Source organism: Cedecea selenatireducens, from assembly GCF_042138895.1.
Taxonomy (GTDB): domain Bacteria; phylum Pseudomonadota; class Gammaproteobacteria; order Enterobacterales; family Enterobacteriaceae; genus Cedecea; species Cedecea selenatireducens.
Map to the genome: position 1 here is coordinate 171,611 of NZ_JBHIKW010000004.1, position 57,671 is coordinate 229,281.

The 57,671-nt window shown below is 54.5% G+C and carries 48 protein-coding genes (2 of these 48 running past the window's edge); 20 read left to right on the forward strand and 28 right to left on the reverse strand.

Annotated features, from left to right (window positions below):
• The 5 genes from ygeW to arcC all read left to right on the forward strand — a co-directional run.
• Positions 1-1,011: the 3' portion of a knotted carbamoyltransferase YgeW gene (gene ygeW / locus ACE38U_RS08645; protein ID WP_375529519.1), read on the forward strand. Its footprint begins 177 nt before the window's first position; only the last 1,011 of its 1,188 coding nucleotides appear in the window; its start codon lies beyond the left edge, outside the window; the stop codon is at positions 1,009-1,011.
• Positions 1,012-1,074: 63 nt separating this feature from the next.
• Positions 1,075-2,274: a diaminopropionate ammonia-lyase gene (gene dpaL, locus ACE38U_RS08650; protein ID WP_375529520.1), complete on the forward strand. Its 1,200-nt coding sequence runs from the start codon at positions 1,075-1,077 to the stop codon at positions 2,272-2,274.
• Positions 2,275-2,307: 33 nt separating this feature from the next.
• Entirely contained in the window at positions 2,308-3,519 is a 1,212-nt protein-coding gene (locus tag ACE38U_RS08655; protein WP_038472377.1) for a YgeY family selenium metabolism-linked hydrolase, read from the forward strand.
• Positions 3,520-3,570: 51 nt separating this feature from the next.
• On the forward strand, positions 3,571-4,986 hold the full coding sequence (gene hydA / locus ACE38U_RS08660; RefSeq protein ID WP_375529521.1) for a dihydropyrimidinase: 1,416 nt from the start codon (positions 3,571-3,573) through the stop codon (positions 4,984-4,986).
• Positions 4,987-4,998: 12 nt separating this feature from the next.
• Positions 4,999-5,931, forward strand: a complete 933-nt coding sequence (gene arcC / locus ACE38U_RS08665) for a carbamate kinase (protein WP_375529522.1) — start codon at positions 4,999-5,001, stop codon at positions 5,929-5,931.
• Between the two features lie 57 nt (positions 5,932-5,988).
• Here the strand turns inward: arcC and yqeB are convergent, their stop codons facing one another.
• Together yqeB and yqeC are read right to left on the reverse strand one after the other, a co-directional pair.
• A complete protein-coding gene (gene yqeB / locus ACE38U_RS08670) occupies positions 5,989-7,614 on the reverse strand; it encodes a selenium-dependent molybdenum cofactor biosynthesis protein YqeB (protein WP_375529523.1) in 1,626 nt (541 codons plus the stop codon).
• A 42-nt stretch (positions 7,615-7,656) separates the two neighbouring features.
• Positions 7,657-8,415 (reverse strand): selenium cofactor biosynthesis protein YqeC, encoded by a 759-nt coding sequence (gene yqeC, locus ACE38U_RS08675; RefSeq protein ID WP_375529524.1) that lies wholly within the window; start codon positions 8,413-8,415, stop codon positions 7,657-7,659.
• A gap of 34 nt (positions 8,416-8,449) precedes the next feature.
• Between yqeC and ACE38U_RS08680 the strand changes: the two genes are divergently transcribed.
• The 3 genes from ACE38U_RS08680 (at position 8,450) to ssnA (ending at position 13,707) form a co-directional block, all read left to right on the forward strand.
• The gene (locus ACE38U_RS08680) at positions 8,450-9,037 is read left to right on the forward strand and encodes an NTP transferase domain-containing protein (protein ID WP_375529525.1); all 588 of its coding nucleotides are present in this window, start codon (positions 8,450-8,452) and stop codon (positions 9,035-9,037) included.
• Positions 9,038-9,283: 246 nt separating this feature from the next.
• A complete protein-coding gene (gene ygfK, locus ACE38U_RS08685) occupies positions 9,284-12,376 on the forward strand; it encodes a putative selenate reductase subunit YgfK (protein ID WP_375529526.1) in 3,093 nt (1,030 codons plus the stop codon).
• 2 nt (positions 12,377-12,378) lie between these two features.
• Positions 12,379-13,707 carry a putative aminohydrolase SsnA gene (gene ssnA, locus ACE38U_RS08690; RefSeq protein ID WP_375529645.1) on the forward strand — a complete coding sequence of 443 codons (1,329 nt, stop codon included), beginning with the start codon at positions 12,379-12,381 and terminating at the stop codon, positions 13,705-13,707.
• 74 nt (positions 13,708-13,781) lie between these two features.
• Here the strand turns inward: ssnA and ACE38U_RS08695 are convergent, their stop codons facing one another.
• Both ACE38U_RS08695 and ygfT read right to left on the reverse strand, forming a co-directional pair.
• Positions 13,782-14,261: a 4Fe-4S dicluster domain-containing protein gene (locus ACE38U_RS08695; protein ID WP_375529527.1), complete on the reverse strand. Its 480-nt coding sequence runs from the start codon at positions 14,259-14,261 to the stop codon at positions 13,782-13,784.
• Entirely contained in the window at positions 14,258-16,213 is a 1,956-nt protein-coding gene (gene ygfT / locus ACE38U_RS08700) for a formate-dependent uric acid utilization protein YgfT (RefSeq protein ID WP_375529646.1), read from the reverse strand. The genes ACE38U_RS08695 and ygfT overlap by 4 nt, the downstream gene beginning before the upstream one ends.
• 456 nt (positions 16,214-16,669) lie before the next feature.
• Between ygfT and ACE38U_RS08705 the strand changes: the two genes are divergently transcribed.
• Together ACE38U_RS08705 and fdhF are read left to right on the forward strand one after the other, a co-directional pair.
• Positions 16,670-18,142 carry a nucleobase:cation symporter-2 family protein gene (locus ACE38U_RS08705; RefSeq protein WP_375529528.1) on the forward strand — a complete coding sequence of 491 codons (1,473 nt, stop codon included), beginning with the start codon at positions 16,670-16,672 and terminating at the stop codon, positions 18,140-18,142.
• A 141-nt stretch (positions 18,143-18,283) separates the two neighbouring features.
• On the forward strand, positions 18,284-20,431 hold the full coding sequence (gene fdhF / locus ACE38U_RS08710; RefSeq protein ID WP_375529647.1) for a formate dehydrogenase subunit alpha: 2,148 nt from the start codon (positions 18,284-18,286) through the stop codon (positions 20,429-20,431).
• A 70-nt stretch (positions 20,432-20,501) separates the two neighbouring features.
• On the opposite strand, the gene ACE38U_RS08715 is transcribed toward fdhF, so the two are convergent.
• Together ACE38U_RS08715 and ACE38U_RS08720 are read right to left on the reverse strand one after the other, a co-directional pair.
• Positions 20,502-20,960: a (2Fe-2S)-binding protein gene (locus ACE38U_RS08715; protein ID WP_038472404.1), complete on the reverse strand. Its 459-nt coding sequence runs from the start codon at positions 20,958-20,960 to the stop codon at positions 20,502-20,504.
• Between the two features lie 42 nt (positions 20,961-21,002).
• The gene (locus tag ACE38U_RS08720) at positions 21,003-24,209 is read right to left on the reverse strand and encodes a molybdopterin cofactor-binding domain-containing protein (RefSeq protein ID WP_375529529.1); all 3,207 of its coding nucleotides are present in this window, start codon (positions 24,207-24,209) and stop codon (positions 21,003-21,005) included.
• A 355-nt stretch (positions 24,210-24,564) separates the two neighbouring features.
• On the opposite strand from ACE38U_RS08720, the gene ACE38U_RS08725 reads away from it, so the two are divergent.
• Positions 24,565-25,224: a DUF1345 domain-containing protein gene (locus tag ACE38U_RS08725; RefSeq protein WP_038472409.1), complete on the forward strand. Its 660-nt coding sequence runs from the start codon at positions 24,565-24,567 to the stop codon at positions 25,222-25,224.
• A gap of 276 nt (positions 25,225-25,500) precedes the next feature.
• Positions 25,501-26,520 (forward strand): glycosyltransferase family 9 protein, encoded by a 1,020-nt coding sequence (locus ACE38U_RS08730; RefSeq protein ID WP_375529530.1) that lies wholly within the window; start codon positions 25,501-25,503, stop codon positions 26,518-26,520.
• A gap of 356 nt (positions 26,521-26,876) precedes the next feature.
• On the opposite strand, the gene dgcJ is transcribed toward ACE38U_RS08730, so the two are convergent.
• Together dgcJ and ACE38U_RS08740 are read right to left on the reverse strand one after the other, a co-directional pair.
• On the reverse strand, positions 26,877-28,403 hold the full coding sequence (gene dgcJ, locus ACE38U_RS08735) for a diguanylate cyclase DgcJ (protein WP_375529531.1): 1,527 nt from the start codon (positions 28,401-28,403) through the stop codon (positions 26,877-26,879).
• 110 nt (positions 28,404-28,513) lie between these two features.
• Positions 28,514-29,443, reverse strand: a complete 930-nt coding sequence (locus ACE38U_RS08740; protein ID WP_375529532.1) for a LysR family transcriptional regulator — start codon at positions 29,441-29,443, stop codon at positions 28,514-28,516.
• Between the two features lie 140 nt (positions 29,444-29,583).
• Here ACE38U_RS08740 and ACE38U_RS08745 point away from each other — a divergent pair, with 140 nt between their 5' ends.
• On the forward strand, positions 29,584-30,987 hold the full coding sequence (locus tag ACE38U_RS08745) for a DHA2 family efflux MFS transporter permease subunit (RefSeq protein WP_375529533.1): 1,404 nt from the start codon (positions 29,584-29,586) through the stop codon (positions 30,985-30,987).
• A gap of 29 nt (positions 30,988-31,016) precedes the next feature.
• On the opposite strand, the gene ACE38U_RS08750 is transcribed toward ACE38U_RS08745, so the two are convergent.
• The gene (locus tag ACE38U_RS08750; protein WP_038472424.1) at positions 31,017-31,658 is read right to left on the reverse strand and encodes an ECs1377 family protein; all 642 of its coding nucleotides are present in this window, start codon (positions 31,656-31,658) and stop codon (positions 31,017-31,019) included.
• A 31-nt stretch (positions 31,659-31,689) separates the two neighbouring features.
• Complete coding sequence (locus ACE38U_RS08755; RefSeq protein WP_038472426.1) at positions 31,690-32,160, reverse strand: GNAT family N-acetyltransferase; 471 nt, start codon at positions 32,158-32,160, stop codon at positions 31,690-31,692.
• A 110-nt stretch (positions 32,161-32,270) separates the two neighbouring features.
• Between ACE38U_RS08755 and dsbG the strand changes: the two genes are divergently transcribed.
• Positions 32,271-33,035, forward strand: a complete 765-nt coding sequence (gene dsbG, locus ACE38U_RS08760; RefSeq protein WP_176981456.1) for a thiol:disulfide interchange protein DsbG — start codon at positions 32,271-32,273, stop codon at positions 33,033-33,035.
• A 3-nt stretch (positions 33,036-33,038) separates the two neighbouring features.
• Here dsbG and ACE38U_RS08765 read toward each other — a convergent pair whose 3' ends face one another.
• From ACE38U_RS08765 to sad, 8 genes are all read right to left on the reverse strand, one after another.
• On the reverse strand, positions 33,039-33,974 hold the full coding sequence (locus ACE38U_RS08765) for a zinc-dependent alcohol dehydrogenase family protein (protein ID WP_038472430.1): 936 nt from the start codon (positions 33,972-33,974) through the stop codon (positions 33,039-33,041).
• A 92-nt stretch (positions 33,975-34,066) separates the two neighbouring features.
• Complete coding sequence (locus ACE38U_RS08770; protein WP_375529534.1) at positions 34,067-34,591, reverse strand: GNAT family N-acetyltransferase; 525 nt, start codon at positions 34,589-34,591, stop codon at positions 34,067-34,069.
• Between the two features lie 114 nt (positions 34,592-34,705).
• Entirely contained in the window at positions 34,706-35,206 is a 501-nt protein-coding gene (locus tag ACE38U_RS08775; protein WP_375529535.1) for a GGDEF domain-containing protein, read from the reverse strand.
• 58 nt (positions 35,207-35,264) lie between these two features.
• Positions 35,265-36,317, reverse strand: a complete 1,053-nt coding sequence (locus ACE38U_RS08780; RefSeq protein ID WP_176981453.1) for a diguanylate cyclase — start codon at positions 36,315-36,317, stop codon at positions 35,265-35,267.
• Positions 36,318-36,401: 84 nt separating this feature from the next.
• Positions 36,402-37,883, reverse strand: coding sequence for a sensor domain-containing diguanylate cyclase (locus tag ACE38U_RS08785; protein ID WP_375529536.1), 1,482 nt, complete (start codon positions 37,881-37,883; stop codon positions 36,402-36,404).
• A gap of 449 nt (positions 37,884-38,332) precedes the next feature.
• Complete coding sequence (glsB, locus tag ACE38U_RS08790) at positions 38,333-39,259, reverse strand: glutaminase B (protein ID WP_038472441.1); 927 nt, start codon at positions 39,257-39,259, stop codon at positions 38,333-38,335.
• Between the two features lie 69 nt (positions 39,260-39,328).
• Positions 39,329-40,930 carry a methyl-accepting chemotaxis protein gene (locus tag ACE38U_RS08795; RefSeq protein ID WP_375529537.1) on the reverse strand — a complete coding sequence of 534 codons (1,602 nt, stop codon included), beginning with the start codon at positions 40,928-40,930 and terminating at the stop codon, positions 39,329-39,331.
• 111 nt (positions 40,931-41,041) lie between these two features.
• Positions 41,042-42,433, reverse strand: coding sequence for a succinate-semialdehyde dehydrogenase (sad, locus tag ACE38U_RS08800; protein WP_375529538.1), 1,392 nt, complete (start codon positions 42,431-42,433; stop codon positions 41,042-41,044).
• A 101-nt stretch (positions 42,434-42,534) separates the two neighbouring features.
• Between sad and ptrR the strand changes: the two genes are divergently transcribed.
• Positions 42,535-43,386, forward strand: coding sequence for a putrescine utilization regulator PtrR (gene ptrR / locus ACE38U_RS08805; RefSeq protein ID WP_375529539.1), 852 nt, complete (start codon positions 42,535-42,537; stop codon positions 43,384-43,386).
• 180 nt (positions 43,387-43,566) lie between these two features.
• On the opposite strand, the gene ACE38U_RS08810 is transcribed toward ptrR, so the two are convergent.
• The gene (locus tag ACE38U_RS08810) at positions 43,567-44,358 is read right to left on the reverse strand and encodes a PhzF family protein (protein WP_375529540.1); all 792 of its coding nucleotides are present in this window, start codon (positions 44,356-44,358) and stop codon (positions 43,567-43,569) included.
• 195 nt (positions 44,359-44,553) lie between these two features.
• On the opposite strand from ACE38U_RS08810, the gene ACE38U_RS08815 reads away from it, so the two are divergent.
• The gene (locus ACE38U_RS08815) at positions 44,554-45,753 is read left to right on the forward strand and encodes a sugar transporter (RefSeq protein ID WP_375529541.1); all 1,200 of its coding nucleotides are present in this window, start codon (positions 44,554-44,556) and stop codon (positions 45,751-45,753) included.
• A gap of 48 nt (positions 45,754-45,801) precedes the next feature.
• Here ACE38U_RS08815 and ACE38U_RS08820 read toward each other — a convergent pair whose 3' ends face one another.
• On the reverse strand, positions 45,802-46,470 hold the full coding sequence (locus tag ACE38U_RS08820) for a MarC family NAAT transporter (protein WP_038472459.1): 669 nt from the start codon (positions 46,468-46,470) through the stop codon (positions 45,802-45,804).
• A 184-nt stretch (positions 46,471-46,654) separates the two neighbouring features.
• Between ACE38U_RS08820 and marR the strand changes: the two genes are divergently transcribed.
• The 3 genes from marR to marB are packed head-to-tail and all read left to right on the forward strand — an operon-like array spanning position 46,655 to position 47,754.
• Positions 46,655-47,089 (forward strand): multiple antibiotic resistance transcriptional regulator MarR, encoded by a 435-nt coding sequence (gene marR, locus ACE38U_RS08825; RefSeq protein WP_038472462.1) that lies wholly within the window; start codon positions 46,655-46,657, stop codon positions 47,087-47,089.
• 21 nt (positions 47,090-47,110) lie between these two features.
• Complete coding sequence (marA, locus tag ACE38U_RS08830; protein ID WP_038472465.1) at positions 47,111-47,503, forward strand: MDR efflux pump AcrAB transcriptional activator MarA; 393 nt, start codon at positions 47,111-47,113, stop codon at positions 47,501-47,503.
• Between the two features lie 38 nt (positions 47,504-47,541).
• The gene (gene marB / locus ACE38U_RS08835) at positions 47,542-47,754 is read left to right on the forward strand and encodes a multiple antibiotic resistance regulatory protein MarB (protein WP_038472467.1); all 213 of its coding nucleotides are present in this window, start codon (positions 47,542-47,544) and stop codon (positions 47,752-47,754) included.
• A 43-nt stretch (positions 47,755-47,797) separates the two neighbouring features.
• Here marB and eamA read toward each other — a convergent pair whose 3' ends face one another.
• Complete coding sequence (gene eamA, locus ACE38U_RS08840) at positions 47,798-48,700, reverse strand: O-acetylserine/cysteine exporter (RefSeq protein ID WP_176981448.1); 903 nt, start codon at positions 48,698-48,700, stop codon at positions 47,798-47,800.
• A gap of 198 nt (positions 48,701-48,898) precedes the next feature.
• Between eamA and ACE38U_RS08845 the strand changes: the two genes are divergently transcribed.
• Entirely contained in the window at positions 48,899-50,113 is a 1,215-nt protein-coding gene (locus ACE38U_RS08845; protein ID WP_052048936.1) for an MFS transporter, read from the forward strand.
• 15 nt (positions 50,114-50,128) lie between these two features.
• On the opposite strand, the gene ACE38U_RS08850 is transcribed toward ACE38U_RS08845, so the two are convergent.
• The 7 genes from ACE38U_RS08850 to ACE38U_RS08880 all read right to left on the reverse strand — a co-directional run.
• Positions 50,129-51,307 (reverse strand): GNAT family N-acetyltransferase, encoded by a 1,179-nt coding sequence (locus ACE38U_RS08850; protein WP_176981446.1) that lies wholly within the window; start codon positions 51,305-51,307, stop codon positions 50,129-50,131.
• A 94-nt stretch (positions 51,308-51,401) separates the two neighbouring features.
• Positions 51,402-52,100, reverse strand: coding sequence for an urea ABC transporter ATP-binding subunit UrtE (gene urtE, locus ACE38U_RS08855; protein WP_375529542.1), 699 nt, complete (start codon positions 52,098-52,100; stop codon positions 51,402-51,404).
• Between the two features lie 9 nt (positions 52,101-52,109).
• Positions 52,110-52,907, reverse strand: a complete 798-nt coding sequence (urtD, locus tag ACE38U_RS08860) for an urea ABC transporter ATP-binding protein UrtD (protein WP_375529648.1) — start codon at positions 52,905-52,907, stop codon at positions 52,110-52,112.
• Positions 52,907-53,980, reverse strand: a complete 1,074-nt coding sequence (urtC, locus tag ACE38U_RS08865; protein WP_176981445.1) for an urea ABC transporter permease subunit UrtC — start codon at positions 53,978-53,980, stop codon at positions 52,907-52,909. Before urtC ends, urtD begins: the two co-directional genes overlap by 1 nt.
• Positions 53,980-55,551: an urea ABC transporter permease subunit UrtB gene (urtB, locus tag ACE38U_RS08870; protein WP_176981444.1), complete on the reverse strand. Its 1,572-nt coding sequence runs from the start codon at positions 55,549-55,551 to the stop codon at positions 53,980-53,982. The genes urtC and urtB overlap by 1 nt, the downstream gene beginning before the upstream one ends.
• Positions 55,552-55,726: 175 nt before the next feature.
• Positions 55,727-56,998 carry an urea ABC transporter substrate-binding protein gene (gene urtA / locus ACE38U_RS08875; protein ID WP_176981443.1) on the reverse strand — a complete coding sequence of 424 codons (1,272 nt, stop codon included), beginning with the start codon at positions 56,996-56,998 and terminating at the stop codon, positions 55,727-55,729.
• A 32-nt stretch (positions 56,999-57,030) separates the two neighbouring features.
• On the reverse strand, positions 57,031-57,671 hold the 3' portion of the coding sequence (locus tag ACE38U_RS08880) for a GntR family transcriptional regulator (protein WP_375529543.1). Its footprint extends 40 nt past the window's final position; 641 of the gene's 681 nt are visible here — the last part of the coding sequence; its start codon lies beyond the right edge, outside the window; the stop codon is at positions 57,031-57,033.

Below are 57,671 nucleotides of genomic sequence, written 5' to 3' on the forward strand. Positions count from 1 at the left end.
GGTCTGGGAATTTCCGTGTTCCGGGATAACTCAACCCGCACCCGTTTCTCTTATGCCTCCGCGTTGAACCTGCTGGGGCTGGCACAGCAGGATTTAGACGAAGGAAAGTCACAGATTGCACACGGTGAAACGGTGCGTGAAACCGCCAATATGATTTCCTTCTGCGCCGATGCCATTGGGATCCGTGATGATATGTTCCTGGGGGCCGGTAACGCCTATATGCGTGAAGTGGGTGAAGCGTTGGACGATGGCCACAAACAGGGCGTTCTGCCTCAACGCCCTGCGCTGATTAATCTGCAGTGTGATATCGACCATCCTACGCAATCCATGGCCGACCTTGCCTGGCTCAGTGAACATTTCGGCTCGCTGGAAAACCTCAAAGGCAAAAAAATCGCCATGACCTGGGCGTATTCACCAAGCTACGGCAAGCCACTCTCTGTACCACAGGGCATTATCGGCCTGATGACTCGTTTTGGGATGGACGTCACCTTAGCGCATCCGGAAGGCTATGACCTGATCCCGGATGTGATTGAGGTGGCTAAAAACAATGCTAAAGCTTCCGGCGGAAGCTTCCGTCAGGTGACCGATATGGCCGAAGCCTTTAAAGATGCGGATATCGTCTATCCGAAGTCCTGGGCGCCTTATCAGGTGATGGAACAGCGTACCGAACTGCTACGTGCCAATGACCATGAAGGCCTTAAAGCGCTGGAAAAAGCCTGTCTGGCGCAAAACGCGCAGCACAAAGACTGGCATTGCACCGAAGAGATGATGGCAAAAACGCTCGACGGTGAAGCGCTGTATATGCACTGCCTGCCTGCCGATATCAGCGGCGTTTCCTGTGAAGAAGGTGAAGTGGCCGATACCGTGTTCGAAAAATACCGTATCGCAACCTACAAAGAAGCCAGCTGGAAGCCCTACATCATCGCCGCCATGATCCTCTGCCGTAAATATGCCCAACCTGGACAACTGCTCGAAGAGCTGCTCAGCGAAGCGCAAAAGCGCATCAAATAACCTCTCCGGCTGGCCTACGGGCCAGCTCTACAGTTTCATCATCATGACGAATAAGGACAGAACATGTCTGCTTTCTCACTGAAAATGGATATCGCCGATAACCAGTTTTTCACAGGTGAAACCTCACCGCTGTTTTCTCGCGAACAGGCGCAACAGGCGCGGCATTTTCATCAAAAAATAGCGGGTTATAAACCGACGCCGCTGTATGCACTGAACGAATTGGCCTCGCTGTTTGGCGTGCGAAAAATCCTGGTTAAAGATGAGTCACAGCGCTTTGGCCTCAACGCTTTCAAGATGCTTGGAGGCTCCTATGCTATCGCCCGGCTGCTGTGCGAAAAGTATCAGCTGAATATCGATGATCTGTCGCTCGAAGATCTTAAAACGCGCATTACCGAAAAGATGACCTTTGCCACTACCACCGATGGCAACCACGGACGTGGCGTGGCATGGGCCGCCAAACAGCTTGGGCAAAACGCGGTGGTGTATATGCCTAAAGGCTCGGCACAAGAACGCGTTGACGCCATTGTGCGTCTGGGTGCCGAGTGCATCGTCACCGACATGAACTACGACGATACCGTACGTTTCACCCTGCAAACCGCGCAGAAAAACGGCTGGGAAGTCGTGCAGGACACGGCCTGGGATGGCTACACCAAAATTCCAACCTGGATTATGCAGGGTTACGCCACGTTAGCCGATGAGGCCGTCGAACAAATGGCTGCAATGGGCATTCCCCACCCGACTCACGTGTTCTTACAGGCAGGCGTTGGTGCTATGGCCGGCGGCGTGCTGGGCTATCTGGCTGATGTATACGGCGCCCGCAACCTGCATTCGGTGATTGTCGAGCCAGAACTGGCCGACTGTATCTATCGCTCCGGCATTAAAGGTCAGATCGTTAACGTCGGTGGTGATATGGCCACCATTATGGCCGGTCTGGCCTGCGGTGAACCAAATCCGCTCGGCTGGGAACTGCTGCGCAACTGCTCTACACAATTTATCTCCTGTCAGGACTCGGTCGCCGCTCTGGGAATGCGTGTGCTGGGTAACCCGCTCGGCCAGGATCCTCGCGTTATTTCCGGTGAATCCGGCGCAGTCGGCCTGGGCACATTGACTGCTATCCACTACCACCCTCAGCGCGAAGCGCTCATGAACAAGCTGCAGCTGGGCAGCGACTCCGTCGTGCTGGTTATCAGCACCGAAGGCGACACCGACGTGAAACACTATCGGGAAGTCGTCTGGGCGGGTAAGTACCCGGCCGCACTGTAATGCACAACAAATTCAGAACTGGAGAACATATTCATGGCTAAGCATATTCCGTTTAAATTGATTCTTGAAAAAGCAAACCACTACCAGCAGGACATGACCCGTTTCCTGCGCGATATGATTGCCATTCCGAGCGAAAGCAGCGACGAAAAACGCGTCGTTCACCGTATAAAAGAAGAGATGGAGAAAGTCGGCTTCGACAAAGTAGAAATTGACCCAATGGGCAACGTGCTGGGCTATATCGGTCACGGCCCGCGCCTGGTGGCAATGGATGCGCATATTGATACCGTAGGTATCGGCAACGTCAAAAACTGGAGCTTTGATCCGTATCAGGGGATGGAAACCGATGAGCTGATTGGCGGTCGCGGCGCGTCTGACCAGGAAGGCGGAATGGCCTCGATGGTTTATGCCGGGAAAATCATCAAAGATCTCGGTCTGGAAGACGAATATACACTGCTGGTTACCGGCACGGTGCAGGAAGAAGACTGCGACGGCCTGTGCTGGCAGTACATCATTGAACAGTCCGGTATCCGCCCGGAATTTGTCGTCAGTACCGAGCCAACCGACTGTCAAATCTATCGCGGGCATCGCGGGCGTATGGAAATTCGCGTCGATGTCCAGGGCGTCAGCTGCCACGGCTCTGCGCCAGAACGCGGTGATAATGCCATTTTCAAAATGGGCCCAATCCTTAACGAGTTGCAGGGGCTATCACAGAATCTGGGTAATGACGAGTTCCTCGGCAAAGGTACCCTGACCGTTTCCGAAATTTTCTTTACCTCCCCAAGTCGTTGTGCGGTGGCTGACAGCTGTGCGGTGTCTATCGACCGTCGTCTGACATGGGGGGAAACATGGGAAGGGGCACTGGAAGAAATACGCGCCCTGCCGGCGGTACAAAACGCGGGGGCAGCCGTATCGATGTATCACTACGATCGCCCGTCATGGACTGGCCTTGTGTACCCAACCGAATGCTACTTCCCAACCTGGAAAGTTGAAGAAAACCACTTCACCGTCCGGGCGTTGAGCAATGCCTACGAAGGTCTGTTCGGCAAAGCGCCGGTGGTTGATAAATGGACATTCTCCACCAACGGCGTGTCTATCATGGGCCGCCACGGTATTCCGGTCATCGGTTTTGGCCCTGGCAAAGAGCCTGAAGCCCATGCGCCAAATGAAAAAACCTGGAAATCACATCTGGTGACCTGTGCTGCGATGTATGCCTCCATCCCTCTGAGCTGGCTGGCAACCGAGTAGCTCTGCCCCGTCATTCCTCCCGTCGTTCGCGGCGGGAGTCTGGAGTTCTCTATGCGCGTATTGATTAAAAACGGCATTGTGGTCAACGCTGACGGCCAGGCAAAACAGGACCTCCTGATTGAGAATGGCCTGGTCAGCCAGCTTGCCGATGATATAGACGAAATCACCGTGGAGCAGCCCTGCGAAATTATCGATGCCAGCGGATGTTATGTGATGCCCGGCGGCGTTGATGTTCACACTCACTTCAATATTGATACCGGGCTGGCCCGCAGCTGCGACGACTTCTTTACCGGCACTCGCGCAGCGGCCTGCGGTGGCACGACCACTATTGTTGATCATATGGGCTTTGGTCCGGTGGGCTGCAGGTTGCGCCATCAGCTTGAAACCTACCATGGTTACGCAGCCTACAAAGCGGTTATCGATTACAGCTTTCACGGCGTGATTCAGCATATTAACCACGCCATCCTCGATGAAATTCCAATGATGGTTGAAGCGGGGATCAGCAGCTTCAAGCTCTATCTCACCTACCAGTACAAACTCAACGATGATGAAGTACTTCAGGCGTTGCGGCATCTGCATCGCGCCGGAGCTCTGGCCACCGTTCACCCTGAAAATGATGCCGCAATAGCCCGCAAACGCGCTGAGTTTTTAGCAGCAGGTAACACCGCCCCCCGCTATCACGCTCTTAGCCGTCCGTTAGAATGTGAAGCGGAAGCCATTGCCCGCATGATCAATCTCGCCCAGCTCGCAGGTAATGCACCGCTGTATATCGTGCATCTCTCTAACGGTCTGGGGCTGGAATATCTGCGTATTGCCCGTTCGCGCCACCAGCCGGTGTGGGTCGAAACCTGCCCGCAGTACCTCCTGCTGGATGACCGCTGCTACGAACGTGAAGATGCGTTGAAGTATCTGCTCAGCCCACCACTGCGTAATGCCAGCAATAACGATGCGCTGTGGTGCGGCATTGCCGAGGGCCAAATTGACGTGCTGGCGACCGACCACTGTGCGTTTTCTATGGCGCAGCGGCTGCATCTTTCCGGCGGTGATTTTAGCCGCTGTCCGAATGGCCTGCCGGGCGTAGAAAACCGCCTGCTGCTGCTGTTTTCGCACGGCGTGATGACCGGGCGAATAACGCCTGAGCATTTTGTCTCGCTCACCAGTGCTAACCCGGCAAAACTCTTTGGCCTGTGGCCGCAAAAAGGTCGACTTGCTCCCGGAGCCGATGGCGATGTGGTGATTATCGATCCGCGTCGAACCACGACCATTCGCCACGAAATGCTGCACGACAACGCAGATTATTCACCGTGGGAAGGCTTTGTCTGTCAGGGCTCTATTCGCCAGACTTTGTCTCACGGTCGGATAATTTTTAATAACGGCAGCTTCACCGGCATCGCAGGTCAGGGGCGTTTTATCCGCCGAGCCCCCTTTTCCTCCGCCCATTTACCAATGCGCGGCAATGCATCCTAAAGTGAGGAATCCATGAGTAAAAGAATTGTGCTCGCCCTCGGCGGCAACGCCTTAGGCGAGGATCTGGCCGGGCAAATGCAGGCCGTAAAACAAACATCGCAAGCTATCGTCGACCTGATTGCTCAAGGCCATCAGGTCGTCGTCACCCACGGTAATGGGCCGCAGGTAGGGATGATTAACCTGGCTTTCGAAGCCGCCGCCAAAACCGATGCACATACGCCAATGCTGCCGATGTCGGTCTGTGTGGCACTCAGCCAGGGTTACATTGGTTACGATCTCCAAAACGCTCTGCGTGAAGAGTTACTGTCTCGCAATATGCATATTCCTGTGGCGACGCTGATTACTCAGGTGGAAGTGGACGCCAACGATCCCGCGTTCAATAATCCAACCAAACCTATCGGTTCGTTTTTCAACAAGGAAGAGGCCGACCAGCTTTCCCTTAAGGGGTATGTGCTGAAAGAAGATGCCGGACGTGGCTACCGCCGGGTCGTCGCCTCGCCAAAACCGATTGATATCATTGAAAAAGAAACGGTTAAAGCGATGATGGATGCCTGCCACGTAGTGATCACCGCCGGCGGCGGCGGGATCCCGGTGATCCGCGAAGGTAACCATCTGCGGGGCGCTAGCGCGGTTATCGACAAAGACTGGGCCAGTGCCAGGCTGGCGGCGATGATTGACGCAGATATGCTGATAATCCTTACGGCGGTGGAAAAAGTGGCCATCAACTTCGGTAAGCCAAACGAACAGTGGCTGGATAATTTGTCGCTGAGCGATGCCGAGCGATTTATTGCTGCAGGCCATTTCGCCAAAGGTTCAATGTTGCCGAAGGTGGAGGCCGCCGCTTTTTTTGCCCGTTCACGCCCTGGTCGCAAAGCGCTGATCACCGTATTGAGTAAAGCAAAAGAAGGTATTGAGGGTAAAACAGGGACCGTCATTCAGGGGTAGGTTAACTAATCTGGCCCACACATTACACAGCGTGTCGGCCAAATTAACAAAGCGAGATCAGGCCATCGTCAGTAACGTTTTATTCTTCTTCACGTTTTGATTCATTAAGGTCATCAATGCCTCAAGCACCCCACCGCCTATCGCACGGGCTTTATCCGACACGCTGGTGTAATCCGCTTTCTCGCCCCGAGGATCGATATCACTGATCTTAAAACCGGTATCCACCACCAGCCCGTCGTTCAATAAGCCTCGAACCATGCCGCTTAACGGTGCCAGGATCTCTACATCGCCTACGGTAGCAATCACCTCACCTTCACTGACAATATCCCCCAACTGCACTCGGGAACACATTACGCCCGCACCCGGCGAGCGAATCACCCGCCTTGAGGTGTGCCCCATGATATTCCCCGGTACGCCAGTATTTTCCTGCGACCGGCCCTCATATATGACCTTCCCCAGCCAGTGACCGCGATTCGTTTCAATCACTGCGTGGCAGTCCTGCCCGGCGTTAAAGCCAGGACCAAGCGCGATAACCGCCGGCGCCAGTTCCCGGTGCGTGCCCAGGTTTTCTTTCGCCAGGATAGCATCCACCACACAGCCTGGCTGCAGTTCCTGAAGGGATTCGCATAGCGGGTCGACAAGCACCGGAATCTCGCCATTATCCGCAAGCCGCAGCGCTTCCTGCGCCGTGGAGACACGTTTCGCTTTTACCCCTTCAACCGTCATTTCACCGTCAAATACCGCCTGAGCAAACGCAACGGTACGGCGGATAACCGTGGGTTTTTCAACTTCCAGCATGATGACCTTAAAGCCCGCGTGCCATAGCCGCAGCGCCACGCCGGTGGCGATATCGCCAGCGCCACGGATCGCAACCCGCAGCGGCCGGGACGGTATTTCCGTGCTCATCATCAGCCCGCCTGGAGCCTTGTTTTTAAACTGTAAAATCTCGGCCAGCACGCTTATGGCAATCTCATTCGGCGTTTCTGCGCCAATGTTATAGCCCACCGGGGCATGTAATCGGGCAATTTTCTCTTCCGCCACGCCGTTTTCACGCAGCTGGCGCAAAAAGACCTGCACCTTACGTTGGCTCGCCAGCAGCCCCAGCCAGGCGCCTGGCAGCTCTATAAGCCGGTCTAAGGCTTCACGATCTTTATTATTGGTGGCAATCAGCACAAAATTATCGGGGCGAATTGCCAGTTTTTCGACCGCAGCACTGAAGGTGTCCGCATGTAGTAGTTGCGTTAGCGGAGGGAAAAATACAGGATTAAGGCTTTCCGGATAGATATCCGCCACCGAGATTTCAAATCCCAGCAGCGCTGCACTTTGGGCGACTGCTCGGTTAACGTGCCCTGCGCCAATAAGTACCAGCCGCGGGCGCAGGCCGTGAACGCTGATATATACCGACATCGCACCGCCGCAGTCAGAGCCCACGGCGTCGTTGCCGTTTCTCACCATACGGCCATGAAACATTCTCGAAGCTTTTTCATTTATTGCTTCAAGCGCTTCATCAATGACCCTGCGCTCCACCATGCCGCCTCCGATAGTTCCCAGGATACTGCCATCATCGAGGATCAGCATTTGAGCGGAATGCCGTGGCGTGGAGCCTCTGCTATCGACAATCTGAGCCAAAGCAAAGGGACGGTTTTGTTCTTCCAGTCTTGCAGCTTCTGAGAAAATATTCATAACAACCTCAAATGGATATCCTTTCATTACCCCGAAATGGAGTCACTTTCTCACTCGTCTGCGCGTAATGGCCTGGTTCTCCTGTACCGACCCGGCCCATATCACGTCTACCGCACCGCCTGTCAACAGATCACCTTCCTGTAAATTCTCATTTTGAGAAAGTTGGTTAAGCAGCCAGATGCGTCGACAACCCGGCGGTGTTCCTTTGAACGCGCCCTGTGGATGTTGAATCAGGCGATGCAGCATGGGCCAATTCAGCCTGTCACCCTCGGAGGAACCGGTTATGCGGGAAAAAAAAGGCCAGCGATGCACTGTCGCTGGCCCAAGGGCTTTTCCAAGCATACCAGCGCCCGTGATAGCAACTACGCAACAACAGGATAATGGGATGCAAGGTTCATGCTCATTTGGCGCTTTTATGGCAAAACCGTGAGCACCGTCCGCTTCTACCAGCACAACGTCAACATTACCTGCAGCCAGCAAGGCATCAAGCTGCGCGGGCGTAAAACCTTTGACCTTGCCCACGTTCGGTAACCAGGCTGAAAAACAAGCTTGCAGAGGGCTTTGCCATACCTCTGCGGGTAAAGCCAGGGGATCGCAACAGAAGGTAACCGGCAGGTGCCGCGGCAGGAACATATGAGTGGTGGTAGTTAGCAGAACTCGTCGCCCTGCCTGCTGCAATACCCTCGCCAGCCATAATAAAGTACTGGTTTTCCCTCCCGCCCCAACGGCAGAAATTAGCAACGGGCCGACGGTGACGTTTAAATCACAAAAAAGTACGCCTGCGTGAGGTATATTTTCCATTGTGTTTTGACGACTCCATAATGTTGAAGGGTATATGAAACAAGTCGACTGTATTATTCCTGCTGCAGGCCTTTCTTCACGCATGCGCCAATGGAAAATGATGTTACCCTGGCACAGTGGCACAATACTTGACGCAAGCATTAAAAATGCGCAGCAATTTTGTTCGCATATCATTCTGGTGACAGGTCATCGCCATGAAGAGCTTGAAGCTCGATATTTTCGACAACCCGGCATTACCCTTGTTCATAATCCAGATTATCAACAAGGGCTTTTTTCATCGGTATCCGCGGGCGTAAATAAGGCCGAGGCAGATTATTGTTTTATTAGCCACGGAGATTTACCCTGCCTGCATTTGGATGTATTCAAATCACTGTGGGAACAACGAATTAATGGCGCATTACTGCCTCAGTACCAGGGGAGGCCGGGCCACCCAATTCTGGCGAAACGTGATGTTTTGCAGAAATGTTTACAACACTATAGCGGGCAGTCAGTTCGTTGCGCCCTCCTGGCCAACAAGCATAAAATTATAGCGCTGGATTATCCTGAAATTATTTTTGATGTCGACACACCAGAAGACTTCAGCCGCCTGCAGGATTATCAAAAGCCCCCCAACCGTCAGTGAAATTATCATATTGATAGGTAAGTATTGTTTTTGAGAAATAGGGGAAGAAGATTTTATTAAGTGATTTTAATTCGTATTTCCGCGCCCCGCTCTGGTTCACAAACCCCAAACAACATTAGATCTCACTCACAATATTTTGCCGTCTCAATCATATAAAAAATACCTGGTGTGATTGTTGCTACTCCTCTCCCTAACCGCCGGTTCTCCGGCTTATTCGATTTAACAGGTCAGCCTAAGGAGAGGATTATGGGAGATATCATGCGCCCCGTTCCGTTTGAGGATTTATTGACGCGCATTTTTGATGAATACCACAATCACCGGTCTATCTTCGGTATTCCAGAACAGCAGTTTTATTCCCCCGCCAGCCAACAGCGCCTGAGTGTTTTTGGCGAGACGTGCGTAACCCCTGTTGGCCCGGCTGCCGGGCCGCACACTCAGCTGGCGCAAAACATTATTACCGCCTGGCTGACCGGCGGGAGGTTTATTGAGCTGAAAACGGTTCAAATCCTCGACCGGCTGGAACTGGAAAAACCTTGTATCGATGCGGAAGATGAATGCTTTAACACCGAATGGTCGACGGAATTCACGCTTCTGAAGGCGTGGGATGAATATCTGAAAGCCTGGTTTATCCTGCATCTGCTGGAGAAAGTGCTGCCGCTAACGCCGGTGAAAGAAGGTAAATCGTTTATTTTCAATATGAGCGTCGGCTACAACCTGGACGGCATTAAACAACCTGCGATGCAGCAGTTTATCGATAACATGATGAACGCCGCCGGCCATCCAAAATTTGAGCAATACCGTGAAACGCTCAACCGTTGGCTGCACAATACCGACTTCTGCGCCCGTTATCCGCACCCTGAACTAAAGACGCTGAGCCAGTGTATCCCGGCAGATATGGTTCATGGCGTTACGCTATCGACAATGCACGGCTGCCCGCCGGACGAAATCGAAGCGATTTGCCGCTATATGCTGGAAGACAAACAGCTTAATACCTTTGTGAAGCTCAACCCAACGCTGCTGGGCTATCCACGTGTGCGTGAAATACTCGATAGCTGCGGCTTTGATTACATTGGCCTTAATGAAGAATCGTTTGATCATGACCTGAAAATTGGCCAGGCGCTGGCGATGCTGCAGCGCCTGATGCAGTTAGCGAAAACGAAGAACCTTGGCTTCGGCGTGAAGCTGACCAACACGCTGGGCACGGTGAACAACAAAGGCGCGCTGCCGGGCGATGAAATGTATATGTCCGGGCGTGCCCTGTTCCCACTCTCTATCAACGTCGCAGCCCTGCTTTCCCGCGAATTTGACGGCAAACTGCCTATTTCCTATTCCGGGGGGGCGAACCAGCTTAATATCCGCGAAATTTTCGAAACCGGTATTCGCCCCATCACAATGGCAACGGATCTGCTTAAACCGGGCGGTTATCTGCGCCTGAGCGAGTGTCTGCGTGAGCTGGAGCAGTCCGATGGCTGGAATATGACGCAGGTTGATGTTGTCCGACTGAATGCGCTTGCAGAGAAATCCGTTAGCATGGCGTATACCCAGAAACAGTGGAAACCGGACGACCGCATTGACGTGGGCGAAAAATTACCGATGACCGACTGTTATGTCGCCCCCTGCGTTACCGCCTGCGCCATCAAGCAGGACATTCCGGAATACATTCGGCTGATGGGTGAACAACGCTATGCCGATGCCCTGGAGCTTATCTACCAGCGTAACGCGCTGCCGGCGATCACCGGCCATATTTGCGATCACCAGTGCCAGTACAACTGTACCCGCCTGGATTACGATAGCGCACTGAACATCCGCGAGATGAAAAAAATCGCCCTCGAAAAAGGCTGGAATGAATACCGGCAGCGCTGGCATAAACCTGCGGGCTCCGGGATGCGGCACCCGGTGGCGGTGATTGGGGCGGGCCCGGCCGGGCTGGCCGCGGGGTACTTCCTCGCCCGCTCAGGTTACAGTGTCACGTTATTTGAGAGGGAAACTAATGCCGGTGGCGTAGTACGTAATATCATTCCGCAATTCCGTATTCCCGGCGAACTAATCCAGCAGGATATTGATTTTGTTGTGAACCACGGCGTTAACATCGTTTACGGATGCGACCCACAACTGAGTGTCGAAAAGCTTCAACAACAGGGTTTCCGCTACGTACTGATCGGCACAGGAACCGATAAAAACAGCGGCGTGAAGCTACACGGCGATAACCAGAACGTGCATAAGTCGCTTCAGTTCCTGCGTGAATTTAACCGTGGAGATAACCTCCATCTCGGCAAACATGTCGCTGTCGTTGGCGCCGGGAATACCGCGATGGACTGTGCCCGTGCTGCGCTCCGCGTACCCGGCGTAGAAAAAGCGACCGTGATTTACCGCCGCTCTCAGCAAGAGATGCCCGCGTGGCGCGAAGAGTACGAAGAAGCGGTACATGATGGCGTAGCGTTCCGGTTCCTCAATAACCCGGAACAGTTCGACGCCGACGGCACGCTGACCGTGCGCATTATGGCTTTGGGTGAAATGGACGACAAAGGTCGCCGTCGCCCGGTTGAAACCGAAGAAACCTGTACCCTGCAGGTCGACACGTTGATTACTGCCATAGGCGAACAGCAGGACGGCGAAGCGCTGGCTGCGATGGGCATTCCGCTGGATGAACACGGCTGGCCAGAAGTTAACGCCGACGGTGAAACTCGTCATTCTGGCGTATTCCTGATTGGCGACGTCCAGCGCGGCCCTTCCTCCATTGTTTCCGCCATCGGCAATGCTCGTCGCGCCACCGACACCATTCTGGCCCGGGAGAACATTCGCAGCCATCACGGTGAAAAGCGCTGGAATAACGTCGATCCTGCGGAAGTCTATCGTCGCAAAGGCACCATCGTCGTGGCGCAGGCGGATAAAGACGACCGCGATGCCTTTGCCGCCCAGGAGGCTGCACGCTGCCTGGAATGTAATTATGTGTGCAGCAAATGTGTCGACGTTTGCCCGAACCGCGCCAATGTTTCTATTGCCGTACCCGGCTTCCAGAACAGGTATCAAACTCTACACCTCGATGCTTACTGCAACGAATGCGGCAACTGCGCTCAGTTCTGTCCGTGGCAAGGCAAGCCATACAAAGACAAAATTACCGTCTTTAGCCTGCCTCAGGACTTCAACAACAGCAGCAATCCGGGGTTCCTGGTTGAAGGCAACCGCGTACATATCCGCCAGGAGGAACGGACCTGGCTGTTAACTCTTGATGAACGAGGGCAGTTTACCAGGATACCGCCTCAGTTGGATGATATGTGCCGCATCATCAGCCACATCCACCGTCACCATCATTACCTGCTGGGAGTCGTTGAAGCATGAGTATCTCAATTCTGAAAAACGCCACAGCTGCACAGATTTATCCGGCGATGGTGCGTGAGAATGTCGACATCGCCATCGAAAACGATGAAATTATCGCCGTAGGGAGCAACCTCAGGAGTACATTTCCACAGGCCAATATTAAAGACATGCATGGTCGCTTAGTGATGCCGGGAATGGTCTGTTCCCATAACCACTTCTATTCAGGATTATCGCGTGGTATTCAGGCAAATATTGCCCCCAGCCCGGACTTTATCTCGACGCTGAAAAACCTGTGGTGGCGGCTGGACCGTGCGTTAGATGAGGAGTCGCTATACTACAGCGGGCTGATTTGCGCCCTCGAAGCAATTCGCAGTGGCTGCACGGCGGTAATAGACCATCATGCATCACCTGACTATATCGCCGGATCTCTCAGCCAACTGCGCAATGCCTTTCTGAAGACAGGATTACGCGGCATGACCTGTTTTGAAACCACTGACCGCAACGGCGGCTCGCAAGAGCTGCAGGCAGGCGTGGAGGAGAACATGCGTTTTGCATGTGAGATTGACCGGGCGCGTGAGGCAGGACTTGAGCCCTATCTGGTCGAAGCACATATTGGCGCACATGCCCCGTTCACCCTCAGTAATGAGGGGCTTTCGATGCTTGGTGAGGCCATAAAAGCAACCGGCCGCGGGTTACATATTCACGCGGCGGAAGACCGTTATGACGTGTCCCATAGTCACCATCATTACGGAAAAGATTTACTGGTACGGCTGGCCGAATATGATCTGCTTAACAGTAAAACGCTGGTCGCGCACGGCCTCTATCTTTCCGATGCCGACATCGCGCTACTCAATGAGTGTGATGGCTTCCTGGTACACAACGCACGCTCTAATATGAACAACCATGTGGGCTACAACCAAAAGCTTGGCGCCTGGCGGAATCTGGCATTGGGTACGGATGGTATTGGTTCAGATATGTTTGAGGAGATGAAATTTGCCTTCTTCAAACATCGCGATGCCGGCGGCCCTCTTTGGCCAGACAGTTTTGCCCGTGCCCTCAGCAACGGAAACGCCCTGCTTAGCCGCAACTTCAACGCCAAATTTGGCCGCATTGAGGCTGGCTACAAGGCCGACCTGACGATTATCGATTACCTGTCACCAACGCCGCTCATCGCAGAAAACATCGCCGGGCATGTTGCCTTTGGCATGGGCTCAAACCATGTCCACAGCGTGATGGTTAACGGTGAGATGGTGTATGAAGACCGACAGTTCATGTTTGACTGCGCACCTGTTTTTGCTGAAGCACAAAAAGTGGCGGCGAAAATGTGGCGGCGAATGGACTCCCTGCCTTGATTAAGCGTTATTTACCCGGTGCCTAAGGTGCCGGATCATGCGCCCGGAACGGATATTGTTCCGGGCATAACTCATTACCGAAGAAACAGACTCGCCGTAGCACACTCGCGCTGCTTTTGCATTTCCCTCAGTTGCTGCTCCCCCATCTTACTTAATGCCGATGTCGGACAAACATCAATGCACGCCGGGCCACGCTCGCGGCCGTTGCACAGGTCGCACTTGACTATAGTTGCCGTCTTTTGCTCAGGATTAACGCCCACGCTGATTACCCCGAACGGACACGCCACCACACAGCTTTGGCAGTCAATACAGCGTGATTCGTCGGCTTCGACACGCTCACTTCCCATCGTTAACGCTGCCACCGGGCAGGCGCTTACACAGGGGGCATTTTCACATTGATGGCACATCACCGGCACGCTTACGGTATCGAGGCGTAGCACTTTGAGTCGCGGCCGAAACGCCGCGTCCTCAGTAACGTGCTCCATAGCGCAGGCGATCTCACAGGTACGGCAGCCAATACAGGATGCCGAATCGGCCAGAATAAAGCTGGTCATGCTCCCTCCTTGCACTTAAACATCGCCAGCATTTCACTGGCCGCCTGCCGGCCGGCAACCATCGCCGTGACCACCAGGTCCGCGCCATGTACCGCATCGCCACCAGCATAGATTTTGTCATTACTGGTTTGCGTTGTGCCGCGCCCTTTCCCGCCGGTGCAAATCTGCCCCCAACGGTCAAGCTGCACGCCGTGACCACGCAGCCACGGCATATCATGCGCCTGAAAACCGAATGCCATAATGAGTACGTCAACGGGTAGCTCAAAATCGGAACCCGCCACAGGCCGTGGACGACGGCGGCCATCAGGACCCGGGTCACCCATCTCGGTGCGGATCATGCCGATCGCCTTCACTTTGCCCTTGCGGTCAAGTTGGATTTGCTGAGGCTGCACGTTAAACTGGAACTCAACGCCTTCTTCTCTGGCGTTAACTACCTCTTTTTTCGAGCCCGGCATGCTCAGCTCATCGCGACGGTAGGCGCAGGTGACGCTCGCAGCCCCACGGCGTATTGCGGTACGCAGGCAGTCCATTGCGGTATCTCCACCGCCAAGCACCACAACGTGTTTATCTTTAATGTCGATCATTGGGTATTCTTCGTTCTCCTCCAGCCCCATCACTTCGCGAGTGCTGGCAATCAGAAATGGCAACGCCTGAATTACGCCGGGAGCATCTTCACCCTCCAGTCCCGCCGCCATAAGGTCGTAGGTACCTACGCCAAGGAATACCGCGTCATAGTTCACCATCAGGTCGTTAAATTGTATATTGCGCCCAACTTCATGATTAAGGTGAAAACGGATGCCCATTTCACTGAAAATGCTTCGTCTGACGCCCAGAATACCTTTGTCCAGTTTGAACGGTGGAATACCGAAAGTGAGTAATCCTCCAATTTCTGGATGTTTGTCAAAGACATCAACCTGAACGCCAGCGCGAGCCAAAATATCAGCACATCCCAGCCCGGCAGGACCCGCACCGACAATCGCCACACGTTCTTTACGCGGCACAATATCACTTATCTGAGGTCGCCAGCCCGACGCCAGCGCGGTGTCGGTGATATAGCGCTCCAGGTTGCCAATGGTCACCGAGCCACCCTCATTTTTCAGCGTACAAGCCCCTTCGCACAGGCGATCCTGCGGGCAAACGCGGCCACAGATTTCCGGCAAAGAGCTTGTTTGATGGCACAATTCAGCCGCCTCGATAATCTTCTCTTCATTTACGAGCCTGATGAAGTCGGGAATAGAGTTATGCAGCGGGCATGTCCAGTTACACCAGGCTTTTTGTGCGCAGTGCAGGCAGCGCTCGCTTTCATACTCAGCATCACGACTGCCAAGCCCGTAATAGATCTCTTCGAATTGCGTTTTGCGAATGCCGGCTTCTACTTTTTTTGCTCCCACGCGAGGTGGTTTGCTGATAAATGTTTCCCGGCGACCAGGTTGACGAACCTGCACCGCCTGCCCTTGTACGCTTCGGATTTGCCGCTTACTGCGTAGGTTTTCTAATTCGGCATCGTCCATCAGGCGCAGCGCTTGTGTTGGGCAAACGCTGACGCAGGCAGGTTTTCCTGTGGGATGTTCGCTGCACAAGTCACATTTTTGCGCCAGCTGCGGGGCGCTGTCATCGGCAGACACCATCTCGATGGCGCCAAAGGGACAGGCGATCGCGCAACTCTTACAGCCAATGCATTTCTCTTGCTTTAATTGAATGCTGTTATTAGCAAAAGAGAGCGCGTCGGTTGGGCAGGATGCGACACATGGCGCATCGTTACAGTGGTGACAGGTTGTCGCATTGCTCTCTTTACGGTGGAAAACAACGTGGATCCGCGGCTGAAAATCCGCCCGCTTCAACGGCCATCTGTCCTGGTGATGAGCCGTCACGCAGGCAACCTCGCAGGCATGGCAGCCAATACAGCTCGTGGTATCGGCAACAATAAATCTGTTCATTTGCTTCCCTTTTATTATTCAATAAATACCTCAAGGGATACGATGCAATTTTCAGACGCATTTGTTGCTTTTAAGAAGAATGGATTTATTTTTGAGAGATGTGTCAACAAAATGATTAACAACAAAAAAATCAGTATATTGAGATCCCCCCGTGCTCTTTAGATTATCGCCCCGATATTAACTGACTACCAATATGAGAGATAAATTATCTCAATGTGATATTCCACGCGTCGCCTGTATTTACCCCTCATTGCCTGCCCATCCTTTATAGCTCATCCGCCGTGATTTAATTCACAAATATATTCATCTGCAACCAAACCCTGCATTTTTGGCACAGCTTACGCATAGATAACGTCGTGTGCGCAATTTGCTGATGGCGACATCAGCTCAGGGAGGCATCTGCCTTCGAATCGTAACTTCCTCTCCGCCTATACGAACGAGAGCCGAAGTCGTACAGGAGATAATTACTTCATGAAAGACTCTGCCATTCCTGCCTCAAACGCTACGGCATCAACCGAGCCGGTCGATGAGGTTCTACCTATTACACAAATGGTTCTTTATGGCCTGCAGCACGTACTGGTGATGTACGCCGGTGCCGTGGCCGTGCCATTAGTGGTCGGTAATGCCGTCGGTTTACCCGCTGAACATATTATCTTGCTGATAAGCGCCGATCTGTTTATCTGCGGGGCTGCCACTATCGTGCAATCGTTAGGAATTCGCCCCTGGCTGGGCTGTCGATTACCGTTAATTCAGGGGTGTACCTTTGCCGCACTGATTCCAATGGTGCTGATCGGAAAAGAGTACGGAATCGGCACTATTTCAGGCTCGGTTATCGTCTCAGGGATCTTTATTTTATGCTGTGCTCCGTGGATAAGCCGTCTTATACGCTTCTTCCCCAAAGTCGTCATGGGCGGCATTGTTACCCTGATTGGCCTGTCGATTATGCCCGTTGCCGGTGGCTGGATTGGCGGCGGCAACAGCAACATGAACGGGTTTGGAGATCTTTTTTCACTGCTGATGGCCGCTATTACGCTAATCATCATTCTTAATCTTTATACCTTCGCAACCGGCGTTGTAAAAAATACCGCCGTGCTCGTGGGGCTGATCATTGGCACAATTTTATGGAGCTTTTTTAAGCCGCTCGATTTCCATCTGGTTAACGTCACCCCGTGGATTCACTTTCCACAGCTGATGCAGTTTGCGCGCCCGGAATTCCATATTGTGCCGGTTGCCCTGCTGTCGATGGTCATGGTGGTAGTTATGGTTGAAACCATGTCTTCCATGATGGCCACCGGCGACATTGTCGGTAAGAAAGTGGACTCAGGCATGCTACGCAACGGCCTTAATACCTGCGGCTTAGCTACTACAATCTGCGGCTTCTTCAACCTCTTTCCTTACGCAGCCTTTGCCCAGAACGTCGGGCTTATCGGCTTAACCGGCGTACGTAGCCGTTTTGTGGTATCGGTCTCCGGAGTAATTCTCATTTTGATGGGCGTATTTTCCAAACTCGCCGCGCTGGTGGTGCTTATTCCTAAGCCAGTGCTTGGTGGCGCGGGGATCGTGATGTTCGGCATGGTGGCGGTATCCGGCATTCGTACCCTTGGCCAGGTCAACTATCGAAATAACAACAACGGAATGGTGGTGGCATTAACGCTTGGCCTCGGCATGATGCCGGTGCTGGTGCCGAACCTGTTTAGCCAGTTCCCTCCCATGATGCAGCTGTTTTTACACAGCGGGATAACTATCGGCACCTTGACCGCCATTGTTGCCAACTTAACGCTCAACGGTAGCGTACCACTCCGAGTCTCCCACGATGCCCTGGAACCCGATCCGGCTCCGCCTAGCGCCGCAGCACGCAATATGGCCGTGCGCACGGTACGCATGTGGCTCCTGCTACGCAAAGTACAGAGGGAGCAACAGCCCCAGCAAAACGTGGGGAAATAATGCCAGGCCGGATCTTACTCGCCCTGCTGGCGCTGGCATTGATGACAATTCCCGCCGTGCAGCAGGCCATCGCCTTTGGCGTCAGCAACCGTTTTAGCTTTGGGCTGTTGTTTTAGATTTACCGTTAACTGGAGGGCCATGATGAAAAAAGTGACCACCGTATGCCCATACTGTGCCGCAGGCTGCAAGCTGCAGCTGGTGGTAGAGAATGGGAAGATCGTGCGCGCTGAAGCGGCGATGGGCAAAAATAACCAGGGTACGCTGTGCCTGAAAGGCTATTACGGCTGGGACTTTGTCCACGATACCCGCATTTTGACGCCGCGCCTGCAAACCCCAATGATCCGCCGCCGCCGAGGCGGCAAGCTGGAGTCCGTACCCTGGAGTGAGGCGCTTGATTATGTGGCTACTCGCCTCACCGAGATTAAAGAAAAGTATGGTCCGGATGCTATCCAGACCACCGGTTCTTCCCGAGGTACGGGCAATGAAACCAATTACGTGATGCAAAAGTTCGCCCGGGCGGTGATTGGCACCAATAACGTGGATTGCTGCGCGCGCGTCTGACACGGCCCTTCGGTTGCAGGTCTGCACCAGTCGGTCGGTAACGGCGCAATGAGCAATGCCATCACTGAGATTGATAACAGCGATTTAGTGTTTATCTTCGGCTATAACCCGGCAGATTCGCACCCTATCGTGGCAAATCACGTCCTGAATGCTAAACGCAACGGCGCTAAGATTATTGTCTGCGATCCCCGGCGAATTGAAACCGCCCGCATCGCGGATATGCACCTGGCGCTGAACAACGGCTCTAACATTGCGCTCCTTAATGCGCTTGGGCACGTCATTATTGCTGAGGCTCTCTACGACAACGCGTTTGTTGCCCAGCGTTCTGAAGGTTTTGATGAATATCGTAAAATCGTGGCGGGCTATACGCCGGAATCTGTTGAGGCTATTACCGGAGTCAGCGCGCAAGAAATTCGCACCTGCGCTCGACTGTACGCCACGGCTAAGTCCGCCACCATTCTATGGGGAATGGGGGTGACCCAGTTTTATCAAGGTGTTGAAACAGTAAGATCGTTAACAAGCCTGGCTATTTTAACCGGCAATCTCGGTAAACCGGGCGTGGGCGTTAACCCTGTGCGTGGGCAGAATAACGTTCAGGGCGCCTGCGATATGGGCGCGTTACCTGATACTTTCCCTGGCTATCAGTTCGTTAAGGTTCCGGAAAACAGAGAAAAGTTTGCCCGGGCATGGAGAGTAGAAAGCTTACCTGCCCATACGGGCTATCGCATCAGTGAACTGCCGCATCGCGCTGAACACGGCGAAGTGCGAGCAGCCTACATTATGGGGGAAGATCCGCTGCAAACCGACGCCGAACTTTCGGCGGTGCGTAAGGCGTTTGAGACGCTGGAGCTGGTCATCGTACAGGATATTTTCATGACCAAAACGGCAGCGGCGGCCGATGTTATTCTGCCCTCCACTTCCTGGGGCGAGCATGAAGGTGTCTACACTGCGGCGGACAGAGGCTTTCAGCGCTTCTTTAAGGCGGTGGAGCCAGAGTGGGATCTCAAAACCGACTGGCAGATTATCAGTGAAATTGCCACCCGGATGGGCTACCCGATGCAGTACAACAATACTCAGGAAATCTGGGATGAGCTGCGGCATCTGTGCCCGGATTTCTACGGTGCTACCTATAAGAAAATGGGCGAACTTGGCTACCTGCAGTGGCCATGCCGTGATGAGTCGGATACGGACCAGGGGACGTCTTATCTGTTTAAAGAGGCATTTTCGACGCCGAACGGCCTGGCACAGTTCTTTACCTGCGACTGGGTTGCGCCCCTCGATAAACTTAGCGACGAGTTTCCGATGGTGCTTTCTACGGTACGTGAGGTTGGCCACTACTCTTGCCGTTCGATGACCGGCAACTGTTCTGCACTGTCGACCCTGGCCGATGAGCCAGGCTATGCGCAAATCAACACCCTGGATGCCGCACGGCTGGGTATTGTTGATGAAGCGCTAGTGTGGGTGAACTCTCGCAAGGGGCGCATTATCACCCGTGCAAAAGTCAGCGAGCGGCCCAATAAAGGCGCAATTTACATGACATACCAATGGTGGATTGGTGCCTGTAATGAACTGGTAACCGAGAATCTTAGCCCGATAACCAAAACGCCGGAGTACAAGTATTGCGCCGTTCGCGTTGAGCCGATTACTGACCAACAGGCCGCCGAGCAGTACGTAGTGGATGAGTATCGCAAATTGAAGGCGCGGCTGCGGGAAAGCGCGGTGGGCTAAGCGTTGGGGAACTTCTTGTCGCGTTGGAGTGGGCCGGGCGGTGTGATACCGCCCGGCGTTTTTCTTTCGTTCAGGATTTTAACGCGTGGTGAATGGAGTCGAGAATAGGCTGATAGCCGGTACAGCGGCAGATATTTCCTTCCAGTACATCTTTAAGCTGTTCGTCGCTGGGCTGCGGTTCTTTTTCCAGCAGCGCGGTGGTGCTGACCAGCACACCCGGCGTACAAAAGCCGCACTGTACACCGCCTTTTTCAACAAATGCCTCCTGCAATTTCTGCGTGACAGGATTATCGTTCAGCCCCTCCAGGGTGGTGATTTCCGCCTCATCGCACTGCTCTGCCAGTACCAGGCAGGAGCAGACCGCGTTACCGTCCATAATGACCGTACACGCGCCGCATTCCCCAATGGAGCAGCCTTCTTTTGTGGCTGTCAGCCGCAATGTATTGCGGACCAGATCCAACAGGCGCATATTGCCCTCCACTTTGGCTTCAACCAGCTTGCCGTTGACCTTTACTTTAATTGTGCTCATGGCTCAGTCCCTGCAGGACGCCTTCGCGCCCTGTCCTCATGGTTATTTTTCCAACGCTTGCGCCATCATGTCGCGGAACATGCTGATAAACACCGGCTGCTTATAGGCCGCAGACCAGCGTTTACCGATAGCGGCGTAAATCAGCTTGTCGAGTACCTCGCAGGCACTGTCGATAGTGGCCGGGTTCAGCCGTTGGCCCAGCAGGCAGCGTTCAACATCAATAAGTCGCTGAGGCTTGCTGAACAGCGCACCATCAACCAGCCGGCAGTAGCTCACCGTGCCGTCGTCGGCAATTTCCAGCAGCATGGTCAGGCTTTGACGAGTAATATTCAGCGCGTTTCGGCGACCCAGCTGATGGTAAAAGCCTTTAGCGTCAGGTTTTGTCGGCGGCGGCAGAATAAGACGGGTTAATAGCTCATCAGGCTCTCGCTGAGTTTTGTACCCCGAGATCAGAAACTCACCCAGCGACATCCGGCGCACGGCGCGATGAGACTGCAGCTCAATGCTGCCGTCGTAGAGGATGGCCGGTGGAATGGAATCACCACAAGGTGCGGCGTTGACGATATTGCCGCCGATGGTCGCCCGGTTACGAATCTGGTGCGAGCCCACCGTGTGGCAAGCCTGTACCAACAGCGGATAACGTTCTCGAAGCAGCCTATTTTCGGTAATGCGGTTGAACGTTACTGCCGCACCAATAGAAATTTCATGCGATTGTGTATCTTCGGTCACCTGCGTCAGCTCGCTAAGGCGCGAAATATCCACCAGCTTCATTGCCCGGGTTTGCATGCGCCCCTGCACAATCACGTCCGTGCCGCCGGCAATAGCCGTGACACCGTCACTTTTTAGCAGTTCCAGGGCCTCACTTAGCGTTCCAGGCCGCGTCACGGTGACATCCGTCAGACGTAATACCTGTTTCTTATTCCCAGGCTCGATCATCAATTCACTCTGACGAGCCGGTTTTTTCAGGTTATAACCCAGAATCACCTGCTCCAGGGTTAACGGCAGCTTGTTGAAACGAGTCCCCAGCGCAAAGCTCACCGCGTTATTGATGGCCGCGGCGACTAACTCCGTGGCAGGCTCGCCAATCCCTTTCGCGCCTAGCGGGCCGGCCTTGTCCGGGTTCTCAACGCCGATAACGGTAATCGGGGGAATATCTTTGATCGTCGGCAGCAGATAGCTGTCAAAGTTCTCGGACTTCACCTGCCCGTGCTCAATGTTGAAATCCTCTAACAGAGCATAGCCAAAGCCCTGTGCCACGCCGCCACAGACCTGCCCCTCAAACCCGACCGGGTTAAGAACCTGGCCGACATCGTGGGCGGCAGTAACATGCAGCAAGTCAGTTTTACCGGTGCTGATATTCACCCGAACCTCGGCCACCTGGCAGCCGTAAACCCAGGTAAAATACGGGCTGCCACAGCCTTTTTCTTCATCCCAGTGAATGGGCGGCGGCACAAACCAACCGTATTCAGTCAGGCTCACGCTGGCCCACTTAGTTTTATTCACCGCCGATTTGAAGTCGATACGCTGGCTATTATCATGTTTGTTGATAATAAAGCCGCCCTGCCACAGCGTATCCTCAAGATGAGCTGCCCCGATGCTCTCACCGACGACGCCGAGAATGCGCCGTTTGATCTTCTGCGCAGCATCAATAATCGCTCCGCCGCCGACCATTGTTCCGCGCGTCGCCGCCGTGGAGCCCCCGTCGCCGATGACCGAAGTTGGCGGCTCCATAAAATGAAACTCGCTCATTTCGATGCCAAACGCTTCGGCGGCAATCAACGTCATCGTGGTTTGCAGCCCCTGTCCGTTTTCCGACACCGACGTCGAAAGGCTGACGCTACCGTCTTCGTTGACCTGAATCAGCGCCGTTGAGGTATCAACCCCTTCAGCACCGATCGAGCACCCGCGATAGCTCAACGCCAGGCCAATACCGTAACGGTAGACGCCGCCCTTCTCGTTAAGCGCCTGATAATGTTTTCGTTTCGCCATAAACTCGGCCGAATCGGTAGCCTTTGCCAGCACTTCATGCGCGGAAACCGTATGTTGGTCAAACACCTGGCCGGTAATCGACGCATCGCCCTGGCGTAAGGCGTTAATTTCGCGCACCGTGACAGGCGACATCTTCAGATACTCAGCAATCTCATCCATTAGTGATTCGTGAGCGTAAACCACCTGCGGAGAACCGAAGCCGCGCATCGCGGAGGTGTAACTGTTGTTGGTGTACACCGCCGTGACGTCGATATGCACGTTTGGGATGGCGTATGGGCCTGCGGCCTGCACTGACGAACGCCAGGTGACAAACGGTGACGAAGCCGCATAGCCACCGCTGTCGGCCAGGATATCAACTTTAATGGCCTGGATACGGCCGCTGTCGTCCAGCCCGACCTTGTATTTCATTTTATATGGATGGCGTTTGCAGCTTTCGATAATTGACTGTTCGCGCGTGTAGGCAAATTTCACCGGTTTCCCGGTCAGATGCGTCAGCAGAGCCGAACGGCAGGCCAGATGGTCAATAACATCATCTTTGCCGCCGAACGAGCCCCCCATAACGGCGCGTTTTACGTTGATCAGGCTTTGCGGGCAGCCCATGAACTTAGCGACGAAACCGCGAACGCGGTGCGGGTTTTGCACCGAGCCAGAAATAATCAGGCTGCCGTCGGTAGGGTCAAGCCAGGTTAGCACCACCTCGGGTTCAATATAAGCATGCTCCTGAAAACCCACTTCATATTCGCGCTCGAGGATATGACGCGACTGCGCGAAGCCTTTTTCAACATCACCTTTGAGGGTGTGATGATGCGCGGCAATATTGTCGCTGCGTTCCGGATGAATGCAGCGCGCGTCTGGCGCAAGCGCAGCTTCAACATCGGTCAATGGCGCGTATGGCGTATAGCGTACGTGGATTTTGTCGGCCGCTGTGCAGGCCGCTTCATAGGTAGTAGCGGCAACTACGGCAATAACGTCGCCGTGAAAGACCACCTCATCCTTAATAATTGGCAGGTAATCTTTGACGATAACACCAACAACCGGCGTGCCGGGGATGTCCTGCCAGGTGGCAATTTTGACCACGCCCTCAACCGCCAGCGCTTCGCTTAAGTCGAGCTGATCTATTTTCCCTGCCGGAATATCCGCATAACGACAGACGCCGTATAACATATCCGGCAAAGTAATATCATCGCCGTAGATGGCCGTTCCTTTGACCTTTGCCACTCCATCCACGCGTCCTGGCGACGCTGAACGCAAAGCACACATAACGTTCCCCTTATTATCAAATCAGTAAGTCACTCACGGGAAAAACTCATCGTGCTAACAAATCCAAGATTTGTGCCAAAAATCAATGAGGTGGTGGCCGATGTGAATTTCTGTGATTAGACGTGCGAAAAAAAACGCTCAGGGAGCGAGAGCGGTTGTTCTGAGGAGAAAAGAGAATGGTTTTTAAACCTTATGCTGCGGAAATTCTCAAAGTAATAATTACGAATTATCAAAATAATAATGCACGGGTTGACGGGTTGCCCGCCCGGCAAATTGATTATCTGCGAGAAGCAGGTCCTTAGCTTTTCCCTCGTCTACAGTTAACTTATCCAACCCTCGTCGAATAAATTATCCCATGAGCTTTTCGCTAAGGACTCACCTCTTCGCCCGCCTGCGATTATTGATTTCGGTTGCTGCCGGGATCGTTTGTTATTACGTTCTGCCGGCCCAGCTCGGCACGCTTCAGCGACTGTTAATCAGCTGGAATGTCCTGGCCTGGCTCTACCTGACGTTTATCTGGTTTCGCATGCTGCGCACTGATGTGAGCGAGATTCAGCGAATTGCCAGAATACAGGACCAAAGCGCGGCGCTGGTATTAAGCATGGTTATCTTTGCCTGTATGGCCAGCATTGTGGCTATCCTGAGCGAGCTGCCGTCGTTACGTTCACTTTCTGGCACTCCACTCGTGTTGCACATTGTTCTGACCGCAATCACGCTACTGGCGTCCTGGACATTACTGCCCAGTTCGTTTGCCATGCATTACGCCCATCATCATTATCTGCACCGCAGCAAAGACGTCACGCCGATGATCTTCCCTGAAAAACCAAAAGATCCCGGATATTGGGATTTTCTTTATTTTTCATTCACCATCGCCGTTGCGTCACAGACTGCCGACGTGGCGACGGGAACCACCGGGATGCGCAAAATTACGCTTTTGCAGTCGGTTATCTCGTTTCTCTTCAACCTGGCGATACTGGGATTATCCGTTAACGTGGGTGCCGGGCTGCTGAGTTAGCGAGTTTGATATTTCGACGGCGAAAACAAAATAGACTATAATTTAACCAGCAAAGCTGCGCGGTAAAGGTGAAACACGATGCCTAATCCATTTGATGCCTGCATGTCTATCCTGCTTATCCTGGGCGCTCTACATGAAATGGGGCTGATCCCCTGGTAATGCCTGACTCAAACAGGCGGTTCTCTGTTCTAAAAAGAACGACGCTCAAGGGAAATTGACAGCCAGCCAAATCTCATTATGGTGAGAGGCGTGCTTACGCTATGTCTCAGGGAAACCATGAACTCATCGCTTCTGAATTTTGCTGGCAGTTTGCTTCAGGACGAGAAAACGCTCGTCGCTTCGTACGATCTTGAGTCCTTGTGCCCTACTCAGCGGAACGCTCTGCAACTGCAGGCGCTGCATCAGCCGGGAATTTATAACTACGCCTTGCAGCCCTTTTCTCTCGACTACCGTAACGTTAAGCGGCTTTGTATTATCAATGGCATGGGCGTCACGCTGGGCGATTCACTGATTGGCATTGCGGCGTTGCAGGCTATTAAGGCCATCAACCCAAAACTTCACCTGACGGTGCTGCGCCCTCACACCAGCCAGGCCTATGTGGAAGAGATTTATCAGCTGGCGGGTAACGTCATCGATGAGCTGCGCTATATGCCCACAGAGCTGATTTTTCTCGAGGGATATGATGCGGTGATTGATGCCGGGAACCAGCTCTTCAGGGAGGATTTCGCCACTCTGGAAATGCATGACTTTTTCCTGCGCCACCTTGGCATTGCCCCTGAATCCGTTGCCGATGATATTAAAACAAACCGCTGGCTTCGGGACGAAATGCCGGAGCAAGCTCCTCCTCTGGAAGGCCGTTACGTACTGTTCAATCACCGCGCCAGCACCCAACTTCGCAACATCCCGGATGCCGTACTGGTAGAATTTGTCGAGCATATCTTTAAGCGACACGGTATACCGGTTGCAGGATTCGGCGAGATAGACCACCCGCAGTTTATCGATTTGTCTTCACGTTCAAGGAATACCCGCGACTTTGTCGCCATTATCCGCCATGCCAGCAAAGTCTATACCTGTGATTCGTCGGCTCTGCACATTGCCGCCGCGTTTGGAGTACCCACGATGGGATACTTTAATGCCATCAAACCTGCGCTGCGGGCGGCCTGTTACCCATTATGTGCAAGTGTGGATATGGGTACGGAGAGTTCAGCCCTGCTTCATCAGAGCGACGATAACACCCTGCTGAGCGTTATTGAGGAGAATTATCGCCGCTATCTTAACCTTTTGCCCTGCCGCTAACTTTACCGGTCAATAAAACCGCAGATATTCCCCTCACGAGAGCATATATGATATAATTTTGACCAATTCATTGATTTTAAATAAAAGTAAACAAATTGTATTAATATGAAACAACTCATCCTGGCACTCAGTATTCTGATGCCGTTCAAAATTTCAATGGCCTCAGTCAACGGCACTTTTGACGTGAGAATGACCATTCTTTCGAAACCCTTGCCGCCTAAAGTGACTAAAATTAAACTTTCAGACGAAAGAGTGATGATTATTAATGAATGGTAGTGTTTTCATTCACCTGACAATCCCTATGGCGACAATTCGCACCCACTAAAAAGCCGCTGAGGGAGCCACCAGCGGCTTTTTTATCGGCTGGAGCCCTTTTCCCCATACTTATTACGCTTATGCTGATACAGCAGTTCATCCGCCTTAAGAAGCGCGGTTTCTAACGTATCACCGGCTGCCATCTGATAGCTTCCGTAAGAAAATCCAACCAGTTTGTCTTCATCGATGGTCAGAAGGTAATCGTGAATACGCGTGATAACTTCGTTAGATTTAGTCAGGCTGTAATCAATCAAAATCAAACTGAACTCATCCCCGCCAAGGCGAATGCCGTAGTCGCTTTTGCGAATGGATTGCGCGAGCGCCCTGCCCAGGTACTGTATGGCCCGGTCACCCATGTGATGCCCGAGGGTATCGTTAATCTTCTTCAGCCCGTCGCTATCAATAGAAATTACCGTTACGGCAATGTTATTACTCAGCAGCGCGTGAATCTTCTGCTCAAGCGAAGATGTCAGCACTTTACGGTTATACAGGCCGGTCATCGCATCGGTCATATTATCGTGAGACAGCGACCGGTTACGGTCGAGCTGTTTTTTGGCATAGCGGCAAAGTAGCCAGGTCCCGAACAAATAGAGGGCGACTAACCAGAGAATAGAGATCAGGAAGTAAATCCCGTCCAGCTGGATGTGCAGCGTATAGTAGCCGGTGATTTTTTCCGCATAAGAAATGGGCGTAAACGACTTCAGCACAGGATGGTGGAAGCTGATCTTAGCGCCGGTAGCATTGTCCGTAACGTACAGGGAAAGAAAACGCCATAACAGCGGCCTTTCCGCCGTATAAAAGGACGTGGCTAGATCGTCGATATTAATATCGGTAATGAATAGCCCTTTTATTTCCTCACGTTGAAATACCGGCGTAATCATGCTGATAATGTTTTTGTGGGTGTAGCCATCCGTATAAACATGGGAGACAATATTTTCTCCCTGTCGCAGATCGGTTAACGCGGAGCCGTCAATATTAATGGTCTTCGCGCTACGGTCGATATCTATACGGCCATTTTCACTCACCAGCCAGTTATTAAAGGTATAATGCTTGCTGTCGACAATCTTATTGATATAAATATAGTTATTTTTCAGATCTATATAGTAGCGGATATTGTTAAAAACATAGCCACTGTAGTTGGAAAAACTGTACTTAGATGCGGCATTGGCGGCGTTTTCTTGCCCAACGATCAACGACGCCGCATCGTTCTTCCAGCTGGCGCAGGATGGATTGCGAGTTTGCAACGTTCCCTTAAGTGTCGCTAATTTTTGGCCCGCGAGATTTAAACCATAAACACCATTTAATGATTCGGCATATTTACAAATATCAATATCTTTATTTGCAGCGGTTGTTATCCCTGACGGCGCAGAGGAGAAAGCACGAGACAGCCGAAAAGCCGTGTTCTGGTTAATATACTCTTCATGAAACAGCGCGGATTTTCCGTTTTCTGCAATGTACCCCATGTAGCTTTTCAGATCACGGTATTCCCGAAATACAAACCCGGCAAAAATTAACGTTGTCAGAATAACGATCAGGATAATGGTGTTGATGTACTTTAGCAGCGACAAGATGGTGTAATCCCTTGAAAAATCCCACTTGTTAGATAGGCTGGAGTATAGCATATCGACAGAACCGAGATTACCCGAAACGCAGAAAATTCCTGGTTGCAGCGTGTCAACTAAGGCACCAGGGTGCGGCATACGTCCAGGATAAGGTGCCGCAGCCAGCGGTGTGCGAGGTCAGCTTCTGAGCGCGGGTGCCACATTTGAGAAACGGTGATGGTTCTCGTATCCACCGGCAGCTCGAACATTGCCAGCCTGGCATTGTCTCCCTCAACCTCGCTAACAGATTGATTAAGCAGGAAAGAAGATGGCACCAGGGCAATCAGATCGGATGCCTGCGCCACCTTTAGCGACGCCGGAAACCCCGGCACTACGGCGGCAATTTTTCGCATCAGTCCCCTTTTAGCCAGCGCATCATCTACGGGCCCGGGCGTTGAGCGGATGCGACGGGAGGCAACCACATGCCCATACGAAAGATACTGTTCTTCGGTGACTTCAGGTATCCCGGCAAGAGGATGACCGGCCCGAACCACGCCGACAAAACGATCGCGAAACAGCGCCTGAAGCCGTATTTCCGGGCCCATTTCACCCACAACGCCGATTTCAAGGTCGACCAGGCCTTCGCGCAGATGCCGGGGCCCTTTTTCTGGCTTCGAAGTAAAACACAGCTGAACTCCCGGCGCTTGTGCTGCGGCAGCGGCGATCAGCGACGGTGCAAATGCCTCGATAAAGCCGTCATTGGCTCTGATAATAAACACGCACTCCAGCGTGGAAAGGGACAGCTCTGCCGTGGAGGGGCTCAGTAAGGCGCGAGCCTCAAGCGCGGCGTTTCTCGCCCGGTCACGAATCGCTTCGGCATAGGGCGTCAGCACCATATTTCTTCCCGCTCTGACCAGAAGAGGATCGCCGGTTGCAGCCCGCAGGCGACTGAGCGTACGGCTCATCGCCGATGAGCTTAACCCCAGGCGCCGGGCAGCGCCGGCCACGCTGCCCTCAGCCAGAAAGGTATCCAGCGCAAGCAGCAAATTCAGATCGGGTTCGTTCATTCTGGCATCCTGTAAAGAGATATGGCGTTTGGTGCAACTATTTAGTGCATATCATGCGTCTTCCGCCTGTCTTTAAGTATCACTATATTTGCTGCACTGACAACCTGATACTGATTGCCGCCCAACGGTAAGGAACCATTATGGAATTATTTTCAACCCAGCCAGGCGATGAAGGTTTACCCGGTCGCCAGCGCCTGATGGCGATGCTTGCCGTGATGACGACCGTGACGATGGCCGTATTCGATGGTTCGATGGTGAACATCGCGCTACCCAACATCGCCAAAGCGCTCGGCGTGTCTGCCAGCGATGCCGTTTGGGTGGCTAACGGCTACCTGCTTGCCGCCGCGATGACGCTGGCGATTTTCGCCGCGCTGGCTACCCGGCTGGGCTTCAGGCAAATATTTGTTTTCGGGCTGGGCCTGTTTACCCTGGCATCCGCGGGCTGTGCGCTGTCTTCTTCACTCGATATGTTAGTGATAATGCGGATCTTACAGGGAGTCGGTGGCGCAGCGGTGCTGAGCATTTCCCCGGCAATCCTTCGTTCGATATTCCCAAACCGCCTGCTGGGCAGGACCCTGGGGCTTAACGCCTTTTTAATCGCCACCAGCACGGCCATTGCCCCGCTGCTTGGCGGGACGCTGCTTTCCACGCTGGGTTGGGAATGGCTTTTTGCGGTGAATATACCGTTAGGTATTGTGGCGCTCGTCCTGAGCCTGCGGGTGCTGCCTGGTGCAGCAGTTATCAATCCTAAGCCCTTCGATTATGCCGGCGCTATTCTTTCGGCCCTGTTGCTGGGCTCGCTGATCATGGCCGCCGACAGCTTTACCAAAAGTGAAGGCATAATTTCGGCAATAAATTACAGCGTCATCTCATTATTTGCCGGGGTGGCCTTTGTCTGGCGTGAGCGTCGTGCCGCACAGCCCCTGCTTCCGCTGACGCTGTTCGCCTCTTCGAGATTTTCGCTGGCGGCCATGACCTCGCTAGCTTCGTTCATCGGGCAAGGGATAACGTTTGTCGCCCTGCCGTTTTTATTCCAGAACGTTTATGGCTACAGCGCCTTTGCTTCAGCCCTGCTCTTTACGCCCTGGCCGGTCGGTATCATGCTCGCGGCGCCGCGTGCCGGGCGACTTGCCGACAAGCATTCGCCGGCGCTTATCGCCACCACGGGTTTAGGCGTGTTTACGGTTGGGCTGGTGCTTTTAGCCCTGCTGCCTGCCCACGCTCAGGCATGGGACATCGGTTTACGTAGCCTGGTGTGCGGCATTGGTTTCGGCATTTTCCAGAGTCCTAATAATCGGGAAATGATGGCGAACGCCTCGCGGGAAAACAGCGGTTACGCCTCGGGCATACTGGCCATTATGCGGACTTTCGGCCAATGCCTGGGCGCGGCGATCGTAGGGGTTATCCTGGCGTTTTACGGCAACGCTATATGGCAGGAGCCGCAGGCGATTCGACTCAGCCTTTGGGTTGCTGCAGGTGCGACGCTGCTGGCCATTAGCTTAAGTGGCCTGCGCACAAGGACGCTAAAACAGCCGGGTTTCTGAGGGACCAGGATCGCCGTTAGCTACTTTCCCTACCGTGCGATTTCAGGGTTTAAGCTATAGGTCGGGATTGTTCTGGTGGTGCCCGTCAGGCTATCGAAAACGTTGCGTTCCGCCGTGGCTATTGCCATGCCGGACTGCCTCAGAACAGAAATATCGGCCGCGATACGCTGCAGCCCAAGCCAGAACAGGCCGTCCAGGGCGTTGACCTGCAGCCCGGACTCTAGGGCAATTTTCAGCCGCTCTCTAGGGTTTCTGACCTGCAGCGCAATCTGCTGGTAAGCCGTCGCCGGGGTTCCGCCCGGCTCAATCCGGCGTATGCGGTTAGAAAAACGGTAGCGGAAGGCATCTGGCACGGCGCTAAGATCCGCCTTTATGCTGTAGACCTCACCGCGTTTATTGTCGTTAATGACCACGCTTTTCTGACTTAACTGCAGCTCATCGCGCAGCTTGTCGATTAACTGGGGCGCCCGCAGAAGCAACAGGCGAAAAGGCAGTTCAAAGCTGGTGACGTAATCCACGTTGAGCAGCGCCAGGCGCAGGCGCTGCTCCGCATCCTGAGGCTCTCTGTGGTATTCCTCCCTGACCTCTTCCCACTGCCGACTGAGGCGCGGCGTCTCTTCAATTTCCGTAAAACTGTACTTTTCAATCTGATAATCGATACGGTCGCTCATGAGGGCACCTTTTACGTTTTTAGTTTTCAGGCTAAATGTCGCAACTCATTTCAAAGCAGCGCAGAGATGCCCCAGCCAGTGCCGAAGGGTAAAGGCTTTCTTTTACGATGCTAAATCCCTGCGTCAGGTAAAAATCGCGGGCGTTCGGCGTGGCAGACAGCGTTAACGTGGTCATGCCTCGTGTTTTCGCCTCCTGCTTTATAGCGCCCATAATCTGCTTTGCCAGACCTTTGCCTGTATATGCTGGCAAGGTAAATACCGCTTCTACAGCACAATTTTCCAAATCCAGATAACCCGTCGCGACCGGCTCGCCGTTTTCATTCTCGGCCACAAAAAAAGGATTATTAATTATCTCGTGAAGGTAACCCGCAGGCATTAGCTCCGGCGTCCAGGCCTGCAGCACATCTTCGGGATAAACATCCCGGCAGCCGAAGCGAATAGCCTCGTTTCTTATCACCCACAGCGCCTGCGCCTCATCGGGTATGGCTCGTCTGATTGTCACCGGCTGGCCTCCGAAATGCTCGGTTACTTAAAGGAAAGTAAGTCTGATGACTTCGCGTAAAAAGGAATGCTACCCTTTGATGAAAATAGCATTTAATCAAGGACTGCTCGATGAAAAAAATCTCCGCCGTGTCCGTTTCACTGGCCCTGCTTTTTAACGCCACGGCGTTTGCCGCCGACGGTAAATTGCCTGCCCCCATTGAAGCATTAGAGAAACAGGGCTTCGAAATAAAAGGGGAATTTAAAGCGCCCGGCGATCTACAGGGCTATGCGATGCAGTACCAGGGGCAAGGCACAACCGTTTATCTGACGCCGGACAAACAGCACGCCATCATGGGTAACCTGGTAGATGCCGCAGGCAAAAACCTTAGCGACGCGGAAGTCGAGAAGTTTGTCTATGCCCCGATGGCGAAAGAGATGTGGCAGAGCCTCGAAAAGCACCGCTGGATAGCCGCCGGGGATGCAAAAGCGTCGCGCATTGTTTACGTGTTTGCCGATCCGTACTGCCCGTACTGCACCCAATTCTGGGAACAGGCTCAGCCCTGGCTGAAGTCCGGTAAAGTTCAGCTGCGCGTGCTGTTAGTCGGCATGCTGCGCCCGGACAGCGGCCAGAAAGCCGCCGCGATCCTCATGTCGAAAGATCCGGCGAAAACGCTGGCCGACTATGAGAACAGCAAAGGCAAGCTGGCGCTGCAAAAGCCGGAGAAGATCGACCCGGTTATCGGGGAAGCGTTAAAAGATAACCTTACGCTGATGGATGATCTGGGCGGCAACGCCACGCCTTCTATTTACTACCTCAACGCCGAAGGTCGCCTGCAGCAGCATCAGGGCATGCCGGATGCCGAAACGCTCAACACCATTTTGGGCGATAAATAACGTCTACAGTTTTAACAGCGGTTTGCGCTGGCGGCCGGGTTCACGGAACAGCGCCAGCGCAAGCCGCCACTCCTCCAGCTTATAAACCTCTGCTTCTGGCTGCTGAGTCTCGCGCAGCAGTTGCCACAGGGAAGAAAACCAGCCCTGCCATTCCTCAACCGGCGTTACCGCCAGCGTATCCCGCAGATGAAATCGCTGCGCCGTGATATGCCTTCCACGCGGAGAGAAGCCCTTACCGCTGAGCAGGCCGTAAGAAATCATTACCGCCCGGCTATTGAGGTGATCGAGCATCAAAGTGGCTAATTCGCCCCCTACCGCGTCATAAACGACATCGACCTGCCTTGCCACTTCAGCGATTGCTCTGCTGTCGCCGCTGTCCAGAGGAATAATGCCCAGCTTGAGTAACGCCGGAAGATGATCTGGCGAACGGTAAATACCATAAACTTCTGTCGCACCCTGTCTTTTCGCCCACTGAGCCAGCAAGCCAGCACAGGCCGAGCCAGCGGCGGTCACCAGCACTCGTTTTCCCATAACCGGCCATCTTTCCAGCATCAGCCAGGCAGCCAGCGGATTGATATAGCCTCGCGCCGCAAGCTCATCTGGAATACTGTCCGGTACAGGCACTGCCCACTGAGTCGGGCAATCAACCCAGCGCTGCCAGGTCCCTTCACCGCGCAGAGGTAACACTCGCCGGCCGATCCATTGCGCAGAGTCAGCCTGTTCGACGACGCCGACGCCTTCATAGCCGACAATCCGCGGCGGAAAAACCCGGTGACGATAGGCGCCGGTAATGGGGATCAGGTCGGAGGGATTAACCGGCGCATAGTGCATGCGCACTCGTAGCGTACCGGGAATAAACGGTGCCAGCGGAGCGTGTTCGAGGGTCAGAACCTGTTCAGGCTCACCAAACTGCCGGAACCAGAGCGCTGTGTTTTCCATACTAAAGTGCCTGCAACTGCCATATTGCGGGCACTATAGCATGCCTGAAGGGGGTTAAAAGCGACGGTCAAGTGACACTGTCACTTGTTGAATCACAAGTTCCGGTAATAAATCGTGGTAGAACACGAGCTGCCGTCCGGCATCAGCGCATAATTTGGCAGATCGCCAACGCGCTGCCAGCCCATGCCCTGATAGAAAATTTCGGCATCGCTGCCGGTGGCGGTATCCAGCACCAGAACCGACTTGCCATGGGTCGTGGCCACGGCTTCAAGATAGCCCATCAGCCGCTGAGCAATGCCTCTCCGCCGCGCAGCTCGGTGAACCAGCAGCTTGGAAACGTCCGCCCGGTGCGGCTGGTTTTCCGGCTGGCTGGTGATAAGCTGCACGGTGCCGACAATGCGCCCTTGCCCGTCTTCGGCGACAATAACCGTTCTCTCTCCCCGACTTACGCTTTGCCCGACATCGTCCCAAAAAGCAGCCTCTTTCTCCGGCGACAAAGGATGTAAAAAGCTGACCGAAGCCCCGCCTTCCACGCAGTCAATTAATACGTCCGTTAATTCTGCCGTAACGTCTGCAAACTCACAGGCCTTGAGGGAACGAATCCGATACTCGGGCACAGCGACTCCTGAATGTTAGTTTAAGTTGTCGGGACGGTTGATGTAGAAATAACAATGGGCCAGATTACTGGCTAATGCGGGCAACTACTATTAAGAAGGTATACGGAATTGTTATTACAGTTGATTTCGTGACGGTGTTCTGACGCTTCTTGCCTGACGCATGGCCTGATCGACCTCGTTGACCAGATCCTCAAGGCTGAGATGCCGTTGAGGGGCATACTCCACGCATCCCCAGTTAAAACCCAGCGCCCAGGGGTGTTCTGCCCGCTGGTTAAACGCCGAAACCTTGCCCTCAAGATGCTGCATCGCGATAAACGCGCCCTCTTCGCTGGTGCCGTTAAACAGCAGGATAAACTCATCGACGCCCTGGCGGGCTATGAGGTCGATTTCGCGGAAGGAGGACTTCATCAGTTCGGAGAAAACGATCAGCGCACGATCGCCCTGTTCATGCCCATGGCCGTCATTAATTTGCCCGAAGTGGTCAAAAACAACAAACACCACGGAAAGATGCTCCGCCCGGCGATTCGCGCCGCTCGTGGCGTACTGCCCCAGAAACATAAAACCCTGACGGTTCAACAGGCCTGTCAGTTCATCGGTCATCGCGGTATTCAGCATGTCATCTCCCCGGCGCAGACAAATAACCTACTCTGCATACAGTTTAGATGAACATTTCTCAGGCCGCGTAAATACGGTTTTTACCGGCGCGCTTGGCGTTGTAAAGGGCATCATCCGCCGCTCTCAGCCACTCGACGGCATCCGGCATCTCTTTAGTCGCACAGGCAATGCCGATGCTTAGGGTACAGAAAGCGTTTTTTTCAGGCAGAACGCGAACGTTAATGGACTCCAGCAGGATCCGCTGCGCAATGCCCTCGGCTTCTTCCAGCGAGGTATTCGGCATCAGAACCACAAACTCGTCGCCGCCGAGGCGGGCCGGGGTATCGCTTGAACGCGTAACCACGCGCAGCACGTCGGACACCGCCATCAGGATTGAATCACCGACTTTATGTCCGAAACGATCGTTCACTTCTTTGAAATTGTCGATGTCGATAAACATCAGCGCCGAACTTCCGCAGGCAATCCGTAATCGCGCCAGCTCATTGCCAATTTTACGCTCCAGCAGGCGGCGGTTTGCGATCCCGAGCAGAGGGTCCATCATGGCGATATTTTCCAGCTCACGGCTTTTTTGCCGCAGCTTCAGCGAGATGGAAGCGGTTAGCATGCTGAGCGCGATGGTGTAAATGGCGATAAGCGGCAGCGTGGCGTACATTGTGCGGGCAGAAACCGCCGGGTTGAACGGCATTCCGTGGCTTATCCAGGTGAGTGAAAACGCCAGCAGCATTGCCACCATCGCCCTGACCATCAGCGGTTTTCCTCCAGCGGCCAGCCTGTCGGAGACCAGAATGGTGACAATCGCCACTGAAGGCAGCGCACTTAGCGACATCATGGCAATCCAGAAGCCCCCCGCCGCCGCATCTATGACCAGATTCTGCTTTTCACCGGTGACCGGAGAGGAGGAAAAACGCGCTTTCAACAGCGCCACGTGTGGCCAGACAAAAGCGTTGACCGCTAACAGGGCGACAATCGCCAGAGAAGCCTGTTGCTCGTGCAGCACCGAAAAGATAGGCAAAAAGCACAGCAGCGTGCCCAACATCCGCATGATATACATACGATTAATGAAACGAGAGCCCTGCGTTCTGGCTTTTTTGTGAGGATCGGGTGTACTCATAAATTTCTCAGGCAAACGAACCAGCAACGACGAACTGAGCGGTAATACTACTCGATAATAAAGGATCGAAAATGAACATGCTTATTATGAATCGCTAATATGCGATGCCGGTAGCTCATCGGCATTTTGGCTGCTCGAGCTGGTCTTATTGCGTCCCTGCCGTTTCGACAGATACAGATTTTTATCTGCTTCAGGGATCAGCTGATTAAACGTTGCTTCCAGCGTGTTATTGCCCAGCGTGGCCTCAGCCAGACCGATACTCACGGTAATAAACAGCGACCGCTGCTCGTAATGGAAGCTGCTTGCTTCAATGGTTTTTCGAATCTGCTCGGCTATCTCAAAACCCTGCTTCGGATCCCGGGTTCGGCACACCACCACAAACTCTTCCCCGCCAATACGTGCCACCATTCCCCGATTGCCCACGGTATCCAGCACCCTGGCAGCAAAAGAGGCCAACACCATATCGCCGCACTCGTGACCCCAGCTGTCGTTTATACGCTTGAAGAAATCAATATCCAGCAGCATGACGCACAGCAGCGGCTGCCCGATATCTGGCTGCTGGCGCGCGCTACGTTTGAGCGCTTCAAACAGGCCTGAGCGCGAATAAACGCCGGTCAGGTAGTCATAATCCGCCCGCAGCGACGTTTGCTTGATCAGTTGATTAATTGCATCCACGCTGATGGAAACAATCAGCGGGCAAATGGCGATGGTGGCGATGCCCAGACGGGCGGAGAACATCTGATCCACCAGCAACAGCGGCTGCTCGGAGTGAAGATTGATCGCCGCATGGGCCACCAGCACAATTTCCACCGCCCCGGTAATCAACGTTAATAGCGCGGTGACCGGGAGTGGATAGCGTATGGCACACCAGATAAGCGCCGGCAATGGAAACGCCAGGCTGCCCGCACCACCGATAATCATCGCCGTGAAGACGGCAATCACGACGGCAAAAAGCGGATACATGTCGGATGGCACAATGCCGGACAGCTTACGCCAGGAAGGCCAGCTCGCCGTTAGTAAACACGGCAGCATCAGCACGCCGGTTGAAAACTGCTCGCTTACCCAGTCGGCATACAGCGGCATAAACTTTTCATGGTAATCACCGCTAATACCCAGCGAGCCCACCGCGCCAAATAACGAAGATAATATGGCGGCAATCAGCGAGAAATTAAAAATATTAAACGCATTTAGCGCCCAATTGCTCTCGTCCATATTGCGTGAATAACGCAACAATAAACGCGCGGCGGTGACAATAAAGACCATATTGGAAAAGTTAATGATCGTCGACTGCCAGCCCCACTGCGTGGTGAAAGCGTCGTAAACCAACATCGCCGCATAGCAAATAAAATAGTAAACGGCTTTATTCAGCCACGGATTGCGGACAAAGATGGCCGCCAGCACCGCATTCAGCGGCCAAAATAGCGACAGATCGTTAACCAGGCGTAGCGAAGCGCCAAAAAAGTAAAACAGCGTGGTCAGAGCAAAAACACTGATGGCATTTAACAGCATTTTTTCTGGGGAAAAGAATAAAAACTTGGGTCGATTAACCATGCTATCCTGGTTCATATTTATTCATCACCGCTGAAAATAAATAGCGCCATCAGGTGATTGCGAAAATAAGCATTAGCTTAGCATGTTTACCCAGCTAACAACCCCCGGGCATTGAGAGAAAGAGGAAAATTCACTCAACCTGCCAGCGCACAGCATCAACTATCAGCCATAAGCTAAATTTTTGCCACCTTCTGCAGACCACTGCATTCAGGGCAGGATTTGCGACTAACAATTCACACTTATCGCCAATGAATAATTAGCAGACTCAGGTTTAACCGATGTTTAAAGTGACTGGCTTATAGTCCCTGAACGAAGGATTTCCCGGAGTCAAAATGCGTAAAACCCCCTGGGCGGAGCGATTGCTTATCACCGCCATTATGATAGCCGTGCTGGCCACCGTTAGCCTGGTTGGCGTGCTATGGTTGCGCATACCGGGATTGTTACTGCTGTAATGCCAGAACAGGTTAAAAAATAGAACGCCCAATGCGCTGAGAAAGAATTTCCAGCGCGGCAGTCCCCGCCAGAGAGTTACCGGAAGCGTCCAGCTCCGGGCACCACACGGCGATAGACATCTCGTTCGGCACGTTGGCGATAATACCGCCGCCCACGCCCGATTTCCCCGGCAGACCTACGCGATAAGCAAATTCACCCGCACCGTCATACATGCCGCTGGTTATCATCAGCGCATTAATTTGCCGTGCGTGCTGGGCGGAAATCACCGGCTCATCGAGATCCAATGCCCGCCCCTGATTTGCCAGGAATAAAAACGTTTTGGCTAATTCGAGGCAGCTCATTTCCAGAGAACAAAAATGGAAATAGGCTTGTAGCACCGCAATCACGTCATTTTCGAAATTGCCAAAAGACTTCATCAGCCAGGCAATAGCGGCATTTCGCGCCGAATGCTCGAATTCGGAACGCGCCACGCGCGTGTTATAGACTAGATCCTCAGCGCCGGAAAGCTGACGAACCACCTCGAGCATGCGCTGCTTAGGCGCACTGAGGCGGGTTTGCAGCATATCGCAAACGACCAGCGCACCTGCGTTAATAAACGGGTTACGGGGCTTGCCCTGCTCAAGCTCAAGCTGCAAAAGGGAATTAAAAGGCTGCCCGGAGGGCTCTTTGCCTACGCGCTGCCAGATTTCATGCTCTTCATAGCGCCCCATTGCCAGCGTCAGGCTCAGTACTTTAGAGATCGACTGAATGGAAAAGCGTTCTGTGGCATCTCCGGCGCTAAAGAATTCACCGTCAACGGTACAGATAGCAATGCCCAGCTTATTGCCGGAGACTTCTTCCAGGGCTGGAATATAGTTCGCCACTTTCCCTTTTCCCAGCAAAGGGCGAACCTGGTCGAGGATCTCTTCCAGTAACTGATTGTCTAATTGAACCGGCACCGTGCTCTCCTGAGCGATATATTTAGCGGCGCAAGTATATCAGAGCCACGGGCCGATAATAAAACGAACTCAGGCAGTCATCTGAAAGCGGGCAACGGCTTTTTCAAGGCGCTGCGATTCATCCAGCAAACGCTGAGAAGTGTTTGCCGAAGCTTTTATCAGCTGCCCCGTTTGATTCACCGCCTGATTCAGCGTGGTTATCCGCGTCGTAACATGATGCACGCTGGCCCCCTGGTCTACGGACGCGCTGGAAATTTCATTCAGCAGGCCGCTAAGACGCGTAACCAGCGCGATAACATTCTTCAACTGCGTCTCAAGTTCAGACACCGCCTCGCTGCCCTGCTCGATACCCTGCAGCGAGTTATTGATTAACGCCTGAATGTTTCTGGTCGACTGGCTGCTCTGCTTAGCAAGCAGGCCCACCTCGCGAGCAACCACGGCGAAACCACGCCCCTGATTGCCCGCATGAGCGGCTTCAATCGCGGCGTTCAACGCCAGAATATTGGTCTGGAACGCCACGTTATCAATCATTGCCACGATGCCGCGCATCTCTGATGAACGGGCGACAATATCCTGCATAGACATATTTACCGTGTGCATCATCTGATCGCCCCCGGCCACCATCTCACGCGCTTCATCTGCGCGCTGGTTCGCCTGAATAGCGTACTGGCTATTTTCCTGTACGCGGGACTCCAGCTCGGTAATATGCAGCGTAACCTTCTCCAGCTCCTGCTCCTGCTGAGAAGACTGGCTGGACAACTCATTGTTACCTTCGGCAAGCTGACCGATGTTGCTCAACAACGTCGCGGACGATTCACGAACCTCCAGCACCAGTTGCTGAATGCCCTGCTGCATTTCCAGCACGCTGCCGTGTAGCTGCTTCACTTCACGGTTCACCAGTTTTCTTTCGGCGGGCAAACGGGACAAGTCACCGGCAGCCAAAACATGCAGATGCTCAATCAGGCCACGCAGCGGACGAATCACCCAGCGGGCCACGCCCAGCCAGACGGTAATCGCCACCGCCAATAAAATGCCCAGCGCGATGATGAACAGCGTTTGCGCCTGGCTCAGGCTACCCAGTAAAGCATGGCCGGCCTGCGCGGTTTGTTTCTCACCGTCGGTCTGGTAATGCGCATACTGTTCGTTGAAGTCAGACTGAAACGCCTGAATGGGTACTTCGAAAAACGCATCGATTGAGGCATGTTTTTGCATGCCATCCAGCTGCTCTTTTAACCCGCCTGAGAACAGCTGATAGCTATTGGCCAGCGCCTCGCTGCCTTGCGGATGCAGCTGTTGCCAGGTGGCAAAGTTTTGCTGCGACACCTTCAGCGCCGCGTCAGCTTCATCTACCAGGCTATTCCAACTGCCAACGGAGCCGGTTTCTTTGTCCTGCATAAAGTAAACGCCCGCCCGGTTTAACAGGTCGCTGGTCATTAACAAAGATGTTCTGGCTTTCTCCATGACGACCTGCTGCCGATGAAGCTGATTGCTTTCAAGCACGCTCTGGCGGGTTTCATGCAGGATATTAGAAAGGGAGACGGTGGAGAGAATTTGCAGCATGGAAAAGAGTGCGATAACGCCAACCACCCCGCTCAGTAACCCAAACTCGCGAGGACGTCGGGCGAAAAGTTTGAAGGGGTTTAAACGGCGAAAAATTTGGCTTATGTTCATGATTTTCTTCAGTAACACAACGATGCGGCGAGTGTACTGAGCGAAAATGACAGAATTATTTCATTTCAATGACAAACAGGGCCACCTGCGCGGTGGCCCCCTCATAGAAAACTACCGGCGATCCTTCCACACGGTCTGAATATTACAGAACTCATGCAGGCCAAAGTGGGAAAGCTCACGGCCAAACCCGCTCTTTTTCACCCCGCCAAACGCCACGCGCGGGTCGCTGGCGCTGTAGCCGTTGATGAACACGCCGCCGCACTCAAGGCGAGCCGCCATCTCCAGCGCAAGCTGCTCATTGGCGGTATAAACCGTGGCAGAAAGCCCGTAATCACTGTCGTTCGCCAGTGCAAGAGCGTGCTCGCTGTCACGGGCAACGGTAATGGCGGCTACAGGGCCAAACAGCTCCTGACGGAACGCGGTCATTTCCGGCGTGACATTGGTCAGCACGGTTGGCGCATAGTAGTTGCCCTCGCCGGGCAGCTTGTCCCCGCCGGTCAGCAGTTTTGCGCCCTGCTTAAGTGACGTTGTCACCTGCTCGTGCAGCTCATCACGCAGATCGTAGCGCGCCATCGGCCCGATGCGGTTAGCCTCGTCCACCGGCGAACCTAACTGATAGCTTTTCAGCTCGGCAACAAAGCGGTCGGTAAAGGCTTCGGCTATCCCGGCTTCAACAATAAAGCGCTTTGCCGCCGCACAAACCTGCCCGGTATTCTGGAAACGCCCGGCCACCGCGGCCTTAACGGCTTCGTCCAGATCCGCATCGTTGAGCACGATAAACGGATCGGAACCGCCCAGCTCCAGCACGCATTTTTTCAGCGCTGCGCCCGCCTGAGCGCCAATCGCTGCCCCGGCTCTGCCGCTGCCGGTTACCGTCACGGCGGCAACACGCGAGTCGTTAATCGCCTGGCTTACCCCTTCCGGCGTGACGTTCAGCAGCTCGAACAGCGACGACGGGAACCCGGCATCCGTGAACATCTGGCGGATAATGTCGGCGCAGCCCATCACGTTTGGCGCATGCTTCAGAATATAGCTGTTCCCGGCCAGCAGAATCGGCACAGCGCCGCGCAAAACCTGCCATAGCGGGAAGTTCCAAGGCATCACCGCCAGAATTGGCCCAAGCGGACGGTACTCGATAACCGCGTTGTTATTTTCAACCTGAGTCGTTTCCGCGCCTAACATCGCCGGGCCATGCTCTGCGTACCAGTCGCAAAGATTGGCTGACTTAGCCACTTCGGCACGCGCCTGCAAAATCGGCTTGCCCATTTCGGCGGTAATCATTTGCGCCATGGCCTCGGCATGTTTACGCACCGCAGCACCTAAATCACGCAGCTTCTGCGCTCTCTCGCTCAGCGGCGTAGCCCGCCATGCATTAAACGCCTGATGGTTGCGGGCCAGCGCGGCATCAATCTGTGCTGCGTTCTCAAAAGGATAAACCGCAATGCGCTCACCGGTGGCGGGATTGCGTGAAATGGCGTGGGTTTGCCCGGTTACTGATTGCATGGTGGTGCCTCGACAGGTGAATGAGATGTTAACAGTAGCCTTGAGGCGTAAAGTTTAAAAATGAATAATACTAAGCAAACCCTTCACGATTTGAGAAAGCTATGGATCTGACCCAGCTGGAAATGTTCAACGCCGTCGCAGAAACCGGCAGCATCAGCGCCGCCGCACAGCAGGTGCATCGCGTCCCGTCGAATCTCACGACCCGCATCAAGCAGTTGGAGGCCGACCTGGGCGTGGCGCTGTTTATCCGCGAGAACCAGCGCCTGAAGCTCTCGCCGTCCGGCCACAGTTTTCTGGCCTACAGTAAACGCATCCTGGCGCTGGTGGATGAAGCGCGAATGGTGGTATCCGGCGATGAGCCTCAGGGACCGCTCGCGCTCGGTTCGCTGGAAAGCACGGCGGCGGTACGCATTCCCGGCCTGCTGGCAAGCTTCAACCAGCGCTACCCGAAAATTCACCTTTCGCTGGCTACCGGCCCCTCAGGTGACCAGATTGACGGCGTACTCGAAGGCCGGCTTTCTGCCGCCTTTGTTGACGGCCCGGTGCTGCATCCTTCCCTTGAGGGCGTGGCGGTGTATCGCGAAGAGATAACCATCGTCGCGCCTGCAGACCATGCCCCGATTCACAGCGGCGCGGACGTTAACGGCGCGAGTATTTATGCCTTTCGGGCCAACTGCTCCTACCGCCGCCATTTTGAAAGCTGGTTCCACGACAGCCAGGCCATGCCGGGCAAGATCCACGAAATGGAGTCTTACCACGGGATGCTGGCCTGCGTTATTGCCGGGGCGGGGCTGGCGCTGATGCCAAGAAGTATGCTGGAGAGTATGCCGGGTAGCCATCAGGTGAGTACCTGGCCGCTGCCGGAGGATAAGCGTTATCTGGATACCTGGCTGCTGTGGCGCAGAGACGCCAAAACCCGCCAGCTTGAAGCCTTTATTTCCCTGCTGGAATAGCTCCCGCGGGCGGGGGCAAACGCCATCAGCCCTTTTTAACGGTGATGCTCCAGCTGGCATCAATGTACAAAGGCTAGCATGGACGGGCTCAACAATAATCGCGCCTGATCAGCTAGCCTTTATGAGCTGAATTCATCAATCCCGGATAACTATAATCATGAATAACTATGCTGGAATATTCTAACGCAGCAGCACTTTGCCAATCAGATAGGTGACCGCTTTGCCGCCGATCAGCACGCGCTCGCCTTTATACTGGCAGCGCAAATCGCCGCCGCGATAAGAGACCTGCCGCGCCAGCAGATGCGTTTTGTTCAGTTTATCCGCCCAGTAAGGGATCAGCATGCTGTGGGTAGAACCGGTGACGGGATCTTCCGGCACTGACTCGCCTGGGCAGAAAAAGCGGCTGACAAAATCATATTCACCCTCACCTTTCGCGGTGATACAGACCATTTTTTCCAGCGGGATCATGGCGTTGATATCAGGCTGAATAGCTTCTACTGCCGCCTGGCTTTCCAGCACCACCATATAATCACGCCCTACGCGTAGCTCTTTGCACTCGCTGATGCCAAGCGTTGCCAGTAGCTCAGGCAGCGGCGCTATCTGTTGCGTTTCCCAGGCGGGGAAATCCAGCGTCAGCCATTCGCCGTTACGCGTCACGGTCAGCGGGCCAACAAAACGCGTGCTGAAATGAATCACCGATTCAGGGTAATCGAGATGCTCAAAGATGACGTGTGAAGCGGCAAGCGTGGCGTGCCCACAAAGGTTGATTTCTCCCTGCGTGGTAAACCAACGCAGCTCAAAGCCCTCGTCTGTGGTGACAAAGAAAGCCGTTTCCGACTGATTATGCTGTTGGGACATTTTCAGCAGCGTTTCATCCGGCAGCCATTCGCTGAGCGGGCAAACGGCGGCGGCGTTGCCGCCAAAGGTGGCGTCGGCGAAGGCATCTACCATATAAAAGTCAATTGCTTGCATCGTGATAACTCCTGCTTTTCATTGTTATTTTCTCGCCGTCTACCATGACACACTCGCCTGCACCGCGCTGCTTTTTTCTTGCTCAGGTCTGGCAGAATCGCAAATGAGACATAAATCACAAAATTGGTTGTGCCGCCGATCTGATGGTTTTATGATCTGCCCATTCCTACCGCTTATTTACCTGCCTGGCTCCTTATGACAATCACTACCGTCTCACGCAAAACGGCGTGGCTACGGGTGGTAACCCTCGCGGTTGCCGCTTTTATTTTTAACACCACCGAGTTTGTGCCTGTTGGCCTGCTGTCGGATATCGCCCAGAGCTTTGGCATGGAAACCGCGCAGGTCGGCATCATGCTGACCATTTATGCCTGGGTGGTGGCCCTGATGTCGCTGCCCTTTATGCTGATGACCAGCCAGGTTGAACGGCGCAGGCTGCTGATTGCCATTTTCCTGCTGTTTATCGCCAGCCACGTGCTGTCGTTCCTTGCCTGGAACTTTACCGTGCTGGTAATTAGCCGAATTGGTATCGCTTTCGCTCACGCGATTTTCTGGTCGATCACCGCTTCACTTGCCATTCGTATGGCGCCTGCGGGCAAAAAGGCCCAGGCGCTGAGTTTACTCGCGACCGGCACGGCGCTGGCGATGGTGCTGGGCTTACCGCTGGGCCGCATCGTCGGGCAGTATTTTGGCTGGCGTACCACCTTCTTCGCCATTGGCGTGGTGGCGGCCGTGACGCTGTTCTGCCTGATTAAGCTGCTGCCTAAACTGCCCAGCGAGCATTCGGGTTCGCTGTCCAGCGTGCCTGAGCTGTTCCGTCGGCCCGCGCTGGTCAACATTTATGCGTTAATCGCCGTGGTGGTCACCGCGCACTACACCGCCTACAGCTATATCGAGCCTTTCGTGCAGCAGGTCGTAGGGCTTAGCGCCAATTTTGCAACGCTGCTTTTACTGTTGTTTGGCGGCGCGGGCATCATCGGCAGCGTGCTGTTTGGCAAATGGGGAAATAAATACGCTTCAGGGCTGGTTTCCGGGGCGATTGCCCTGCTGGCGGCCAGCCTGATCCTGCTGTTACCCGCTGCAGGAAACGAGCTGACCCTCGCCGGGCTGAGCCTGTTCTGGGGCATTTCAATTATGATTATTGCCCTCGGGATGCAGGTGAAGGTTCTGGCCCTTGCGCCGGATGCCACCGACGTGGCGATGTCGCTGTTCTCAGGTATTTTTAATATCGGCATCGGCGCGGGCGCGCTGGTGGGCAATCAGGTCAGCCTGCATATTTCCATGGCGGATATCGGCTTTATTGGCGCAATTCCGGCGCTTGTCGCGCTGTTCTGGTCAATAATTGTGTTTCGCCGCTGGCCGGTGGCGCTGGACGAGCAGCCCCGGCCGACGCATTAACAAAAATGCCCTCATTGCGAGGGCATTTCTCTTTACATCACGCTCAAATCAGGCCGGGTAAGTCTTAATAATTTCCAGCACGCCGTTAATAATAAACTGCACGCCCATACACACCAGCAGGAAGCCCATCAGGCGGGAAATGGCCTCAATGCCGCTTTTACCGACTATGCGCATAATCGCCCCTGAACTGCGCAGGCTAGCCCAAAGAATCAGGCCTACGGCGAGGAAAATCAGCGGCGGCGCCACGGTTATCACCCAGTTGGGGAAGTCAGAACCTGCGCGCACGGTGGACGCCGAACTGATGATCATCGCGATGGTACCCGGCCCGGCCGTACTTGGCATCGCCAGCGGCACAAAGGCGATATTCGCCTCGGGCTCTTCGCTCAGCTCTTCCGACTTGCTTCTCGACTCCGGTGATTCATGCGCCTTTTGCTGCGGGAACAGCATGCGGAAACCGATAAAGGCGACGATCAGTCCCCCGGCAATACGCAGGCCCGGAATTGAAATCCCGAAGGTATTCATCACCACCTGACCGGCGTAATACGCCACCATCATAATGACAAACACATTCACCGAAGCCATCAGTGCGGTGCGGTTACGCTGCCGGCTATTCATGTCTCCGGAAAGCCCAAGGAATAGCGCCACGGTGGTCAGTGGGTTAGCTAACGGCAGCAACACCACCAGGCCAAGGCCTATGGCCCTGAGTAAATCCATCATATTTTAATCCTTTTTGGTCCTTTATCGAGCGGGCTTAGCAGGTTTGAGTATAGCAGCACGGAGTTTACCGACGGTGGGTGAAGCGTTTTAGCTTTTCGTGGCATCGGCTAAACCATCACGTTGACTTATACTTGCCTCGGCAATAATATCTGCCGTGACTAATCTACTTGCCTGGGCAAACATAGTGAAAAGCACCTGTGATCTGTTTAACGAAATCATTCCCCTCGGGCGATTGATCCACATGGTGAATCAGCACAAAGACCGCCTGTTAAACGACTCGCTCTCCCCGCTGGATATTACCGCTACCCAGTTTAAGGTGCTGTGCTCTATTCACTACCAAGTTTGCATCACCCCAGTCGAGCTGAAAAAAGTGCTTTCCGTTGACCTCGGTGCATTAACCCGAATGCTGGACCGCCTGCTGTGCAAGGGCTGGATCGAGCGTTTGCCGAACCCCAACGATAAGCGCGGCGTTCTGATCAAGCTGACGCCGGAAGGCGTTGCGCTGTGTGAAGAGTGCCGAAGCCTGGTGGGGCTAAGCCTCCACAAAGAACTCACAAAAAACCTGACCGACGACGAAGTCGACACGCTTTATCGCCTGTTAACAAAGGTATTGCCGTAAAACCTGCAAAGAGGTGAAACGATGTCCAGACGCAACAATGATGCGATTACGATTCAGAGCATTTTGGGGTGGATCGAAGAAAACCTGGAAACCCCGCTCTCGCTGGAGAAGGTTTCTCAGCGGTCTGGCTACTCCAAGTGGCATCTGCAACGGATGTTTAAGAAAGAAACCGGCCACTCGATGGGCCAGTACATCCGTAACCGTAAGCTGACAGAAATCGCGCTTAAGCTCAAAGAAAGCAACGAACCGATTCTTTACCTGGCCGAGCGCTATGGATTTGAGTCGCAGCAGACGTTAACCCGCACCTTTAAGAACTACTTTTCGGTGCCGCCGCACAAGTACCGGGTGACCCGTCTTGCCGTAGAAGGCAAGTATCTGCATCCGTACAATCAGTATTGTAGTTTGTGTAATTAATGCATCACCGCCTGTTTTACAGGCGTAATCGAGGAAATATGAAATTCATCTCCGCAGCCACCCTTCTTCTGGCCCTGGCATCGACAAACGCTCTTGCGGAGCAATCCGGCAGCTTCAACGCCACCCAGGCCAACTACGGCAACATGATCTCCTGCTCCGGCGGTCAGCTGTCTAAAGGCCCGCAGCAAACCGCTGCAGAAAAATCTGAAGAACTGGGTTCCCCTTACTATCACGGTAACGTTCGTTCATAAGATGCAGGCTAACCCGCCCGATGCTGGGCGGGTGCCGCGAACGTCAGGAAGAGACTCGTTTCACCGAACGCCTGAAGCGCAAACCAAAGACGTTGATATACAGCCCCCCCATAATCAGTACCGCCCCTAACAGCTGCATTACCGTTAGCGTCTCCCCGAGCATCAGCGCGGCGCTTGCCATACCGACCACCGGCACCAAAAGCGACAGCGGCGCCACTCGCCAGGTTTCATAGCGCCCAAGCAGCGTGCCCCAAATACCGTAGCCCACAATGGTCGAGATAAACGCCAGATAGATAAGCGATAGAATGGTCGTGCTGTCGATATTCACCAGGCTTTGCAGCATAGTTTCTGGCCCATCCAGCAGCCAGCTTGCGGCAAAGAACGGCAGCACCGGAATAAGCGCGCTCCAGACGATAAGCGACATGATGGCCGGACGCGGCTCGTGCTGCATGATTTTCTTGTTGAAGATGTTGCCGAAAGCCCAGCTCAGGCCTGCCGCCAGCGTCAGCATAAATCCGAGCAGCGCCACGTGCTGCCCTGCAAAACTGCCTTCAATCAGCACCAGCACGCCGAATACCGCGAGGGTAATCCCCGCCAGCTGTTTGGCCTGAAGGCGTTCGCCAAAGAAAAACGTGCCCAGAATGATGGTGAAAAACGCCTGAGACTGCAGCACCAGAGAAGCCAGCCCGGCGGGCATACCAAACTTAATCGCGGTAAACAGGAAGGCGAACTGCCCGAAGCTGATGGTCAGCGCATAGGCCGCCAGCAGGCGAAAAGGCAGCTTCGGGCGGGCAACGAACAACATCGCCGGGAACGCCACCAGTAAAAAGCGCAGCCCCGCCAGCATCAGCGGCGGCATGTTGTGCAGCCCCAGCTTGATTGCCACAAAATTCACGCCCCAAATCACCACCACCAGCAACGCCAGCAGTCCATCTTTACGCGTCATAACCCTGCCTCTGTATTTATTATCGATTTGTAAAAAAATAAACCTTATCCGCCTGAGCAAACAGATACAGATCCCACTTTTTGCCGGGGATACAGATGTGTTGTATCGTGCCTTCGCCAAAACTGGTCGCTATACCAGGCTGATTTTTCGTGATAAATCTTTCACCCTCTTATCTCATCACAATTAAAACATGCCGCCATGACCGCCCTCAGTAAACTGTTCTCAGGCAAACAACTTGCAACAACTGTGTTACTTATTTCTTCGCTGCTGCTGACCATTGGCCGGGGACTTACGCTGCCGTTTATGACCATCTATCTGTCGCGCGAGTACCATATGGCGCTGAAGGATATTGGCCTGGCGATTACCGTCGCGCTGGTCGCCGGGGTGATATTCAGCCTTTGGTTTGGCATCCTTGCAGACAAATTCGATAAGAAAAAAGCCATGCTGTTGGCTATCGTCATCTTCCTCGGCGGCTTTGCGGTCATCCCGCTGGTGCATAACGCGGGACTGGTGGTGCTGTTTTACTCGATCATCAACTGCTCTTACACGGTGTTTTCCGTGGTGGTTAAGGCATGGTTCTCCGACACGCTGGACGTTAGCCTGAAACCCAAAATATTCTCCCTCAACTATACCTTCGTTAACGTCGGCTGGACGGTCGGCCCGCCGATAGGCACCTTTGTGGTGATGTACAGCACCAACCTGCCGTTCTGGCTCTCCGCCATGACCGCCCTGCTGCCAATTCTGATGATTGGGCGCTATGTAAAAAGCCAGCCGGTCAGCGCCAGCAGCGTCACTGATACTGAAGATAAGGTGCTGCCGTCGCCGCGCATGATGCTGCGCGATAAACAACTTATGTGGTTCACCACTTCGGCTTTTTTAGGCTCGATGGTTTACGGCGCCTTCGCCGGCTGCCTGTCGCAGTACGCAATTGTTATCGGTGATACCGGGCTGGCTGAAAAAGTCGTCAGCGTCGTGCTGTCGGTAAACGCCATTGTTGTCGTCGCTTTCCAGTACTTCCTGGGGAAAAACATTCGCCCCGATAACATCAAAAAGATGATGTTCTTCGGTACGATCTTTTTCGTCTTCGGCCTTGGCGGCTTTATGATTTCAGGCACGAACCTGTGGCTGTGGGGGCTGTCTTCGCTGGTGTTTACCCTTGGCGAGCTTATCTATGCGCCGGGGGAATATATGCTTATCGACAATATCGCGCCGCCGGGGCTGAAATCCAGCTACTTTGCCGCGCAGCAGCTTGGCTGGCTCGGCGGGGCCTGTAACCCACTGGTCACCGGCCTGCTGCTGAGCTGGCTGCCGTCTTACATGCTGTTTGTGGTGCTGATGGGCACGATTTTACTGGCTTACTACGCCATCGTGATTGGCATGAATACGCCGCCCCGCCAGCCTCTCACGGCCTGACGAGGCATCATTCAACTAAACGGCTTTTTCGTATTTGATAAAGCCGGACTTCTGCGCCACTTTGTCGTACAGGGTTTGCGCCGTGGCGTTGGTTTCATGGGTATGCCAGTAAAGGCGCGAGCTGTTGTTGGCCTCTGCGTGCTGGCGTACCGCTTCAATCAGCGCCCGGCCAACGCCTTTGCCTCTTGCCTGCGGGGCCGCAAACAGATCCTCGAGATAGCAGTACTGGGTTGCTGACCAGGTGCTGCGGTGATAGAGGAAGTGGGTGAATCCCAGCATGTTCCCCTGCTCGTCGAAGGCGCCCAGGCCCCCTACCGGCTCTTGCTCATTCAGCATGCGCTGCCAGGTTAAATCCGTGACGTTGTCACTTATTTGTGCGTCGTAGAAGGTCAGGTAGCCCTGCCAGAGTGCTTGCCACGCTTCGCGGTCGTCCGCCGTTAACGGGCGCACGTCTACCCGACGAGCGGGTTCGCTTTTCTGGCGGCTAAGTGCATCGCGAATAGCCGCCAGCCCTGTACGCTGCACGCCGTTGGTCATATTTTCCGGGGACAGCCAGCTCTCAAAAGCGAGCTTCACCAGCGGCCATTCACCATCGGTGATGGAGAACCAGGCCGTATCGCGAGTGCGCCCTTTGTAAATCCCCATCTGGCGGAATACGCCCTCAAAGCGGAAACCAAACCGCAGCGCCGCGCGACGGGAAGGTCCGTTCAGGCTATCGCACTTCCACTCGTAGCGGCGGTAACCCAACACTTCAAAGGCATACTTCATCAGTAAGAAATGCGCTTCCGTAGCCTGAACGGTACGCTGTAGCAGCGGGGAGAACACCACAAACCCGACTTCAATACTGCCGTTCGCCGGGTCAATACGCATCAGCGACAGCGTGCCAAGCGCTTTGCCGCTGGCGTTATCCACGACGGCAAAATGGAAAGGATCTGCACTTTGCCCGGCGCCGGTGATGTAGCTGATAAAATCGGCCTCGTTATCAAACGGCCCAACGCTCAGGTAAGTCCAGCCACGCGAATCTTCGGCCTGGCTCCAGGCCTGCCAAAGCTGTGCCCCATGCCGCTCCACGCTCAACGGTTCGAGGCGGCAAAACTGCCCGTTTAAGGTGACGCGTTCCGGCAGCGGGCGTCGCTGCCAGTCAGGGAGAGATAAGCCAATCGGCTGCTGGAAACTGTTGACGGTAAAAGACATGCTAACCTCTGGAATTCGATAGTGAATATCAAAAACTATAGGCGCGTAGAGGTTCAGCCGAAAGGGCCACAATCATTAAATTTTGGCAGACCACTTATATCGCCACCAGTCCCCGGACGCCGTCCTGTTCCATCGCGCTGCCGTCGCCACGCTGGACTATCTCCCCCCGCGACATCACCAGGTACTGGTCGGCAAGCTCTGCGGCAAAATCATAAAACTGTTCCACCAGCAGAATAGCCATATCGCCCCGCCCGGCGAGATGCCGAATCACCTGGCCAATCTCTTTAATGATCGACGGCTGTATCCCTTCCGTGGGCTCATCCAGAATCAGCAACTGCGGCCTACAGGCCAGCGCCCGGCCAATCGCCAGCTGCTGTTGCTGCCCGCCGGAGAGATCGCCCCCGCGCCTGAGCCTCATCTCTTTCAACACCGGAAATAGCTGGTAAATCTCGTCCGGCACGGCCTTTGCTTCGCCCCCGGAAAAGCGCGACAGCCCCATCAGCAGGTTTTCTTCCACCGTCAGCCGGGGAAAGATATCTCTCCCCTGAGGAACGTAGGCGATGCCCGCCTGAACGCGCTGGTGCGGCCTGCGCTGGGTTATTGTCTGCCCCTGCCAGCTGATGCTGCCGCCCTTCACAGGCACAAGCCCCATCAGGCATTTCAGCAGCGTGGTTTTCCCCACGCCGTTACGCCCGAGCAGGCAGGTCACTTCCCCCACGCACACCTCAAAGCTGACGCCGCGCAAAATATGGCTGCCGCCGTAATACTGGTTAAGCTCATTCACCTGCAGCATGTTTGCTCCTTAGCGCCCAAGATAGACCTCGATAACCTGCTCATTCGCCTGCACCTCACGCAGAGATCCTTCCGCCAGCACCTGGCCCTGATGCAGCACGGTGACGTGGTCAGCGATAGTTTCGACAAAGCCCATATCGTGCTCAACCACCATCAGCGAGTGCTTGCCCGCCAGGCTGCGGAACAGCTCCGCCGTGTACTCTGTTTCGGCATCCGTCATGCCCGCTGCAGGCTCGTCCAGCAGCAGCAAATGCGGCTCCTGTACCAGCAGCATGCCGATTTCCAGAAACTGTTTTTGCCCGTGAGAAAGCAGCCCCGCCCCGCGATGGCGTTCTCCCGTCAGCCGGAGCGTGATTAACATTTCGTCGATACGATCGCGCTGTTCGCCGCTGAGCTTTGCCCGCAGGCTTGCCCACACGGATTTATCGTTTTTCTGCGCAATTTCCAGATTTTCAAAGACCGTGAGCGCCTCAAAGACCGTTGGCTTTTGAAACTTACGGCCAATTCCTCGTTGGGCGATTTCGATAGGCTCCAGCCGCATCAGGTCGATGGACTGATCGTAAAAAGCCTTGCCGCTTTGGGGTTTGGTTTTGCCGGTGATCACATCCATCAGCGTAGTTTTTCCCGCGCCGTTAGGGCCAATCACGCAGCGCAGCTCGCCCACGCCGATGTTCAGCGACAAATTGGTCAGCGCCTGGAAGCCGTCAAAGTTAACGTTGATATTTTCCAGCGCCAGCACCGGGTCGGTTTGCTCGCGAAAGCGGTCCGTAGGATGCTGGCGGGTAAACAGGGATTCGGCGGGCTGCATCATTTCTCTCCTTTGCGCAGCAGGCCAATGACCCCGCGCGGTAAAAATAGCGTCACCAGAATAAATATCACGCCGAGAAACAGCTGCCAGTACTCCGGCACCGCCATGGTGAAGTAGCTTTTAGCCCCGTTCACCAGCCCTGCGCCCAATACCGGGCCAATTAGCGTGCCGCGCCCGCCCAGCGCCACCCAGATGGCGGCCTCAATCGAGTTGGTCGGTGACATCTCACCGGGGTTAATAATGCCGACCTGCGGGACATACAGCGCCCCGGCCAGCCCGCAAAGCACGGCGGAAAGCGTCCACACCAGCAGCTTGAAGCCTTTCGGATCGTAGCCGCAGTAGGTCAGCCGGTTTTCCGCATCACGCACCGCCGTCAGAATGCGGCCAAACTTGCTGCGTGCCAGCCAAAAGCCTAGCCCGACGCTTGCCACCAACAGCAAAACGGTGGCGATAAACAGCCCGATTCGCGTGCCGGTTGCCGTCACCGGCATCCCCAACAGCGTGGTAAACCCGGTAAAGCCGTTATTGCCGCCAAAGCCGGTTTCATTGCGGAAAAACAGCAGCATCCCCGCGTATGTCAGCGCCTGGGTCATGATCGAGAAGTAAACGCCCTTAATCTTTGAGCGAAAGGCGAAATAGCCGAAAACAAACGCCAGCAGCCCCGGAATCGCCATTGCCAGCAGCAGTGCCCAGGCGAAGTGCTGCGTCCCCCACCAGTACCACGGCAGCTCGCTCCACGAGAGAAACGACATAAAACCGGGCAGCCCGTCACCTGCGGCCTGGCGCATCAGGTACATCCCCATGGCGTAGCCGCCGAGGGCAAAAAACAGGCCGTGACAGAGGGAGAGTAACCCGGCATAGCCCCAGACTAAATCCAGCGCCACTGCCACGGTGGCATAGCAGAGGATCTTGCCGACAAGCGTCATAGTGTAGGTCGACAGGCTGAACGGATTGCTGCCGGGCAACAGCGTCAGGAACGGCAGCGTCAGCAGCAAAACCACCAGCAGCGTGCCCAAAACCAAAGTCAGGCGCGGCGCTTTACGTCCGAGCGTTAAAGTCAGCGGCATAGTCATCAGTCAATGACCCTCCCTTTGAGCGCGAACAGCCCCTGAGGACGTTTCTGAATAAACAGCACGATCAGCCCCAGAATAAGAATCTTACCCAGCACCGCGCCGATTTGCGGCTCGAGTATTTTGTTAAAGATGCCCAGCCCGAACGCCGCAGCCACGCTACCAGCAAGCTGCCCCACGCCGCCGAGCACCACCACCAGGAAGGAGTCGATGATGTAGCCCTGCCCAAGCTCCGGGCCAACGTTACCCAGTTGAGAAAGCGCCACGCCGCCCAAACCTGCAATGCCTGACCCAAGCCCGAATGCGAGCATATCCACACGCCCGGTGGACACGCCGCAGCACGCCGCCATCGCGCGGTTTTGCGTTACGGCGCGCACGTTCATCCCCAGCCGCGTTTTGTTCAGCAACAGCCAGGTAAACAGCAGCACCAGCAGCACAAAGCCCAGCACCACCAGGCGATTCCACGGCAGGATCAGGTTCGGTAGCACCTGCAGGCCGCCCGACAGCCAGGCCGGATTAGCCACTTCCACGTTCTGAGCGCCAAACAGCATGCGCACGATCTGGATCAGCATCAGGCTGATGCCCCATGTCGCCAGCAGCGTTTCCAGCGGGCGACCGTACAAATGACGAATAATCGTGCGCTCAAGCGCCATGCCGATCCCGGCGGTGACGGCAAAAGCCACCGGCAGCGCGACCAGCGGATAAAACGCCAGCCACGCCGGAGCAAACTGCTGGAACCCGGCCTGAACAAGCCAGGCAGAGTACGCGCCAAGCATCAGCATTTCGCCGTGAGCCATGTTGATCACGCCCAGCAGGCCGTAGGTAATTGCCAGGCCGAGCGCGGCCAGCAGCAGAATCGAGCCAAGGGAAAGCCCCATAAACGCCTGACCAAGGATTTCACCCAGCCTCTGGCGATGCTCAATTTTACGCAGACCCTCTGTGGCGGCCTGGCGCACCTCCGCATTCGGCTCCGCGCTTGCGTCGGTTAATGGTTTGAGCAAAGCCTCAGTTTCCGGGTCGCTGGACTGGCTCAGAAGCTTTACCGCATCCAGACGCACTTCTGCCTGCGGACTTGCCAGCTCCAGACGGGCAATCGCCAGCCCAAGCGCTTCCCGCACGCTTTGCTCTTTTTCTGCGTTTATACGCTGCTGAAGAATCGGGAGTAATTCCGGCGGAGCCTCTTTCTGCAAGGCTTTAGCCGCATTTAAACGCATAGAGACGTTGTCACTTATCAATTGATGGCTCGCCAGCGCCCCGGCGACCAGCACACGAAGCCTGTTGGTCAGCCGCAGCTTTTTTGTCTCGCCCTGCGGTTGGGCCTCATCCCCTAATGGAGTCAGGCCTGCGTCGGTCTGGTTAAAGGCCGAGTGCCCGTCGGTGACCAGCGTTTCCTGCTTAAGCGCGTTGAGCAGCGGCAAGCGAGCGGGATCGGGCGATAGCGTCCAGTTCTGGAGCAGCTCCGCCTGAGCCGTACGATTCGCGGTCGAAAACGTCTCCGCGTCACCGGCGGCGGCAAGCCCCGGCAATAAAGCGGCCACAACCAGCAGCAGCCGGGCCAGTGTTGCTAACGTCATGGCGTTCTCCTGTTTGATTTCACCCTGTTGCCCCTCACCCTAACCCTCTCCCCAGAGGGGCGAGGGAATAAAGAATTTAACCCTCTCCCTTCCAAAAAGAGGGCATTCCCGCTTTTCTCCCTCTCCCTTCCAGGGAGAGGGCCGGGGTGAGGGTAAAATCAGCTAAGGGTATAAATCAGTTGCCGGCGGTCTTTACCGGCAGCTCTGATTTCTTATCGTTCCCCGGAATAAACGGACTCCACGGCTGGGCGCGCACAGGTTTGTCGGTCTGCCACACCACGTTGAACTGGCCGTTACTTTCGATCTCGCCGATCATCACCGGCTTGTGCAGATGGTGGTTGGTGGCATCCATCGTCAGGGTAAAGCCAGACGGCGCTTTAAAGGTCTGCCCGGCCATCGCCGCGCGGACTTTATCCACGTCCGTCGTGCCCGCTTTCTCAACGGCCTGCGCCCACATATGAATGCCAACGTAGGTCGCTTCCATCGGGTCATTGGTCACGACGGTATTGGCGTTCGGCAGATTGTGGGCTTTGGCATAGGCCTTCCACTCGTTAACAAATTGCTTGTTGGTCGGGTTATCGACGGACTCGAAGTAGTTCCAGGCCGCGAGGTTGCCCACCAGCGGTTTAGTGTCGATGCCGCGCAGCTCTTCTTCACCCACGGAGAAGGCCACCACCGGCACGTCGGTCGCCTTCAGCCCCTGGTTCGCCAGCTCTTTGTAGAACGGCACGTTAGAGTCACCGTTAATGGTGGAGATCACCGCCGTTTTACCGCCAGCGGAGAATTTTTTGATATTGGCCACGATCGTCTGGTAGTCGCTGTGGCCAAACGGCGTGTAGACCTCTTCAATGTCTTTATCCTGAACGCCCTTAGAGTGCAGGAAGGCGCGCAGGATCTTATTGGTAGTACGCGGATAAACGTAGTCCGTCCCCAACAGGAAGAAGCGCTTCGCCGCCCCGCCGTCTTCGCTCATCAGGTATTCCACCGCCGGAATCGCCTGCTGGTTAGGTGCCGCCCCGGTATAAAATACGTTCGGCGACATCTCTTCCCCTTCGTACTGCACCGGATAGAACAGCAGGCCGTTCAGCTCTTCAAACACCGGCAGCACGGATTTACGCGACACGGACGTCCAGCAGCCGAACACCACGGCCACCTTATCCTGGCTCAGCAATTGGCGAGCTTTTTCGGCAAACAGCGGCCAGTTTGACGCCGGGTCAACCACCACCGGCTCCAGCTTTTTGCCGAGTACGCCGCCCTTCGCGTTAATGTCGTCGATGGTCATCAACGCCACGTCTTTAAGCGGCGTCTCTGAAATGGCCATGGTGCCCGACAGCGAGTGCATGATCCCAACTTTGATGGTATCTGCCGCCTGGGCGGCAAACGCCAGCCCGAAGCTGACAACCGAAGCGGAAAGCGCGAAAGCTTTAACAAAGGTACGACGTTGCATAAGTCTGACTCCCCTGAAGAAACGATAAATGGTTAACTCAGCTTGAGTTGCCGAGCCTGGTGCAGCATATGAAGCGTTATCTGACGAACCTCTTTCTGACTTGCGGCGATGTGGTCATATAATCGGGTCTGTGCCTCCTCAAGGTTGCGGTCCCACACGGCGAGCAGGATTTGCCCATGTTCGGCGTACGTCGCACTGACGCGAGGCTGACGGGTAAAGTCCAGCCTGCGCACAATACGGATTTTCTCGGTGATATCCCGGTGAACCCTGGCCATTTCAGGGTTGCCCGCCGCAGACACCAGCGTCATGTGAAAAGCCTCGTCATACGGCGCGACGTTGATGCCCTCGTCGAGCGGCGGTTCCTCCAGCCAGAACTGCTTCAACGCCTGCAGCGGCAGCGGGCATACGGAATCAGCCCGCTGGCAAAGCCGTTTCACCGCCTCCAGCTCCAGCACGATGCGCAGATCGTAAAGCGATTCGAGATGATCGAAGTCCACCGCCCGGATCTGCCAGCCGCTGCGGGGCTGCACGTCGACATAACCTTCCTGCTGCAGGGCATAAAGCGCCTGGCGAACCGGCGTGCGGCTGGCGCTCATGCGGTCGGCAATTTCGTTTTCGCTAAAGCGGTCGCCCGGCAGCAGGAGAAAGTCGAAGATTTCCTGCTTTAGCTGCT

Coding starts and splice junctions, on each gene's coding strand:
- dpaL (WP_375529520.1), top strand. CDS start 1,075: ATGTCTGCTTTCTCACTGAAAATGGATATCGCCGATAACCAGTTTTTC.
- ACE38U_RS08655 (WP_038472377.1), top strand. CDS start 2,308: ATGGCTAAGCATATTCCGTTTAAATTGATTCTTGAAAAAGCAAACCAC.
- hydA (WP_375529521.1), top strand. CDS start 3,571: ATGCGCGTATTGATTAAAAACGGCATTGTGGTCAACGCTGACGGCCAG.
- arcC (WP_375529522.1), top strand. CDS start 4,999: ATGAGTAAAAGAATTGTGCTCGCCCTCGGCGGCAACGCCTTAGGCGAG.
- yqeB (WP_375529523.1), bottom strand. CDS start 7,614: ATGAATATTTTCTCAGAAGCTGCAAGACTGGAAGAACAAAACCGTCCC.
- yqeC (WP_375529524.1), bottom strand. CDS start 8,415: ATGGAAAATATACCTCACGCAGGCGTACTTTTTTGTGATTTAAACGTC.
- ACE38U_RS08680 (WP_375529525.1), top strand. CDS start 8,450: ATGAAACAAGTCGACTGTATTATTCCTGCTGCAGGCCTTTCTTCACGC.
- ygfK (WP_375529526.1), top strand. CDS start 9,284: ATGGGAGATATCATGCGCCCCGTTCCGTTTGAGGATTTATTGACGCGC.
- ACE38U_RS08695 (WP_375529527.1), bottom strand. CDS start 14,261: ATGACCAGCTTTATTCTGGCCGATTCGGCATCCTGTATTGGCTGCCGT.
- ACE38U_RS08705 (WP_375529528.1), top strand. CDS start 16,670: ATGAAAGACTCTGCCATTCCTGCCTCAAACGCTACGGCATCAACCGAG.
- ACE38U_RS08715 (WP_038472404.1), bottom strand. CDS start 20,960: ATGAGCACAATTAAAGTAAAGGTCAACGGCAAGCTGGTTGAAGCCAAA.
- ACE38U_RS08720 (WP_375529529.1), bottom strand. CDS start 24,209: ATGTGTGCTTTGCGTTCAGCGTCGCCAGGACGCGTGGATGGAGTGGCA.
- ACE38U_RS08725 (WP_038472409.1), top strand. CDS start 24,565: ATGAGCTTTTCGCTAAGGACTCACCTCTTCGCCCGCCTGCGATTATTG.
- ACE38U_RS08730 (WP_375529530.1), top strand. CDS start 25,501: ATGAACTCATCGCTTCTGAATTTTGCTGGCAGTTTGCTTCAGGACGAG.
- ACE38U_RS08740 (WP_375529532.1), bottom strand. CDS start 29,443: ATGAACGAACCCGATCTGAATTTGCTGCTTGCGCTGGATACCTTTCTG.
- ACE38U_RS08745 (WP_375529533.1), top strand. CDS start 29,584: ATGGAATTATTTTCAACCCAGCCAGGCGATGAAGGTTTACCCGGTCGC.
- ACE38U_RS08750 (WP_038472424.1), bottom strand. CDS start 31,658: ATGAGCGACCGTATCGATTATCAGATTGAAAAGTACAGTTTTACGGAA.
- dsbG (WP_176981456.1), top strand. CDS start 32,271: ATGAAAAAAATCTCCGCCGTGTCCGTTTCACTGGCCCTGCTTTTTAAC.
- ACE38U_RS08765 (WP_038472430.1), bottom strand. CDS start 33,974: ATGGAAAACACAGCGCTCTGGTTCCGGCAGTTTGGTGAGCCTGAACAG.
- ACE38U_RS08775 (WP_375529535.1), bottom strand. CDS start 35,206: ATGCTGAATACCGCGATGACCGATGAACTGACAGGCCTGTTGAACCGT.
- ACE38U_RS08780 (WP_176981453.1), bottom strand. CDS start 36,317: ATGAGTACACCCGATCCTCACAAAAAAGCCAGAACGCAGGGCTCTCGT.
- ACE38U_RS08785 (WP_375529536.1), bottom strand. CDS start 37,883: ATGAACCAGGATAGCATGGTTAATCGACCCAAGTTTTTATTCTTTTCC.
- ACE38U_RS08795 (WP_375529537.1), bottom strand. CDS start 40,930: ATGAACATAAGCCAAATTTTTCGCCGTTTAAACCCCTTCAAACTTTTC.
- sad (WP_375529538.1), bottom strand. CDS start 42,433: ATGCAATCAGTAACCGGGCAAACCCACGCCATTTCACGCAATCCCGCC.
- ptrR (WP_375529539.1), top strand. CDS start 42,535: ATGGATCTGACCCAGCTGGAAATGTTCAACGCCGTCGCAGAAACCGGC.
- ACE38U_RS08810 (WP_375529540.1), bottom strand. CDS start 44,358: ATGCAAGCAATTGACTTTTATATGGTAGATGCCTTCGCCGACGCCACC.
- ACE38U_RS08815 (WP_375529541.1), top strand. CDS start 44,554: ATGACAATCACTACCGTCTCACGCAAAACGGCGTGGCTACGGGTGGTA.
- ACE38U_RS08820 (WP_038472459.1), bottom strand. CDS start 46,470: ATGATGGATTTACTCAGGGCCATAGGCCTTGGCCTGGTGGTGTTGCTG.
- marA (WP_038472465.1), top strand. CDS start 47,111: ATGTCCAGACGCAACAATGATGCGATTACGATTCAGAGCATTTTGGGG.
- marB (WP_038472467.1), top strand. CDS start 47,542: ATGAAATTCATCTCCGCAGCCACCCTTCTTCTGGCCCTGGCATCGACA.
- eamA (WP_176981448.1), bottom strand. CDS start 48,700: ATGACGCGTAAAGATGGACTGCTGGCGTTGCTGGTGGTGGTGATTTGG.
- ACE38U_RS08845 (WP_052048936.1), top strand. CDS start 48,899: ATGACCGCCCTCAGTAAACTGTTCTCAGGCAAACAACTTGCAACAACT.
- ACE38U_RS08850 (WP_176981446.1), bottom strand. CDS start 51,307: ATGTCTTTTACCGTCAACAGTTTCCAGCAGCCGATTGGCTTATCTCTC.
- urtE (WP_375529542.1), bottom strand. CDS start 52,100: ATGCTGCAGGTGAATGAGCTTAACCAGTATTACGGCGGCAGCCATATT.
- urtD (WP_375529648.1), bottom strand. CDS start 52,907: ATGCAGCCCGCCGAATCCCTGTTTACCCGCCAGCATCCTACGGACCGC.
- urtC (WP_176981445.1), bottom strand. CDS start 53,980: ATGACTATGCCGCTGACTTTAACGCTCGGACGTAAAGCGCCGCGCCTG.
- urtB (WP_176981444.1), bottom strand. CDS start 55,551: ATGACGTTAGCAACACTGGCCCGGCTGCTGCTGGTTGTGGCCGCTTTA.
- urtA (WP_176981443.1), bottom strand. CDS start 56,998: ATGCAACGTCGTACCTTTGTTAAAGCTTTCGCGCTTTCCGCTTCGGTT.